General features: G+C 45.0%; 49 protein-coding genes and 1 tRNA gene (2 of these 50 running past the window's edge). 25 read left to right on the top strand and 25 right to left on the bottom strand.

Annotated features, from left to right (window positions below):
- The 12 genes from HOP38_RS01770 to HOP38_RS01715 form a co-directional block, all read right to left on the bottom strand.
- A protein-coding gene (locus HOP38_RS01770) for a prepilin-type N-terminal cleavage/methylation domain-containing protein (RefSeq protein ID WP_423250085.1) crosses the window boundary here: on the bottom strand, positions 1–182 show its 5' portion. Its footprint begins 355 nt before the window's first position; only the first 182 of its 537 coding nucleotides appear in the window; it begins with the start codon at positions 180–182; the stop codon falls past the left edge of the window.
- 89 nt (positions 183–271) lie between these two features.
- Positions 272–739 carry a hypothetical protein gene (locus tag HOP38_RS01765; protein ID WP_198557305.1) on the bottom strand — a complete coding sequence of 156 codons (468 nt, stop codon included), beginning with the start codon at positions 737–739 and terminating at the stop codon, positions 272–274.
- Positions 740–745: 6 nt separating this feature from the next.
- Entirely contained in the window at positions 746–1,969 is a 1,224-nt protein-coding gene (locus HOP38_RS01760) for a type II secretion system F family protein (protein ID WP_006070996.1), read from the bottom strand.
- Between the two features lie 29 nt (positions 1,970–1,998).
- The gene (locus HOP38_RS01755) at positions 1,999–3,723 is read right to left on the bottom strand and encodes a GspE/PulE family protein (protein ID WP_031496801.1); all 1,725 of its coding nucleotides are present in this window, start codon (positions 3,721–3,723) and stop codon (positions 1,999–2,001) included.
- Positions 3,713–4,786, bottom strand: a complete 1,074-nt coding sequence (locus tag HOP38_RS01750) for a tetratricopeptide repeat protein (RefSeq protein WP_242456498.1) — start codon at positions 4,784–4,786, stop codon at positions 3,713–3,715. Before HOP38_RS01750 ends, HOP38_RS01755 begins: the two co-directional genes overlap by 11 nt.
- Positions 4,787–4,788: 2 nt before the next feature.
- Positions 4,789–5,628, bottom strand: a complete 840-nt coding sequence (locus HOP38_RS01745; RefSeq protein WP_006070992.1) for an ExeA family protein — start codon at positions 5,626–5,628, stop codon at positions 4,789–4,791.
- A 48-nt stretch (positions 5,629–5,676) separates the two neighbouring features.
- A complete protein-coding gene (mshL, locus tag HOP38_RS01740; protein ID WP_198558236.1) occupies positions 5,677–7,350 on the bottom strand; it encodes a pilus (MSHA type) biogenesis protein MshL in 1,674 nt (557 codons plus the stop codon).
- Positions 7,351–7,365: 15 nt separating this feature from the next.
- Complete coding sequence (locus HOP38_RS01735; protein WP_006070989.1) at positions 7,366–7,692, bottom strand: hypothetical protein; 327 nt, start codon at positions 7,690–7,692, stop codon at positions 7,366–7,368.
- Complete coding sequence (gspM, locus tag HOP38_RS01730) at positions 7,685–8,335, bottom strand: type II secretion system protein GspM (protein WP_198557303.1); 651 nt, start codon at positions 8,333–8,335, stop codon at positions 7,685–7,687. The genes HOP38_RS01735 and gspM overlap by 8 nt, the downstream gene beginning before the upstream one ends.
- Positions 8,332–9,840 carry a hypothetical protein gene (locus HOP38_RS01725; protein ID WP_006070985.1) on the bottom strand — a complete coding sequence of 503 codons (1,509 nt, stop codon included), beginning with the start codon at positions 9,838–9,840 and terminating at the stop codon, positions 8,332–8,334. The genes gspM and HOP38_RS01725 overlap by 4 nt, the downstream gene beginning before the upstream one ends.
- Before the next feature lie 12 nt (positions 9,841–9,852).
- Positions 9,853–11,844, bottom strand: coding sequence for an RNase E specificity factor CsrD (gene csrD, locus HOP38_RS01720; protein WP_198557302.1), 1,992 nt, complete (start codon positions 11,842–11,844; stop codon positions 9,853–9,855).
- Between the two features lie 262 nt (positions 11,845–12,106).
- On the bottom strand, positions 12,107–12,658 hold the full coding sequence (locus tag HOP38_RS01715; RefSeq protein WP_006070982.1) for a single-stranded DNA-binding protein: 552 nt from the start codon (positions 12,656–12,658) through the stop codon (positions 12,107–12,109).
- A 260-nt stretch (positions 12,659–12,918) separates the two neighbouring features.
- Here HOP38_RS01715 and HOP38_RS01710 point away from each other — a divergent pair, with 260 nt between their 5' ends.
- The 4 genes from HOP38_RS01710 (at position 12,919) to HOP38_RS01695 (ending at position 19,423) form a co-directional block, all read left to right on the top strand.
- Positions 12,919–13,569, top strand: coding sequence for a LuxR C-terminal-related transcriptional regulator (locus HOP38_RS01710; protein WP_006070980.1), 651 nt, complete (start codon positions 12,919–12,921; stop codon positions 13,567–13,569).
- Positions 13,570–13,744: 175 nt separating this feature from the next.
- On the top strand, positions 13,745–14,614 hold the full coding sequence (gene galU, locus HOP38_RS01705) for a UTP--glucose-1-phosphate uridylyltransferase GalU (RefSeq protein WP_006070978.1): 870 nt from the start codon (positions 13,745–13,747) through the stop codon (positions 14,612–14,614).
- 158 nt (positions 14,615–14,772) lie between these two features.
- Positions 14,773–17,601 (top strand): excinuclease ABC subunit UvrA, encoded by a 2,829-nt coding sequence (uvrA, locus tag HOP38_RS01700; protein WP_198557301.1) that lies wholly within the window; start codon positions 14,773–14,775, stop codon positions 17,599–17,601.
- A 70-nt stretch (positions 17,602–17,671) separates the two neighbouring features.
- Positions 17,672–19,423: a PglL family O-oligosaccharyltransferase gene (locus HOP38_RS01695; RefSeq protein ID WP_198557300.1), complete on the top strand. Its 1,752-nt coding sequence runs from the start codon at positions 17,672–17,674 to the stop codon at positions 19,421–19,423.
- Positions 19,424–19,477: 54 nt separating this feature from the next.
- Here HOP38_RS01695 and HOP38_RS01690 read toward each other — a convergent pair whose 3' ends face one another.
- Entirely contained in the window at positions 19,478–20,080 is a 603-nt protein-coding gene (locus tag HOP38_RS01690) for a general secretion pathway protein GspB (protein WP_198557299.1), read from the bottom strand.
- Positions 20,077–21,741 carry an AAA family ATPase gene (locus HOP38_RS01685; RefSeq protein WP_198557298.1) on the bottom strand — a complete coding sequence of 555 codons (1,665 nt, stop codon included), beginning with the start codon at positions 21,739–21,741 and terminating at the stop codon, positions 20,077–20,079. The genes HOP38_RS01690 and HOP38_RS01685 overlap by 4 nt, the downstream gene beginning before the upstream one ends.
- An 86-nt stretch (positions 21,742–21,827) precedes the next feature.
- Between HOP38_RS01685 and HOP38_RS01680 the strand changes: the two genes are divergently transcribed.
- A complete protein-coding gene (locus tag HOP38_RS01680; RefSeq protein WP_198557297.1) occupies positions 21,828–23,054 on the top strand; it encodes a multifunctional CCA addition/repair protein in 1,227 nt (408 codons plus the stop codon).
- An 11-nt stretch (positions 23,055–23,065) separates the two neighbouring features.
- On the opposite strand, the gene HOP38_RS01675 is transcribed toward HOP38_RS01680, so the two are convergent.
- The 3 genes from HOP38_RS01675 to folB are packed head-to-tail and all read right to left on the bottom strand — an operon-like array spanning position 23,066 to position 24,721.
- Complete coding sequence (locus tag HOP38_RS01675; RefSeq protein ID WP_038229107.1) at positions 23,066–23,869, bottom strand: undecaprenyl-diphosphate phosphatase; 804 nt, start codon at positions 23,867–23,869, stop codon at positions 23,066–23,068.
- A gap of 13 nt (positions 23,870–23,882) precedes the next feature.
- On the bottom strand, positions 23,883–24,365 hold the full coding sequence (gene folK / locus HOP38_RS01670) for a 2-amino-4-hydroxy-6-hydroxymethyldihydropteridine diphosphokinase (RefSeq protein ID WP_198557296.1): 483 nt from the start codon (positions 24,363–24,365) through the stop codon (positions 23,883–23,885).
- Entirely contained in the window at positions 24,362–24,721 is a 360-nt protein-coding gene (gene folB / locus HOP38_RS01665) for a dihydroneopterin aldolase (protein ID WP_198557295.1), read from the bottom strand. The genes folK and folB overlap by 4 nt, the downstream gene beginning before the upstream one ends.
- 105 nt (positions 24,722–24,826) lie before the next feature.
- Between folB and plsY the strand changes: the two genes are divergently transcribed.
- On the top strand, positions 24,827–25,423 hold the full coding sequence (gene plsY / locus HOP38_RS01660) for a glycerol-3-phosphate 1-O-acyltransferase PlsY (RefSeq protein WP_006070966.1): 597 nt from the start codon (positions 24,827–24,829) through the stop codon (positions 25,421–25,423).
- Between the two features lie 77 nt (positions 25,424–25,500).
- Here plsY and HOP38_RS01655 read toward each other — a convergent pair whose 3' ends face one another.
- Together HOP38_RS01655 and tsaD are read right to left on the bottom strand one after the other, a co-directional pair.
- Positions 25,501–26,313, bottom strand: coding sequence for an alpha/beta fold hydrolase (locus HOP38_RS01655; RefSeq protein WP_006070964.1), 813 nt, complete (start codon positions 26,311–26,313; stop codon positions 25,501–25,503).
- A gap of 111 nt (positions 26,314–26,424) precedes the next feature.
- On the bottom strand, positions 26,425–27,444 hold the full coding sequence (tsaD, locus tag HOP38_RS01650) for a tRNA (adenosine(37)-N6)-threonylcarbamoyltransferase complex transferase subunit TsaD (protein ID WP_124940606.1): 1,020 nt from the start codon (positions 27,442–27,444) through the stop codon (positions 26,425–26,427).
- Positions 27,445–27,686: 242 nt separating this feature from the next.
- Here tsaD and rpsU point away from each other — a divergent pair, with 242 nt between their 5' ends.
- From rpsU to HOP38_RS01570, 16 genes are all read left to right on the top strand, one after another.
- Complete coding sequence (rpsU, locus tag HOP38_RS01645) at positions 27,687–27,902, top strand: 30S ribosomal protein S21 (RefSeq protein ID WP_001145625.1); 216 nt, start codon at positions 27,687–27,689, stop codon at positions 27,900–27,902.
- 26 nt (positions 27,903–27,928) lie between these two features.
- Positions 27,929–28,372 (top strand): GatB/YqeY domain-containing protein, encoded by a 444-nt coding sequence (locus HOP38_RS01640; protein ID WP_006075067.1) that lies wholly within the window; start codon positions 27,929–27,931, stop codon positions 28,370–28,372.
- Positions 28,373–28,453: 81 nt separating this feature from the next.
- Positions 28,454–30,220 carry a DNA primase gene (gene dnaG, locus HOP38_RS01635; RefSeq protein ID WP_198557294.1) on the top strand — a complete coding sequence of 589 codons (1,767 nt, stop codon included), beginning with the start codon at positions 28,454–28,456 and terminating at the stop codon, positions 30,218–30,220.
- A 100-nt stretch (positions 30,221–30,320) separates the two neighbouring features.
- On the top strand, positions 30,321–32,171 hold the full coding sequence (gene rpoD, locus HOP38_RS01630; RefSeq protein WP_006075065.1) for an RNA polymerase sigma factor RpoD: 1,851 nt from the start codon (positions 30,321–30,323) through the stop codon (positions 32,169–32,171).
- Between the two features lie 141 nt (positions 32,172–32,312).
- Positions 32,313–32,388, top strand: a tRNA-Ile gene (locus HOP38_RS01625).
- A 241-nt stretch (positions 32,389–32,629) separates the two neighbouring features.
- Positions 32,630–33,325, top strand: a complete 696-nt coding sequence (locus tag HOP38_RS01620) for a VC0807 family protein (RefSeq protein WP_124940604.1) — start codon at positions 32,630–32,632, stop codon at positions 33,323–33,325.
- 696 nt (positions 33,326–34,021) lie between these two features.
- Complete coding sequence (locus HOP38_RS01615; protein ID WP_006075063.1) at positions 34,022–35,704, top strand: ABC transporter substrate-binding protein; 1,683 nt, start codon at positions 34,022–34,024, stop codon at positions 35,702–35,704.
- A gap of 149 nt (positions 35,705–35,853) precedes the next feature.
- On the top strand, positions 35,854–36,840 hold the full coding sequence (locus HOP38_RS01610) for an ABC transporter permease (protein WP_006075062.1): 987 nt from the start codon (positions 35,854–35,856) through the stop codon (positions 36,838–36,840).
- A gap of 2 nt (positions 36,841–36,842) precedes the next feature.
- Positions 36,843–37,868 (top strand): ABC transporter permease, encoded by a 1,026-nt coding sequence (locus tag HOP38_RS01605; RefSeq protein ID WP_006075061.1) that lies wholly within the window; start codon positions 36,843–36,845, stop codon positions 37,866–37,868.
- A 2-nt stretch (positions 37,869–37,870) separates the two neighbouring features.
- The gene (locus tag HOP38_RS01600) at positions 37,871–38,860 is read left to right on the top strand and encodes an ABC transporter ATP-binding protein (RefSeq protein WP_006075060.1); all 990 of its coding nucleotides are present in this window, start codon (positions 37,871–37,873) and stop codon (positions 38,858–38,860) included.
- 52 nt (positions 38,861–38,912) lie between these two features.
- Positions 38,913–39,905, top strand: a complete 993-nt coding sequence (locus HOP38_RS01595; protein ID WP_031494295.1) for an ABC transporter ATP-binding protein — start codon at positions 38,913–38,915, stop codon at positions 39,903–39,905.
- Positions 39,906–39,958: 53 nt separating this feature from the next.
- A complete protein-coding gene (locus HOP38_RS01590; RefSeq protein WP_198557293.1) occupies positions 39,959–41,680 on the top strand; it encodes a glycoside hydrolase family 9 protein in 1,722 nt (573 codons plus the stop codon).
- On the top strand, positions 41,673–42,551 hold the full coding sequence (locus HOP38_RS01585; RefSeq protein WP_198557292.1) for a glucosamine kinase nucleotide-binding domain-containing protein: 879 nt from the start codon (positions 41,673–41,675) through the stop codon (positions 42,549–42,551). The genes HOP38_RS01590 and HOP38_RS01585 overlap by 8 nt, the downstream gene beginning before the upstream one ends.
- A 9-nt stretch (positions 42,552–42,560) precedes the next feature.
- Positions 42,561–44,531 (top strand): beta-N-acetylhexosaminidase, encoded by a 1,971-nt coding sequence (locus HOP38_RS01580; protein ID WP_198557291.1) that lies wholly within the window; start codon positions 42,561–42,563, stop codon positions 44,529–44,531.
- Positions 44,532–44,552: 21 nt separating this feature from the next.
- A complete protein-coding gene (locus HOP38_RS01575) occupies positions 44,553–46,958 on the top strand; it encodes a glycoside hydrolase family 94 protein (RefSeq protein WP_198557290.1) in 2,406 nt (801 codons plus the stop codon).
- A 60-nt stretch (positions 46,959–47,018) separates the two neighbouring features.
- Positions 47,019–48,431 carry a phosphoglucomutase/phosphomannomutase family protein gene (locus tag HOP38_RS01570; RefSeq protein ID WP_198557289.1) on the top strand — a complete coding sequence of 471 codons (1,413 nt, stop codon included), beginning with the start codon at positions 47,019–47,021 and terminating at the stop codon, positions 48,429–48,431.
- A gap of 209 nt (positions 48,432–48,640) precedes the next feature.
- On the opposite strand, the gene HOP38_RS01565 is transcribed toward HOP38_RS01570, so the two are convergent.
- The 6 genes from HOP38_RS01565 to HOP38_RS01540 all read right to left on the bottom strand — a co-directional run bounded on the left by HOP38_RS01565 (position 48,641) and on the right by HOP38_RS01540 (position 54,693).
- Entirely contained in the window at positions 48,641–49,672 is a 1,032-nt protein-coding gene (locus HOP38_RS01565) for an ABC transporter ATP-binding protein (RefSeq protein WP_198557288.1), read from the bottom strand.
- Positions 49,672–51,297, bottom strand: coding sequence for an ABC transporter permease (locus HOP38_RS01560; RefSeq protein ID WP_198557287.1), 1,626 nt, complete (start codon positions 51,295–51,297; stop codon positions 49,672–49,674). Before HOP38_RS01560 ends, HOP38_RS01565 begins: the two co-directional genes overlap by 1 nt.
- 83 nt (positions 51,298–51,380) lie before the next feature.
- On the bottom strand, positions 51,381–52,391 hold the full coding sequence (locus tag HOP38_RS01555) for a Fe(3+) ABC transporter substrate-binding protein (protein WP_038229082.1): 1,011 nt from the start codon (positions 52,389–52,391) through the stop codon (positions 51,381–51,383).
- Positions 52,392–52,527: 136 nt separating this feature from the next.
- On the bottom strand, positions 52,528–53,757 hold the full coding sequence (locus HOP38_RS01550; RefSeq protein ID WP_038229081.1) for an ammonium transporter: 1,230 nt from the start codon (positions 53,755–53,757) through the stop codon (positions 52,528–52,530).
- Positions 53,758–53,775: 18 nt separating this feature from the next.
- On the bottom strand, positions 53,776–54,114 hold the full coding sequence (locus HOP38_RS01545) for a P-II family nitrogen regulator (protein ID WP_038229080.1): 339 nt from the start codon (positions 54,112–54,114) through the stop codon (positions 53,776–53,778).
- Between the two features lie 207 nt (positions 54,115–54,321).
- A complete protein-coding gene (locus HOP38_RS01540) occupies positions 54,322–54,693 on the bottom strand; it encodes a YacL family protein (protein WP_031494037.1) in 372 nt (123 codons plus the stop codon).
- 93 nt (positions 54,694–54,786) lie between these two features.
- Here HOP38_RS01540 and HOP38_RS01535 point away from each other — a divergent pair, with 93 nt between their 5' ends.
- The 3 genes from HOP38_RS01535 to HOP38_RS01525 form a co-directional block, all read left to right on the top strand.
- Positions 54,787–55,929, top strand: a complete 1,143-nt coding sequence (locus HOP38_RS01535; protein ID WP_198557286.1) for a sugar diacid recognition domain-containing protein — start codon at positions 54,787–54,789, stop codon at positions 55,927–55,929.
- Between the two features lie 161 nt (positions 55,930–56,090).
- The gene (locus tag HOP38_RS01530; protein ID WP_031495021.1) at positions 56,091–57,356 is read left to right on the top strand and encodes a GntP family permease; all 1,266 of its coding nucleotides are present in this window, start codon (positions 56,091–56,093) and stop codon (positions 57,354–57,356) included.
- 9 nt (positions 57,357–57,365) lie between these two features.
- A protein-coding gene (locus tag HOP38_RS01525; protein ID WP_198557285.1) for a glycerate kinase crosses the window boundary here: on the top strand, positions 57,366–57,671 show its start. Its footprint extends 834 nt past the window's final position; 306 of the gene's 1,140 nt are visible here — the first part of the coding sequence; it begins with the start codon at positions 57,366–57,368; the stop codon falls past the right edge of the window.

Raw genomic sequence — 57,671 nt, 5'->3', positions numbered from 1 at the left:
CATTGCGCGCGAGCTGATAACACACCAGTTGCAAAACCACCAGCAACCGCTTCAACGCTAGATTCTTTTGCACTTTCTGTTACATCAACAAATCGTGGTAGAGCCGCTACTGCAAGTAGGCCTAATACCACAATAACCACGACTAACTCGACTAGTGTAAAACCTTGAGCTTTTTTCATTATTTGATCCATTCATATCAAAAGTGTGATTTTCTGCCCAAATTATAACTAGTTGAATAATGATTACAAAGCATTAACGTCAATTTTTTTACTTAAGTCAAAAAAATGACTTCCATATGCAAGCTATTAATTTTAATTGCTTTAATTTCAATATCAGTATTTATACCGTATACACAACTATAGTTTTTTTTATCAATTCGCTCTGATTTTATAAATAGATTGTGTTTTATAGAATCCGCGTCGTTGTAAAGTATTGATAACAAGTATTTACAGTTTCTATTTTCATTATTTGATAGGGTAATCCAACCGGTTTGATCAAATTTTACGACGGTATTATCAACTTGTAGATAATTTGGTTGTTTCTCTATTAACCAAGCTTGATGCAATTCATTAATGCGCTGTTGCATAACTTTGCCGATCACTACCGCTTGAGTACGGGTGATTTTTTCTTGATTACGATTCACCGTAGATAAGAAAAACCCTACAAGCGCTAGAATCACACAACTCCAAATTAGCCAGCGCAGCGCATCTCTTTGGAAAAAGACACTCTTGATAGCCATCGCTCGTTACATTCCTTTCATGGCATCGAGCATGCCCCACATAGGCAGGAAAATGCCAAGAGCCAGTATTAATACCATTCCAGCAACCACAGTGAGCAAAATCGGCTCAATTCTGGCGGTTAGGGTCTTCAGATCATAATCAACTTCTCGATCGTAAAAATCCGAAACTTCTAACAGAAGCTCATCAATACGACCCGTTTCCTCTCCGACAGAGATCATCTGAATAACAAGCGGCGTGAAAATATTGGCATTAATAGCAGTTGAAGACACCGTGCTTCCGGCCTCAATAGCCGCCTTCATTTCCATAATGCGGTTTTCCAAGTACTTGTTGTCTATTGCTTCAGCCGATAACGCCAATGACTGATTCAAAGGCACGCCAGCACGAAGCATAAGAGCAAATGTTCTTGAGAAACGTGAAAGTTGAGCACGATTTACAATGCCGCCGACAATAGGCAGCCTCAACTTAATATGATCCCACTTTTCCCTACCCGCGGCCGTAGCAAGCCAAGCACGAAACGCAAACAAACTGCCAGCCATCGCACCCAATAACAGCGGCCAATAACCGACGAAGAAGTTCGAGGTAGTAATCAGAATACGAGTGGGAAGAGGAAGATCGACGCCAAACCTGGCAAACATATCAGCAAACTGAGGGATAACTTTGATATTCAGTACAAACAACGCGGCAACGATAAAGGTCAACACGAACGTTGGGTAGCGCATTGCCGCCTTAATACGCTTACGAGTTTCGACTTCTTGCTCATAATAGGCAGCCAATTGCTCTAATGCTTGGTCTAAACGTCCCGTATTTTCACCCACAGCAATCATGGAAACAAAAAGTGGACTAAACACGCGAGGATGAAGCTGCATACAACTCGATAAGTTACGCCCATTAGTTAGTTCATTAACGACTTCTTCCAATGCGTATTTCAGCTGCTTGTTGGTGCAGTTTTGCGTCAGGCCCTTCATGGAGCGTAACAATGGCACACCAGCTTTCGTTAAACTGAACAACTGACGACAGAAAATAACCAGCACTTCTAAAGGTACCGCCGGCGCTATCAATGCACTTAGGCTGTCGCTAAATGACGTTGACTTACCACCTTGTGAGATCGACGTTGGAATCACCCCACGAGAGATCAAAATCTCCGCCGCTGTTTCTTCACTGGCAGACTCTAGATGACCAGAAATCTCTGAACCATCAAGATTGCGCCCTTTATAACGATAGGTTGGCATTGTCTTATCTCTAGCTATAAACCATTAAACTAAATGTAAATAGGTTCGATGCTACCGGAAGCATCCCCTTCACCCAGTGCCATCACTTCATCTAAGCTGACGGTTCCTTGAATTGCGAGTTCCATTGCGGACGCGAGCAAGGGTTTATATTCTTTCGAGGCTCTAGCTCGCTGTGAGAACAGTACAGCATCATTCGCCCGTAAAGCGTCCATCATTCCTTGGTCGAGTTCCAGCATTTCGAATACGCCTATCCGTCCTCGATAGCCGGTTAGATTACAGTTTTGACACCCCTGCCCTTTATGGAAGGTCATCTCTGTTTGATTAGGGAAGCGAGTCATCAGCCATTGCTTTACATGCTCATCCGCTGGATGCTCACGTTTGCAATCGGGGCAAATTCTTCTCACCAAACGTTGGGCAATGACCGCTCTTACGGCACTAGCAACTAAGTACCCAGGAGCCCCCATATCCATCATTCGTAACGCACTGTCGACAGAATCATTGGTATGCAAAGTTGTAAGAACCAAGTGCCCGGTTAATGCCGCACGCAAACCAATTTCCACGGTTTCTTGGTCACGCATTTCGCCGACGAGAATAATATCTGGATCTTGCCGTAGGAAAGTTCTCAGGATCGATGAAAAGTCTAAATTAATTTTTGGGTTTACTTGAACCTGATTGACTCGAGGCAAACGATATTCAACCGGATCTTCTGCAGTAATGATCTTTTTTCCAGGACTATTTAACTCAGTCAGCGCACCATATAAAGTCGTGGTTTTGCCGGACCCCGTTGGTCCAGTGACCAAGATCATTCCGTGAGGGCGACGCAACTGCTTTCGCAATTTAATCAGCAGATCATTTGGAATCCCCGACTCTTCAAGCCTTCTAACACCTGTTGATTGGTTGAGCAGACGCATGACCACAGATTCGCCATGTTCAACAGGCATAGTCGACATACGAATATCAACCGATTGTCCTTTGGCTCTAATATTAAATCGGCCATCTTGAGGTAGACGCTTTTCCGAAATGTCCAAATTTGCCATAAGCTTCAGTCGCAGTACCATTGCTGGCGCAACATTCACTTCATTTAATAACGTCTCATGTAACACGCCATCAATACGCTGTCTAAGACGCAACACGTCGGCATCTGGTTCAATATGAATATCAGAAGCACCTACTTGAATGGCGTCTTCAAACAAAGAGTTAATCAGCTTAACCACCGTCACCTCTTCGCTTTCATCTTCTTCAATATTGAAGTCAAAAACATCCGTCGACTGATGCTCAGCATGAAGCTGCTCGGCAAATGAAGCGATTTCTTTGGTACGGCGATAGTAGCGGTCAAAACCGTCAAGCAATTGCTTTTCGGGGGCAATAACAAACTCGATAGCGTATTGACCAAGTTGGTTTAACAACGATTCCTGAACAAAAAGATCCGCAGGATCGCTCATCGCGACTCGCAATGTATCGTCTCGACGACCAATCACAAGTGCTCGCAAGCGTCTTGCATGAACTTCAGGAAGAAGCTGAACCGCATCCACATCGACTTGTGCCCGACTTAAATCGATCAATGGTAAAGCTAATTGCTGCGACAAAAACGTTAGCATCTGCTGTTCAGACAGGGCAGCCAGCTCTATTAGTGTTGCACCAAGCTTTCGGCCTGTATTACGCTGAATCGACAAAGCCTGCTGTAGCTGCTGTTCATTGATAATGCCTTCTTCAACCAGTAGATCACCGAGACGTTTACGAAGTTTAATTTGCATCATTACTTCCTTCGAGGTTTTCTATGACCTTAAGTCTGTCGCGAATAAATGCTTTCGATTGGCTTGAAACACCTATCTTTTCGAGCGCGTTTTCATAAGAGTTTTTAGCCAGTGAAAACTCCATTTTACGCTCCTGCTGAATAGCCAGCCCCATCCACCAACGAGCATTTTCACCGTCTTGTTGGGTAAGCAACTCATAGCTTTGATAGGCCAAATCGGCTTGTTTATTCCGCTGCGCGAGACCGGCTCTTAGTGATAAGTATTCAATCGATGGATACTCGGGCAGATAAACCAATGGCGTGAGGGCTGCCTCCTGTTGATTCTCTTTGATAAGTAATTTCGTTAACGCCAAACGCAACCTTTCACCAGACGGGTTACGATTAATCCCTTCTTGCAAAAGTTCATACGATTTTCGGGTCTGACCTTTACCGTAGTAGAGCGCCGACAATCGTTGTCTCACTTGCTCGTTTTCCGGTGCGTATCTAAGTGCAGCGGTATAATTCTCAAGTGCACCATTAATATCATTGGCATCAATCGATTTCTTGGCACGTTGAATGGCCTTTTCCGCTAACTGTTCCGAGCTGAGTTCTACTTGCTCAACCACCATCTCTCCACCGTTGGCTTGAGGCTCAACTTTATTTGGAGATAGTTGGGCTAACAAAATAGGTTCAGCAGAGGACGGCAATACGTGCATATCTGCCATCGTAGTGACGGCTTTTGACTGGTCTTTGACTAACGATACACGTTGAACATCAGTCAGCTTTGCCTTTGATAAGTCAAACACATTAGAAGAAGCGGAGCCTAAATTCGCTGTCGGTGAATTTAATTGGGTACGAGGCGGCGCTAAAGAGCGTGAACCTTCTTGAGGCACACTCATAGAAGGTGGCATATTTGCTGTAGAAAACGCCCAGCTTCCCATCGCTAAACTGACTAAGATTCCAACCCCAATCCACACAATGGGAGAGGTATTTCTCACTTTGGGTATTACAGCTTGCTCAATATTCACATGAGAATTATTGGGTTTACTAGTCAGATTTGATAAGGCTTTATTAATCGCACTCATAGTTATTTCCATCCCCAGAGTACTGGGTATTTGAATATCGGCTTGGTGGCATCAAAAGTATCTTTTATCGCCAGATACAAGTGGCGGTTTAATACCTGCTGGCTGTTGTCACCAAACGCTAACAACAGTGTTTTATGGCAAATTTGGTGCACTAATCTTGGAACGCCTTTACTTGCTCGCCATATGGCAGCTAGTTGATGATGACTGAACAGATGTTCTTCACGTCCAGCGCTCATCGTTCTCTGCTGGACATAAGCAAAACACTCAGCTTTTGCCATAGTACGCAATGTGGCACTGAAGGTGATTCGCTGTCTAAATTGCCTTAGGTGATGCTGTTCAAGTCGCGTATCCAATTCAGGCTGCCCAAACAGCACTAAGTGCATCAATTTGCTGTCTTCGGTTTCTAGATTTCCTAATAAACGAAGCGTTTCTAGTGCTTCATCAGATAAGGCCTGAGCTTCATCAATCAAAGCTACTACTGGTCGCTTGGACTGTTTGGCTTCGATAAGTTTTTTCTGAATATCTTCGAGCAACGTATGTTGCTGGCATTGCTCTATGCCAAGTTCTTTAGCAATAGCAATTCTTAACTCAGCACCGGACAACACCGGATTGGGCAGATAAACTAAGCTGTAATCAGCCTCGAGCTGTTTGATTAACATTCGGCAGACTAAGGTTTTTCCAGTACCTACTTCGCCCGTGACTTTGAGGACTCCTTCACCAAGTGCCACGCCCGCCGTCACAGTCTGTATCGCCTCATAATGCGGCGACAGACCAAAAAACAGCGCAGTATTGGGCGTCAGTGCAAATGGGTATTGCTCAAATCCGAAATAGTCTAAGTACACCGTTTATCGTTCCAATCGCTTCAACTCAAACGTCAAGCCCTAAGCCTTTTAATCTTCAGGGAACCACTCGTTAAGTAAGTCACGAGAACGCTCAACTTCTTTCTGCCATGTATTCACGCCAACAACAGTCGGACGTAGCAAGATGACCAACTCCGTCTTCTCTGTCACGTTTTGCGTATTTCTAAACAAGTGCCCCAGTGCAGGGATATCCCCAAGATATGGCACTTTAGAGACCATTTCAGTTGTTGCTGATTTCATCAGGCCACCAATCACCACAACGTCGCCGTCAGCTGCACGGATAACAGAATCTGATTCACGAATAGAGCTTTTCGCTAGCGGCACAATGATAGAATCCCCTAACACTTCTATCTCTTTTTTCTCTTCTTGAACTTCAATAACCGCAGGATGAACATGCAGCAGAACATTACCTTTTTCATCAATTTGCGGCGTCACGTCCAAAGAAATACCCGAGAAGAAGGGCGTTAATTCAACTTGAGGCGCTACGTTGGCATTTTCACCAGAACCAATTACCGTTGAGATATCAGTAACGAAGTACTCATCGGTACCCACTTTGATAACCGATTTTTGGTTGTTGGCAGCGGTGATTCGAGGGCTAGAAAGGACATTGAGATCGCCTTGCGTCGCCATAAAGCTCAATACGGCTTCAAAGTGTCCGTCCGTAATGGTCACGTTGGTTTGCCCACCTAACAGGGTGCCAATCTGATTTAAAGGTGGTACTGGGTTTTGTGCTGGTCGGGAGATAGACACACCACCACTACCAATTGCCGCACCAATATTGCTCCAGCTAATGCCTTGTTGATAACCGTCGCTCAGCGTTACTTCTAGAATCTTTGCTTCCAGAATCACTTGACGATGAAGTCGCTGCTGCGACATATCTAAAAATTCTCTAACCTGACGAATTTCATCGGGATAAGCGCGTAACGTAAGTAAACTGGCTTGAGGGGTAACCACTACACTGCGGCCGTCACCAGTACCTATCAACTTACTCACTGCTTGCTCAAGCGCAGGCCAGAAATCACTTTCACTGGTGGTTTCAATGCGAGTACCACCTTGCTCATTATTGTTGCTATTGCCACCATTAACATTATTTGAGTTCGATGAACTGGACGAGCTCGAACTTGAGCTGTTCGAGTTCGAGTTATTGTTTGAATTACTGCTATTGTTGTTATTGCTCGAATCTCTGCTGGAGATGGTTCCAGTCGTGATCGAGGTTAATGAGCGACCTGAACGTTTGAACTGCAAGTAATCCACTGGAATAGAAACTGTGCGTAAGCCCGCTGGATACACTTGGATGATTCGACCTTTTTTCTCAATGTCATAACCATACATATCACTAACGTTATCCAGCACTTCATCTAACGTCACATCACTCAAATTAGCAGTAATTTTACCCGATACACTCGGGTGAATAGACACGCTGTACTCAGTTCCTTTTACCAAACTGGTGAAAAATGCTTTGGCTTCAACACCATTGGCTTGTACTCGGAAACGCTTCAGCGTTCGGCTTGAATGTGAGCCTGCCTGAGTGTCTAGCTCAGGCATTAGGTCGGCTTCCACCGTTGGGGGCAACTCATCTAGGCTCTTGTTATTTGCATTGTTCACCGATTCATTGAGACTTTGCTTTATTTCAACCGGATCTCGATGTCCCATTGAACATCCCACCAATGCTGCGATACATATACCGACTACTACCTTACGCATCATATTCTTATAGCCTTAGTTTTTTACGTCCATCGCAAATAAGCCAAGTTTCCACTGCTTGCCTGCGCGCTGAAGGAGGAGATTTTCACTGTTGATATTGACGACTTTGTAACCGTTAATGACATCACCTTTTTCAACCACTTTGTCATTCATCACGGCTGAACACGGCATTGCCTGTTCGCAAACAATGCTTTGCAATTTCGGCAATCGGTACACCACTTTTTTCTTCGGTTTCGTTTGTACTTGTGTTGGCTGCGCCCACCCTAAAGGTGCAGTGGGATCTTGGGTCGCCCACGAAGACATGGAAACACTCAATAAGGCGATAAATATTGCTCTAACCACCGATAAACTCCTTGCGAGTGCCCAGTGTGTACACTTCTAAAATCAAGCGAGCTTTGGGATGTTTTTCCACATCATATTTAAAGCTACGCCAATAATATTTAACCGGCATTTGCTCCAACTCAGACAGATATTTGGCGATAGCAAAATAGTTACCCGTCAATTCAATCTTAACCGGATGAACGAAGTAACCGGAGTACTCACTTGCTCCATCAATGCCAGTAATAGGCTCTGGTGGTAGCGACTCAAGAGCGACAAGTTTCAAGCCTTGGCTCTTGCTTAACACCAATTCAAGCAGGTTAGTCATTTGGACCGGTGAGATAAGATTATCCACCAATCCAGAGAGCTGTTCTGATAACGCTTGGCTCTCATCAATTAACTGATTGAACTCAAGATTAATGTCTTTGTCTGGATCTTGTTTAAGCTGGCTGCTCAATACTGAAAGCTGCCCCTCTAATTCCATGTTTTCACTGGAAACTTGTTGAAGTTGTCGTTCCAAACGGCTCTTTTGCAATAAACTAGGCTCTAGCAACAGCAGATAAAGCATCATAGCCACAATGACGCAAGCACAGATTGAGAGTAACGATTTTTCTCTTGTACTTAAGGCGAGGAACTTCTGATCTAACTTCAGCCAATAGTCCTTCACTGCTGAGCCTCCAATACTTGTGTCGCATCCACTTTTTCACCCGCATTTACCACAGTATCTAGAGATCGATTTTCTGGACTGGTACGCAATTCAAATGTCACGACATCATTAGTATTACGACCAATTTTCAAGGTCTTAAAGGTTCTTCCAACCAGACTTTGCTCTTGCTTGAATTGCCCAACCCAGTTTGGAATCACACTGGCGTTTCGTGCTAATCCAGAAATATCAATATTGCTTTTATCAAGGTAAATATGTTGAATTGAAATGTCGTTTCTTCCCAACGTCGCAAGCGAGTTCATCACGCTTGAATAGCCAACTTGCTGCTCTTTGTCATAGTCATCTACCGCATCCAACGCGTCTTTTTTCGCGGCGATCTCCTGCTTTAAGCGCTCTACGGCGGCAACTTTAACCGGAGAAGGTCGATGTGACTCCAACGCCGCTTTTTGCTGGCTTAATTCATCGTGTAATGAGTCTGCGCGAGACTCCGATTGTGCAAGCTCGCTTTCTAATTGAGCTGTTGAAACTGAAATATACCCATACACCGCAACAGCAGCTATTGCTGTCAGAGCCATTACAGACGCAACTCTAGTTAAGGTGAAATGTTCTTGTTTAGGCTTTAAATACGATGGATACAGGTTAACTGCTGGCCCTTCCAACTGCTCACTAGCAATTTGAGCTAATAACGCTCCAGACCACCCCGTACGCTCGGAAACGAGCGGCTTCACTTTGACATTCAATCGTGCAGTGAGTGCTTCAGCCAGTTGGTTTTCCGATTCTTCATCACAGCAAACTTGCAACGCATGTACGCCACCTGTTTTTAATTGTGATGACAGATAATCAAGAGACCTTTGCAACTCAAGCGCTAAGCTGTCGACATCAAGTCCAATGGTTTCACCTTGAATAACAGGGCCAGAAACACTACGAATGGTTCGATGGAAAATCGGCAATTGTTCAACAAAAGCACTCACTCGATAATGATGAAAACGACTTCTTTGCAGTAAAACAGCGCTGTGACTCTCTTTTTGAGCTCTTGCCCAAAATAGCTCTTCTGGAATAACTTGAGACAGTTCCAATCCTAAGTTTTCTAATACACCACGAAGCTGTAACAGCCAGGATTTCTGAATCACATAGGCAGTTGTTTTATTCAAGCTTGGCAGCTCTAGACCATCGGCAACAATCTCAGTCACTCGCTCACTGATAACATCCTTTAATAAAAAAGGCAGAGCTTGAGGCCATTCAGATTTTGGTATTCTTGGCGTGTCTATTTGATAGGTATGATAAAGGTCGCTACCAATGACAACATTGACGCCTTGGCCCTTGGTTGCTTTGGGCTGCAGCAGTTGCTCAAGCGCCTTTTGCCAATTGTTGGCAGTAATATCACAGTTACTAACCTTAAGCTGTCCTTTCTCTGACAAAAAGACGCCGTCCGACTGCATAATAACTACCATTGGGGAAGTATTCGCTTGTTTCGACCTAAATCGAGCAACGATGTTTTTAAACGTCATAACATTTCCGCGTTAGGTTCTTTTCCAACGATTTCTTCGTCCAGGCTTTATCATTGCCGCTTTTGGCTTAGGATCTGGCATGAGTTGTGTTTCAGCTGCAAAATAACGTCCTTGACCACCGCTAACACCAAGATCAAGCAGCGTATGCCACTCTTTTTTATTTTCCACGCCTACGGCAATAACTTGTGTTTTGGAGTCCCCACAAGCACCAACCATGCTGCGAACAAACAATTGGTTTTCATCCCGTTGATCAATTTTCTTAATTAAGCTGCGATGCAACTTAAGATAATCTACTTTCAGATCTTTGATGTAATGAGTACTCACAATCGAACGACCAGCCTGACCTACGATTACTGTGCACCCTAAACCGGACAGCATTCTAACAACTGGGCGAATATAGTCCAGATGTTGAACTAGTCTTGCTTCGGAAAATTCAAAGCTCAGTTGTGAGCGTACCGCGATAGGTAACTGCAACAACTCATCACGAAACCACTTAAAATAACCTTTGTTGGCAAATGGCACGACATAAAGATTGATAGAAATCGGTAGAATAGCCGGACTTTCCTTAATGTTTCGTAACACTTTATTGAGCACAGCACGATCAAAATTGGACTCGTAACCTACTTGAAGTAAAGCGGAATGGAATCGTGACGCTTTAACAATACCTCGTTCCGGATCTTCAATTCGTGCAAACAATTCTTTGTGAAGTACGTCGAGCTCCTTCCCTTTTTCGTACAAATAACAGGGCTGCGAAAAAATAAGTAGATTCTCAGGCAGAAGCGCTTTATCAAACAATGTACGCCAACGCACACTGCCACGCTCATCGAATTTTTGGACTTGCTTGCTAAATCGGCTCCAGTTATTCACCTTTTGCAGTTGAGCACTTTTCAGCGCCGTTTCTGCTTCTTCCATGATGCGCCCTTGGCGCTCACCTTCGGAATACATACTGACGCCAATGTGACACCAGTTCTCTTCATCAAGAGGCGTTGGCGGCGTGATCTTTTCAAGCTGACGAATACATTGGTTTGCTAGGTTAGCAACATCTTTGCTGCTTTGATGCGGAATAAATACGGCAAAATCGGCGTCATAGTAACGGGAGAAAATCACATCAGGATATTTCTGAACCGCGTTGGAAATCACTTCACCAACTTCCACGAGGAAGTCATCTGACGTTGATTTACCTTGAACCTCCTGTACTTGATCCCAGTCTTCGATTCGAAATAGCATAACACCGCCCTGAGCGCCGCTTTCATGTATCGCAGATTCTAGTTTGCTATCAAATAGCATTCGATTTGCACTGCCGGTCAATGGATCAAGGAAGGTTTGCGTGCGAATAAAGGTGTCGAATCGACTGCGCTCTTGGCGAGCATCTTGCAATTCTTCGATTAGAATGTCTAAAGCCTCACTAGCGGTATAAGGCCATTCTCTTTCATCTCCTTTAGCAAACTGCTCTACGCGACCACCTAAGATCATCCGGCCTCGTTCTTCCAATAACTCAGAGCCAACTAGCTGTTTACGAAGCCACTTCACCCCTTGCATTAGGCAAAAGACAATCAACCCAAAAGCTAAGGTGACCGACCACATGGCTTCAATGGAATAACGAACATCCAAATAAGGGGGCAGCGCGGTAAATTCGACGCGATAGCCATCATTACGCTCTAAATCAAAACCTTCTCGATACACAATGGTGCGATCTATAGTTGGAGAGGTGTTTTTGTATCGGTATACCACACCAGCTGAAGAGGTCAGCTGCATCTCAATGATATTACTGGCTTGCAGCATCTTAGGCATCCAACGCTGCATCATATAGGCTGCATCGGGGTCTTCTAATTCTTTATCGATAACTCGAACAATGCCAGCCAAGTGGTGATTGAGGTACTCTTGGCCCATCCTTTTAATGGATAGTGTTCCGCCAACAAACAGAATAAATACGGCACTCATGACAATTACTGTCACAAAAGCCACTAAGCGAGTGCTCAGTTTGAGGGTGGGAGTTTGCCTCATAGGTACTAAAGTCCTTTTTGAACCGATGATGTCATTAACGTTTATCGTCCGAACTCAACTCGTTGATGCAACAAGAGAGATTCATGCGTACATTATATAAAATAAGCTATCGCGTTAACTGTTTGTTATATCAAATTTACTATAACCCGTTAAGCAACAAGCAATGCGTTGTCTCTAAGAAACAAAAAAAACCGCGAATTCATCGCGGCTTTTCTATGCAATAATCAAATAGAACTTAATTTGACTTGATATTCAGCACTGATTAAAACGGGATATCGTCATCGAAGTCCATTGGTGGCTCATTGTACTGCGGCTGCTGTTGAGCAGGTTTTTGCTGAGCTGGTTGTTGTACAGGTTGTTGAGGCTGTCCCCAACCCTGTTGTTGAGGAGCTTGCTGCTGCATGCCACCACCTTGGTTCATGCCGCCTTGCATACCACCCTGCATAGGAGCACCACCACCTTGGCGGCCACCTAGCATTTGCATCACGCCGTTGAAGCCTTGAACAACAACTTCCGTTGTGTAGCGGTCTTGACCACTTTGATCTTGCCACTTACGAGTTTGCAGTTGACCTTCAATATAAACTTGAGAGCCCTTACGCAGATATTCACCAGCAACTTCCGCTAGCTTGCCAAACAGAGCAACGCGGTGCCACTCAGTTTTTTCACGCTGCTCGCCTGTCGCTTTATCACGCCAAGATTCAGAGGTTGCGATTGTAATATTCGCCACGGCACCGCCGTTTGGCATGTAACGAATTTCTGGGTCGTTACCTAAGTTACCCACTAGAATGACTTTGTTTACTCCACGGCTTGCCATGTTTTGCTCCGTAACCACAGTGTGTTTCAAATTAGCCCAGTAGGATAACACGAACCACTGGTACCGCAACAGCGCTTATCCTGAGGATACCAAAATAACCCCTTTCCCCTCGTTATTACGAGCGAAGCAAACAATGATAAACTTTATATTTATATCAATTACTTAGATAGTTTTAAGTCACTCTCAAACTACTTTTTTATCACTAGAACATAAACTACATACTCGTCAACATGCATAAAAACCACCAGTAAAAGTGTGCTATGAGAAGAAATAATTACCAACGCGTCATTCAACATGTCACTCTTAATCAAGAGGACTCAGTTACCAAAAGGGTAAAGCGCTTATCCCATCTAAGTATTAATGCTATTGAAGCCATCACTCCTCAGGATCTACTTTCAACCACCTCCGGTTCTCGTAATCGTATTTTGCTCTTTGATTACGAAGAATCCTTAGATCTTTTCCAACAAGTGTTAAACCTGCCTTTAGCAAGCAAAAATTTTGAGACCGTACTGATCAATGTTCCGCATCGGCTAACGACCGAGGAGATCCTTAGATATGGTCATATCAAAGGGCTCTTTTACAGCCACGAAGACGCTAAGAAAATCGTGATTGGTTTAGGAGAAATCATTAACGGCAAAAACTGGCTACCTCGAGAGGTAACCAGCCAACTGTTACATCACTATCGCCATGTGGTCTCAGCAAACACCTCTCCCACTGTGGTGGATTTGACAGCCAGAGAAATCGAGATTCTGCGGTGTCTGCAATCGGGAGCCAGCAACTTACAAATATCTGAAGACCTATTTATTACTGAATCCACAGTAAAATCCCATCTTTATCAGGTATTTAGAAAACTTTCGGTAAAAAACCGCCTACAAGCGATAGCTTGGGCTAATCAAAACCTTCTCTCCTAACAATATAAACAATACACGTTCTTCTAAGTAGAGAGTTCGCTATGAGTTTTCACCGCAAAACAGAGCGAACTCTGACACATTTCTACTGTCATAAACTAACGATACTATGTAGACTTAGGTCCAATCGCCCGTCAGTGGCAACAAATTAAAACGAATAAAGATAAAGGGTTTTATCATGATCAAGAAGTGCCTATTCCCGGCAGCTGGTTACGGAACTCGCTTCCTACCCGCCACAAAATCTATGCCTAAAGAAATGATGCCAGTGGTTAACAAACCACTGATTGAATACGGTGTGGAAGAAGCCATTCAAGCGGGAATGGACGGAATGTGTATTGTTACAGGTCGTGGTAAACACTCCATCATGGATCACTTCGATAAAAACTACGAGCTTGAACACCAAATTAGTGGCACTAATAAAGAAGAGCTTCTTGTTGATATTCGCGACATCATTGATTCAGCACAATTCACCTACATTCGCCAACGTGAAATGAAGGGCCTCGGCCATGCAATTTTGACTGGTCGTGAGCTTGTAGGTGACGAACCATTTGCCGTCGTTCTAGCGGACGACCTTTGTGTTAACGAAGATCAAGGTGTACTGGCTCAAATGGTCGCGCTCTACAAGCAGTTCCGCTGCTCAATCGTTGCGGTTCAAGAAGTTCCTGAAGATGAAACGCACAAATACGGTGTTATCTCTGGCGAAATGATTAAAGACGATCTTTTCCGTGTAGATGATATGGTTGAAAAGCCGGAGCAAGGCACAGCGCCTAGCAACCTAGCGATCATTGGTCGTTATATTCTGACTCCAGATATTTTCGAGCTAATTGAACAGACAGAACCTGGCAAAGGCGGTGAAATCCAAATCACTGACGCCTTGCTTAAACAAGCAAAAGCTGGCTGCGTTTTGGCCTACAAATTTAAAGGTCAACGTTTTGACTGCGGCAGCGTAGAAGGCTATATCGAAGCAACGAACTACTGCTTTGAGAATCTTTACCTAAAAGATGAGAAAACTGCAGAGCTTGGCAAACACGCTACGAAGAAAGCGTAAGCCTTGAGCTCAAAGAATAAACGGTAAGCCGTAGCGCCACTTTCATCGAGAAGTGGCGCTTTTTACGTTTATGGACCTGTTTTTTTATCCAGTATTTCTTTGCACAAACTTCACACTATGTAATACTTGTCACACTAAGTATTACATGAGTGGCAACAATGGATAAGATCGAAGTTAGGGGTGCTCGAACCCATAACCTAAAAAACGTCAATCTGACAATTCCTCGCGACAAACTGACCGTTATCACTGGCCTTTCGGGCTCAGGTAAGTCTTCACTTGCCTTTGATACTCTGTACGCAGAGGGGCAACGTCGTTATGTGGAATCCTTATCCGCTTATGCAAGACAGTTTTTATCCTTGATGGAGAAGCCTGATGTTGACCACATCGAAGGCTTGTCTCCAGCCATATCTATTGAGCAAAAGTCCACCTCGCATAACCCTCGCTCAACTGTAGGTACCATCACAGAAGTCTATGACTACTTGCGCTTGCTGTATGCTCGAGTGGGCGAGCCACGCTGCCCAGAACACAAAACACCATTAGCCGCACAAACCGTTAGCCAAATGGTTGATAAAGTTCTAGAGCTACCGGAAGGCTCTAAAATGATGTTACTAGCTCCAATTGTTAAGGAGCGTAAAGGTGAGCATGTTAAAACTCTAGAAAACCTCTCAGCTCAAGGTTTTATTCGCGCCCGTATTGACGGAGAAACCTGCGATCTTTCAGATCCACCGACACTTGAGTTGCATAAAAAGCACACCATTGAGGTGGTTGTCGACCGCTTTAAAGTTCGAGATAACTTACAGCAGCGTCTTGCCGAATCTTTTGAAACCGCGCTTGAACTCTCAGGTGGCATCGTCGGTGTTGCTTGGATGGATGAACCAGAAAAAGAGGACATCATCTTTTCTGCCAATTTTGCTTGCCCTTACTGTGGTTATAGCTTGCAAGAGCTTGAGCCTCGCCTGTTTTCGTTTAACAATCCTGCAGGTGCCTGCCACACGTGTGATGGTTTAGGAGTCCAGCAATACTTCGATCCAGCACGAGTCGTGATGGATGAAGATCTGAGCATTGCTGAAGGTGCGATTCGCGGTTGGGATCAGAAGAACTATTACTACTTCCAAATGCTGACCTCACTGGCCAAGCACTACGACTTTGACTTATACGCGCCCTTTAAATATCTGCCCAAAAAGATCAAAGATGTGGTACTTACAGGCTCAGGTCGCACAGAGGTGGAATTTAACTACGTTAACGATCGCGGTGATATCCGCGTGAAACGCCATCCATTTGAAGGGATCCTAAATACCCTTGAGCGTCGTTATCGTGATACTGAATCTAACTCAGTGCGTGAAGACCTCGCGAAGTATATCTCGACAAAATCCTGTGGCTCTTGTGGCGGTACTCGTCTGCGTGAAGAAGCTCGTAATGTCTTTATTGCTGATACCACATTGCCAGAAATTGTCGAAATGAGCATTAGTGGTGCCATGGACTTTTTCCGATCATTAGAGCTTGAGGGACAACGTGCCCAAATAGCAGAGAAGGTCATGAAAGAGATCAATGATCGTCTGCACTTCCTCGTTAATGTCGGCCTTAACTACCTAAACCTGTCACGCAGTGCCGAAACGCTTTCAGGCGGGGAAGCGCAGCGTATCCGCTTGGCAAGTCAAATTGGAGCGGGTCTAGTCGGGGTAATGTACGTTCTCGATGAGCCTTCTATTGGTCTCCACCAGCGCGATAATGAACGTCTTCTCAATACGCTAACGCACTTAAGAGACCTAGGTAACACCGTATTGGTTGTTGAACACGACGAAGACGCTATCCGAACGGCAGACCATGTCATTGATATTGGCCCTGGTGCAGGCGTACATGGTGGTTCTGTAGTAGCTGAAGGTACTATTGAGGACATTATCCAATCAGAAGAATCACTAACCGGTCAGTACCTAAGCGGGAAACGAGAAATCGCGATTCCTCAACAGCGTACACCAATGGATGCTAAGAAGGTGGTGAAGCTGCAAGGTGCAACAGGCAATAACCTTAAGAATGTCGATTTAACTATTCCAGTTGGTCTATTTAGCTGTATTACTGGTGTTTCCGGTTCAGGTAAATCCACCCTGATTAATGATACCTTCTTTAAGATAGCGCACACTCAGCTCAATGGAGCGACAACTGCCGAACCATCCCCTTATAAGAAGATTGAAGGTTTAGAGCATTTCGATAAAGTGATCGATATTGACCAAAGTCCAATAGGTCGTACACCCCGCTCTAACCCTGCTACTTATACTGGTATCTTCACCCCCATTCGCGAACTGTTTGCAGGCACTCAAGAGTCACGCTCTCGTGGCTACAAACCTGGTCGCTTTAGCTTCAATGTTCGCGGCGGCCGCTGTGAAGCATGTCAAGGTGACGGCGTTATCAAAGTAGAGATGCACTTTTTACCTGATGTATACGTGCCTTGTGACGTATGTAAAGGGAAGCGTTATAACCGTGAAACGTTAGAAGTTCGCTACAAAGGCAAGACCATTGATGAAGTGCTACAAATGACTGTAGAAGATGCTCGTGAGTTCTTCGATCCGGTTCCTGTAATTGCTAGAAAACTACAAACCTTAATGGACGTAGGTCTTTCGTACATTCGTCTCGGTCAAGCTGCGACGACACTTTCAGGTGGTGAAGCTCAGCGGGTTAAACTGGCTAGAGAACTCTCTAAACGTGATACGGGTAAAACACTCTATATTTTAGATGAGCCAACAACCGGTCTGCACTTCCACGATATAGAGCTACTCTTGTCCGTTCTTCATCGTCTGCGTGACCATGGCAATACCGTCGTGGTTATCGAGCACAACCTTGATGTCATTAAAACTTCTGACTGGATCATCGATTTAGGGCCAGAAGGTGGACAAGGAGGAGGAGAAATTATCGCTCAAGGCACCCCAGAAAATGTGTCTCAAGTCGAAGGTTCTCACACAGCACGCTTCCTAAAACCTATGCTAAAAGGTTAAATTAGGGCATCTTAGAAGAGTGACGTATGGTTACGTCACTCTCTTTCTTGTTCATTAACTAGTAGCAAGCATGGCAATTATTCATACCAACGGTACAGAACTGGCTGAAAACCGAGTTCGTCCCCCGCTCAATCGAAAATTCATGGCCGCTATGGCGATGCTTTATCTCATCGCGACACATGTTTTCTGGCCAAATCCAGGCGGCTTAGGGCTTGCACTTACCTTCAATAACACAGCATGGATTGCATTTAGCGTCGCTTTAGCTATTGGGCTTTATCAACTCGGTAGCAACCAATTATTGCGTTACAGCAAACTTACTATTGGTTTGTTGCTATCTTGTATTCTGTTAAGTACTCCACTGTTCTACAGCAAGCCCGACATAATTTCCGTCGCTCCTCGCTTTATTGCTCTGTGGAGTGGCATGTTGTTGTTCATTGTTTTGCAGCAGTTTCAGTTCACCAATAAGCAGAAACAACGGTTTCTGTGGTTAGTTGTCCTAGCGGCTCTGATTGAGTCTGCGATTGGCTATGGCCAGTATTTCTTGCTGTCCGATGATAATTTCATGGGATATGACGTAGTCATTAACCGGCCCTACGGCATCTTCCAACAGCCTAATGTGATGGCGAGCTTTCTCGCTACCGCTCTGGTTCTATCTGGTTATCTGCTCGCACGTCAACGACATAAATATAATTGGCACATCAGCGATGTCTCCATCTTATATTTAACACCCGTAATTACCTTACCTCTAATTGTCGTTTTAGGCTCAAGAACCGGCTGGCTAGGTGCACTAATCGGAACATTGCTGCTTATCCCTTATCTGTACCGACACTCGACTAGGAAGCGCTTTCGAGGCTGGACTTTTGCTAGTTTAGCTGGCGTAGCATTAGGACTTTTTCTTGGGTTTGGGAACACCAGTAGCCAAAATCTTATCGAACAAAAAGCCAGCTTTACCGACATTCGTGCAACGATTTACAGCCAGTCCATAGATATGCTGATCGAGAAGCCATTTACTGGCTATGGATTAGGAAAATTTGAACCTGAGTACATGGTGTATACGGCTCGACAGCACCAGCTCAACAACCATTTTTCTGCTGGGGTACCTGCTCTAGATCACCCACAGAACGAATTGTTGTTTTGGGGAATTGAGGGGGGATTGCTGCCGATTCTAGGCATTTTGCTCGCGGCTCTTTTCGTCCTAAGCCGAATTTACACCGCTAAACCTGGGACACGCTTGGCTATATTCGCTCTATTCCTACCCATTGTTCTGCACAGTCAATTGGAGTATCCGTTTTATCATTCATTGATACACTGGATTACCTTTATCATCCTGATTTATTGGGTAGATCAACGTACGCCTCGATTAAAACAAGCTTCTTTATCCGGTGTAACTAAGACACTGACACGAGTGATGTCTCTTTTGATACCAATTTTGGTTACCACCTATATGGTTGCGTCTTTGCATACCAATTATGTATTAAACAGGTTTGAAAAATCTGACCCAGTCGACGCCACCATCTTAGAGAAAGTCAGTAACCCCATGGCATGGCAAGATCGTTATGACTGGGATGTCTATAGCACTTATCTAAAGCTCGGGTTACGCACTGGCGATAAAACGCTTATTCAACCCTATATTGACTGGTCTGTGGATATTATCCGTCACAAGCCACGTCCTGCCTTTTATCGTAATCTCATATTGGCTTACCAAGGAATAGGAGATACGAGTAAAGCTCAGCAAGTAAAAACCGAAGCGGAGTATCTGTTCCCTTATCAGCAGTTTGAGCTAGTTGCTACCGAACCAGTACAGGCGAAGTCTCAGCTATAAACTAGATACGCTCAATGACTAAGAAAACGGGATGCTACTTTAGCGTCCCGTTTTTTATCCACCCCATTCATATAGAGCAGGAATATCAATGATATCGTTATCAAAGCGAATCGTAATAAACTGAGGTTCTATAGCGAGTAGTTGGATGTTATTCAGCCTATCCCCCTCTTTTAACTCCTGACCGTTGATTTTGACCCAACGTCGCTGAGCGTCAGACGAATACATATGAGTTTGTAAGTTCAAGGCAGGCAGACGTCCACGATAACGAGCTTGATTATCTTCTAGAGCAATATGATCTGAATTACTTGGTATTAAAGAAGGTTCTGTCTTATTGATGGCAGATGCAACCTTGCGAGCAATCTCAGGGTCTAAACCACTCAGATCTAAGTTCTCTAAATCAAAAGGCTGTTCTGAAACTGTGTTGGTATCTGGCACAACGTCAATAGGTGAACTGGCACTCGTTGTGTTTGCGACTTGAGTGACCTGAGTCGTAGTAACGGGCACGCTTACTTGCGGCAACGGTTTAAGCTCCGAAAAATCAGGGTATGCCAAAATAGAATATGGTTTGCTTAGTTGTTGTGAGTCCTCAGGTGCATTCTGAGAGGCCATTGCACCGATAGATACGAGGACCAAACTACTCCAGATTAGAGACTTCATAGTGACCCCTCTTGGTTCTGTTTAGCTTCGATAGAAGGAGGGTTATTCTGGGTTAACAGCTCCAATTTACGTAACGTATTACGCCCAGCTATGCCATCAACATCAATATTCTGCCAACGCTGAAAGATTTCCACTTTGCGCTTTAGTGCTTCATCGAAAATATCGCTACCAGAAGGTGTACCTCCAAGCACTTTTGACAGTTTTTCATCCAATAACCGAACTTGCGCTCCCTGTTGATTTAATCGGAGCGTCGTTTGCAGTTCACGTTGCCAGATAGAGTAGTATTCACCAGTCCATAACTGCTCAAGCCATGACTTCGGCAAAGAGATACGTTGCTGACCATTCAGTACTTGCACTTGGTCGTCTGAAACTTGATACAGCACCACATAGCTTTGTTGTCCATCCAAATACAGAGACATCACAACGGGCAGGTTCTGTTGTTCTATCTGAGACAAGGTACCTAAATACTTTTGGCACTCAAAACTACTGCTCGGTGACTCTTCGCACATGCCATCAAGTACGCCTGCTTTATAGCCCCAAACCGCGTAAAGCTCTTGAATCGCCGATATTTTATCTTTTCGTTTAAACAAATCTTGCAGTAGCTCTTTAGGATAAGGTTCTGCAACATTGTTAACAGGTAATATCACTTCTTGGGAGGGAGTGTTTGAGGTACTGACTGGCTCAGCAACAAGCTGTTGGTTTGATAATGATGACAACCACGCTAATCCTTCGGCGCCTTTCCAGTACAGCCCCCCTGCAATCGCAATACCTAGTAGCGCAGGCATTGCATACGTCGACAATAACTCTGACAAACCACCACTTGTATTTTGCACCGAATGTCCTACACCAGGAGCTTGGAACGAAAGAATGTCCTCACAAGCGCTTTGTGCCAAGGACTTAGATACTTGTTTCTCGCCTGAGTGATAAGCATACTGCAACGCTTTATCACCGATGAGGTTAATCAAACGCGGAATACCCTGACTGGCTTTATTCATCACAGCGATAGCCCCCTTCGAAAACAGCGAAGTGTCACCGCCAGCCGTCGACAAACGAAACTCTATATATTGGCGAGTCTCCCCTTCCGTAAGCGGCAATAAGTGATAACGTCCGGTGATTCGTTGGGCCAATTGACGTAATTGGGTTGTACGCAGTTTGTCTTGCAACTCAGGTTGACCAATCAACAACACTTTCAGTAACTTATGATCATCCGTTTCAAGATTAGTCAACAGTCGCAACTGCTCAAGAACTTCCGCAGAGAGATGCTGCGCTTCATCGATTACAAGCAGCGTATTAATACCTTGTTGGTCATTATCGATAAGATACTGGTATATGGCTTGACTGAGCTGTTTTAAGGAGGCCTTTTCAGGGTAACTAAGAGAAAACTCATCGCAAATAGCTTCAAGCAGATCTTGACTCGAAAAGGTTGGATTTAGGATCAATCCAGATGCTGTTTTATCATCCAGTGACGCTAACATAGCTTTGGCTACAGTGGTTTTTCCCGTCCCAACTTCCCCCGTTAACATGGCAAATCCACCACCTTGTCCGAGACCGGTTTGAAGATGCTGCATTGCTTCTCGATGTCGCTGACTCAAGAATAAATAACGAGAGCTTGGTACTATTGAAAAAGGCACCTCGTAAAAGCCAAAATAATCCTTATACATCCATTCAACCTTACAATATCAGTCAAAGCAAAGTACCATTGAGCTAGATGAATGCCAACGGCTAAGTACGAAAAAGGGGAGCCAATTTGCAAGTCTATCTTGTTGGGGGCGCAGTGCGCGACCAATTACTAAAACTTGAGGTCTACGATAAAGATTGGGTCGTGGTTGGTGCAACTCCTGAGCAAATGTTGGCTGACGGCTTTCAAGCTGTAGGCAAAGAGTTTCCCGTCTTCTTACATCCTAAATCGAAACAGGAGCATGCACTCGCTCGCACTGAGCGCAAAGCTGGTAAAGGCTACACTGGTTTCGAATGCTTTTCATCGCCCGATGTCACTCTAGAGCAGGACTTAATGCGCCGTGACCTTACCATCAACGCCATGGCACAAGATGATTCAGGGCGTATTATTGACCCCTACAACGGACAACAAGACTTAAAAGATAAAGTACTACGTCATGTATCACCGGCATTCGTTGAAGATCCGCTTAGAGTATTACGTGTCGCTCGTTTCGCCGCCAAGCTTAGCCATCTAGGGTTTACGGTCGCTCCAGAAACCATGGATTTAATGAAATCAATCGTTAACGATGGAGAATTGCAACACTTAACCGCCGAGCGGGTGTGGCAAGAGTGGCACAAATCACTGACCACTCGTCATCCAGAGGTGTTTTTAGATGTACTTCGCTCCTGCGATGCTCTTGCGGTTGTTTTGCCTGAATTAGACGCGTTGTTTGGTGTTCCGCAACCTGAAAAGTGGCATCCCGAGATAGACACAGGCATACATACTCTGATGGTTGCGCAGCAAGCCGCCTTACTCAGCACATCGCCAATCGTCCGTTTTGCCGCTCAAGTCCACGACCTCGGAAAAGCGCTAACGCCAACAGAAGAGTGGCCAAGCCATAAGCTTCATACACACACTGGGCAAAAAGCTATAAAGTCTCTTTGTAGTCGTATACGTGTACCGAATGAGTATCGTGATTTGGCGGTTGCGGTTTGTGCTCAGCACTCCAACGTTCATCGCGCGGCCGAGCTAAGGCCTGCAACCTTCATTAAGATTTTTGGTCAACTCGATGTGTGGCGTAAACCCGAGAAATTACAGCAAGTCTTGGTGTGTTGTGAAGCTGACCATAAAGGACGAAAAGGACTGGAGAGTACCCCGTATCCACAAGCTGAACGTTTCATGCAAGCTTACCAAGCAGCAATCAGCGTGGAAGTACAAAACATCATAGCAGATGGTTTTAAAGGACAAGCGATTAAAGAAGAACTGGATAAGCGTCGTGTTAAAGCCGTAGAACAAAGCCTAAGCTCTAAGGCTTAGGCTTTATCGTCTTAGCTCATCAGTAGAAACGCAAATAAGCCCACACCTAAAATCAATCGATAGATCACAAATGGTGTCATACCCATTCTTGAGATCAGTTTTAGGAAAAAGTGAATACAAATGTATGCGCTAATAAAAGACACAATGATGCCAGTTAGCAGGAAACCAACATGAATGGGCTCAGAGCCTGTCACCAGTTTTAGACCAAGGTAAGCACCAGCTAAAGTGATGATTGGAATAGACATCAGAAACGAGAAACGCGCTGCCGCTTCGCGAGTAAATCCGAGATACAGCGCCGCGGTGATGGTTGCACCAGAGCGAGAAGTACCAGGTATGATCGCCAAAGCTTGTGCTAAGCCAATAAATAACGCTTTCTTCCAACCCGCTTGGTATTCATCGTCTGCTAACTTGGAGTTTTTATCCACCCACCAAAGCAGCAAGCCGAACACAATTGTCGTTGTCGCAATCACATAAGCACTGCGCAAATACAACTCCACAATGTCCTTCATCAACAAACCAAAGATACACGCTGGAATCGTTGCTAGGACAATCATCCAAGCCAGCTTAGCCTCTTTGCTGCGCTCCCCTTTGAAAATAGAGCCAAATAGCGCGCCAAACAAGGTAACTACTTCCTTACGAAAATAGATAACCACCGCAGCTAACGTACCTACGTGTACCGCCACATCAAAGGCTAAGCCTTGATCTTCCCATCCTAAAACCGCTGAAGGTAAAATCAGGTGAGCCGAACTTGAGATAGGCAAAAACTCAGTAAGCCCCTGAATTAGCGCCAATATAAAGGCTTCAAAGTAACTCATTATTAACTACCAACTAAAATTGAAAATCGATTCTTCTTAAAGCCACAGGAGCTGGAATCGCCGCTAAGATCTGACAGAGTGAGCGCTCATCATTTGGAATGACCAAATCTGGAGCAAGATCATACAGAGGTTGTGTTACAAATGAATATTTAAAAATGTCTTCACGTGGAACAAGCGGTTTTTTTTGTGAGATTTCATTTCCAAACAACAGGATATCGAGATCTATGGTGCGATTTTGAAACTTAGCCGCGTCAATATCTCGCCCCCACTTTACTTCGATCTCTTTCAGAGCTGCACTAAACTCAACCAAGTTCAGCGATGTATCTAAACGAACCACCATGTTGTAGAAATCATTACCAGAGAAACCAAAAGATTCACAAGCATACACCGGTGACATCTTTAAGTTACTAGCGATGAGCGATAGCTCTTGGCACGCAGCGCGAATGTGTTTTTCACGATCCACATTAGAGCCCACACCAATAAAGGCAGTAATCATGCCTCGCCTCTTTCGATGACAACACCAACACTTTTGGCCTGTGGTACTGCACCCGGTTTCGCTAAACGAATTTTCACCCAAGGCACTGAAAATTGAGTTTGAATTAACTCAGCAATTTCTTCAGCAACTCTTTCTACCAGCAGAAAACGACCATTTTCAATATGGTTGAGTACGGCTTCGCTCACCTTTGAGTAATCTAATGCATCAATGACATCGTCGCTTTTTCCAGCTGGAGCATTGTCGTGAGCCATCTCAATATCTAATATAAGCTTTTGTTTTATTTTTTGTTCCCAGTCATAAACACCAATAGTAGTAATGACTTCAAGCTGTTCTATAAATACTTTATCCAATGCCATGATTTGTCCTTTATTAGAGGTCGGATACCCATTTGTCGGGAAAAAACGTACTATTTTCGATATGATATCAGTCCCCTTAGATAATTTCTTGCGAAAAGGTGCCTAATGACCCCGTTAGCGTTTGCTATGATCATCGCAGCTTACTTACTTGGTTCAGTCTCAAGTGCAGTGCTGATCTGTCGTTTGCTGCGATTACCTGATCCAAGAACAGTAGGCTCAAATAACCCAGGCGCTACCAATGTACTTCGTATTGGAGGCAAAGGGGCTGCGGTGGGCGTGCTATTGTGCGATATGCTCAAAGGTACGATTCCGGTTTGGAGTGGCTACTATCTGGGGATAGACCCTGTCATTCTTGGTGTCATTGCGATTGCTGCGTGTCTTGGGCACATGTACCCTATTTTCTTTCACTTTAAAGGCGGAAAAGGAGTCGCGACCGCACTTGGCGCGATTGCACCTATCGGCTGGGATCTCACCGGACTTATCACTGGCACTTGGCTACTGGTTGCTGTGATCTTTCGTTATTCGTCCTTAGCGGCCATAGTCACTGTTTTGCTTGCACCAGTTTACACTTGGATGGCAAGACCACTCTTTACGCTTCCTGTTGCTATGTTGAGCTGTCTTATTTTACTAAGGCATCACCAGAACATTCGCCGACTGTTTGATGGAAGTGAACCCAAGCTTGGTAAGAAAAAAATCACTTAGTTTTCAGTAACTAAAAATCAAAAAGTGGCGCCAACTGGCACCACTAAATACTATTCGAGCATGGATAGCTATTACTGCTAGCTATGCTGAGCTAAGAACTCTGTCAGCATGGCAGTCACGTATTCTGGCTGCTCTAAATTACTGATATGACCGGCTTCTGGGATCACGTTGATCGCACTGCCAGAAATCAGATCATTCATCAAATACGATTCAAGTACCGGACGTGGCTTATCTTCTGCTCCGACTGCGACTAGAGCAGGTAGCGCGAATTTCTCAATTTCATCGCACAAATCACGTCGACCGAAGACCATACGACCAATCCGTGCAACTTCAACCGCTCTGTCACCGCTTAATGCAGACAACTTAGTTTCAAAACCATCTACAAGCTCAGCATTAACCTGTTTGGCATTATTGGCAAAGAACAGTGGCACCACTGCTTCAACAATTGGTGCTGGTACGGCTTTAAGCTCGGTGATCGTTGCTAGCATGGCGAAATATTTAGCATGAGCAACTTCAGGCTCTAGACCTACAAACGTGTCCATAAGGACTAAGCTCTTGACTCTCGCTGGTGCTAATGCGGTTAGCTCTGCGCCCCACATCCCGCCAACGGACAAACCAACGATAGAAAACTCCTCAATTTCAAGCTCATCCATTAACGCCAAGAGATGTTGCGCGTAATCTTTAAGATTCGACATCGAAGTTGGCGCTGCCTCGGACTCGCCATGTGCCCAAAGGTCTGGAACAATGCAGCGATAGTGTTGGCTTAGCGCTTCTACTTGAGGTTGCCACATCGCACTGTCCCACAAATAGCTGTGACCAAAAAGAACTACTGGTCCTTGACCCACATCTTGATATGCCATGGTTTGGCCATCAACCTTGAATTGTTTCATATTCGTTCATTCCCTATGTTTTTTAACAGGTTAACACAGATAGTAAGTCACAGACTTTCGCTGTTTTGTTAAAATATGTCGTTAAAAAAGGCCACCTAAGTGACCTTTTCTTTATGCTTTAATCGGCTTTAGTTGGTCAATTGGCCAACGTGGCGTAGCCTCTACTGACAGCTCAGCGGCTTCACCATTTTTCAGTCGCTGCATACCAGCATAAGCTATCATGGCACCATTATCGGTACAAAATTCAGTACGAGGATAATAGACTTCGCCTCCAATTTTGTTCGCGAGAGTTTCAAGCTCTTGACGCAAGAATTTGTTAGCACTCACACCACCAGCAATAACAATGCGCTTCATGCCAGTTTGTTTTAGAGCACGCTTACATTTAATGGCCAATGTATCGCACACCGCTTCTTGGAATGCATAAGCGATATCTGCACGGGTTTGTTCACTATCATCATTGGCCGCGATTGTATTCGCAGCAAAAGTCTTCAAACCAGAGAAACTCATATCCAAACCTGGGCGATCCGTCATTGGACGCGGGAACTTAAATCGGCCCGGTGTGCCTTTGTCAGCTAATTTAGACAACAAAGGTCCGCCTGGATAATCCAACCCCATCAATTTAGCGGTTTTATCAAAGGCTTCACCCGCAGCATCGTCAATAGACTCACCAAGGATCTGATATTCACCAATGCCTTTTACTTCAACGATCATACTGTGGCCACCAGAGACCAAAAGCGCAATAAATGGAAATGGCGGTGGGTTGTCCTCTAACATTGGGGCAAGCAGATGACCTTCCATATGATGTACAGGAATAGCCGGAACTCCCCACGCGTACGCCATGCTTCGACCAATCGTAGTACCCACTAACAGTGCACCAACCAGACCCGGACCGGCGGTATACGCGACACCATCAATATCTTTTGGCGTTAAATTCGCTTCCGCTAATGCAGTTTTGATCAACGGGATCGTTTTTTTAACATGATCACGAGACGCCAGTTCAGGAACCACACCACCATAATCGGCGTGCAGTTTCACTTGGCTATATAGTTGATGCGAAAGCAATCCTTTCTCATCGTCATAGATTGCGATGCCAGTTTCATCACAAGAGGTTTCAATACCTAAAATGCGCATATTGTTCTCGACATATTTCGAAATTGGCGCAATATTACCTCGTCATTGGCTCTCAAACAAATTTTGTACAAGAGATAGACGACAAAGTACTTTACAAAGCCCATCTGATCGGATTAAAATTCCGCACCATTTTTGATCTAGCTGGTTTATCGCTTAGAACTAAGAACTTCGATAGGAACGTCTTAGACCTAACAAACAAGCGCCAGCATTAATGAATAGTTAACCCCTGAGGTGAAAGGCATATGCCAGTAGTTAAAGTACGTGAAAACGAACCGTTCGACGTTGCACTACGTCGTTTCAAGCGCTCTTGCGAAAAAGCAGGTATCCTTTCTGAAGTGCGTCGTCGTGAGCACTATGAAAAACCAACTACAGTTCGCAAACGCGCTAAAGCAGCAGCTCAAAAGCGTCACGCTAAGAAGCTAGCTCGCGAAAACGCTCGTCGCGTTCGCCTGTACTAATAACTAGGTCCAATAGGATTTAAGTTATGGCTCTGATTGATAAACTCAAAGACGAGCAAAAACTAGCGATGAAAGCCAAGGACAAACCGCGCCTTGGCACTATTCGTTTAGCTTTAGCCGCCATTAAGCAACGTGAAGTTGACGAACAGATTACTCTGGGCGAAGACGACATTCTTGCTGTGCTGACTAAAATGGTTAAACAACGTCGCGACTCTGTTACGCAATTTGAAGCAGCTGGTCGTCAAGACCTTGCTGAAGCTGAGCAAGCTGAAATTGCCGTACTTGAGGACTTTATGCCTCAACCGCTGACTGACGAGGAAGTATCTGCACTGATTGAAAGTGCGATTACCGAATCTGGTGCTGCGGGCATGCAAGACATGGGTAAGGTAATGGGTGTGCTTAAGCCACAAATTCAAGGCCGTGCAGATATGGGTAAAGTAAGTGGTCTAGTTCGCGCTAAACTCGCTTAATCTCCCAATCAAATTGCAGCAAGCCGTGCTATCCTTTGGAACGCACGGCTTGTTTGTATCTCACTCTCGTAAAAAGGTTTTATGGCAGGAATTATCCCTCGTAGCTTTATTGATGATCTGTTGGCTCGTCTCGATATAGTCGACATCATTGATGCGCGCGTAAAACTGAAAAAACAAGGTAAGAACTACGGTGCTTGCTGCCCTTTCCATAACGAGAAAACACCGTCATTTAGTGTTAGCCAAGAGAAACAGTTCTATCATTGTTTTGGCTGTGGTGTACACGGTAATGCGATTGACTTTCTTATGGAATATGAACGCCTTGAGTTCGTTGAGGCGATCGAAGAGCTGGCCGCTTCACTTGGGTTAGATGTCCCTCGTGAACAACGTAATGGCAGCTCAGGCAATTTTTCCAAAGGGCCTACAGCCAATAGTGAGCAGAAACGATCTTTGTACGATCTCATGGGCACGATCGGACAGTACTACCGAGATCAGCTTAAAGTTTCATCAAATAAAGCCGCTATAGAGTACTTAAAGGCTCGTGGACTCTCTGGAGAAATTGTCCAAAAGTTTGGCATTGGTTATGTGCCTGACGAGTGGGACAGTGTTCGAAAGAACTTCGGTCAACAGAAAGCTACCCAAGACATGTTGGTGTCCGGCGGTATGCTAATTGAGAACGACAAAGGTAACCGATACGACCGATTTAGAGGACGTATCATGTTCCCAATCCGCGATAGGCGCGGAAGAGTAATTGGGTTTGGCGGACGCGTTCTTGGTAACGACACGCCTAAGTATCTCAACTCACCCGAAACACCGATTTTCCATAAAGGTAAAGAGCTGTACGGCCTTTATGAAGTGTTGCAGGCGTATAGAGAGCCGCCACAAGTCTTGGTTGTTGAAGGCTATATGGACGTTGTTGCCTTAGCTCAATACGGTGTTGATTACTCCGTCGCCTCACTTGGCACATCGACCACAGGCGATCACCTTCAGGTCTTGTTTCGTCAAACAAGCACCGTGGTGTGCTGTTACGACGGTGACCGAGCGGGACGAGATGCAGCATGGCGCGCCATGGAAAATGCTTTGCCGTATCTAAACGATGGCCGACAACTAAAATTTATGTTTTTGCCGGATGGCGAGGATCCCGATTCCTTCATTCGTCAAAACGGTAAAGAGGCATTTGAAACTGAAGTACAAAATGCAATGCCTCTCTCTGACTTTATGTTCTCCTCGCTAATGCAGCAGGTAGATAGTCGAACAAAAGAAGGAATGGCGAAGCTTAGTACGCTAGCCGTTCCACTCATCGATAAAGTGCCAGGTGGAACCCTGCGTCTATACTTGAGAGAACTTCTCGGACGCAAACTTGGGCTTGTTGATGAAAGGCAGCTTCAGCAACTAATTGACCGACAAGGCCAACAAGAAACGCGAGCTCAGCCTCATAAAGAGATTAAACGCACACCAATGCGTGAAGTGATAGCTCTCCTTTTGCAAAATCCGAGCTATGCTGAAATGGTACCTGACCTCTCAACGGTAAGAGATTTATCATTACCGGGGTTGAATTTATTCGTGGAAGTGGTTGATAAATGTCAAGCGCATCCCCATATGACTACAGGCCAGTTATTAGAACAATGGCGTGGTAGCAACAATGAGGCACTTCTGTCTCGTCTCGCAAGTTGGGTTATTCCACTTGACGACGACAATCAAGAAGACGTATTTATCGATTCATTGGACAAGATATTGTCTCAGTGCATCGAAAAACAAATTGAAAACCTGCAGGCCAAAGAAAGAAGTGTCGGCTTATCAGTCGAAGAAAAACGGGAGCTGCTAGCCTTGATGCTAGACTTAAAAGCGTAACCCAATTCAGTTAGTCAGCAATGAATAAATTTGTTAATATTAGTGGTTTGCATTTCGCATACTAAAATTCCTTCACCAGATCTTAAGTTGGATATCGTCTATGGACCAAAATCCGCAGTCACAGCTAAAATTACTTGTCATTAAGGGCAAGGAACAAGGCTATCTGACCTACGCAGAAGTAAATGACCACCTACCTGAAGAAATCGTCGATTCTGAACAGGTAGAAGATATTATTCAGATGATTAATGACATGGGTATTAAGGTAGTAGAAACTGCTCCTGATGCTGATGACCTTGCTCTGAATGATGACAACAACATCACTGATGAAGATGCTGCCGAAGCTGCTGCAGCGGCACTTTCAAGTGTAGAAAGTGAAATCGGCCGTACAACTGACCCAGTGCGCATGTACATGCGTGAAATGGGTACCGTTGAGCTATTGACTCGCGAAGGCGAGATCGACATTGCGAAACGTATTGAAGACGGTATCAACCAAGTTCAAAGCTCTGTAGCTGAATACCCAGGCACTATCCCTTATATTCTTGAACAGTTTGACAAGGTTCAAGCTGAAGAGCTTCGCCTTACCGACGTAATCACAGGCTTCGTCGATCCAAACGAAGAAGAAACGACAGCGCCAACGGCGACTCACATCGGTTCTGAGCTTTCTGAAGCAGATCTGGAAGATGAAGACGACGAAGACGTTGATGAAGATGACGATAGTGAGGAAGAGGAAGAAGATACAGGTATCGACCCTGAACTTGCTCTAGAGAAGTTCACTGCGCTTCGTAATAGCTATCAAGACCTTCAACTGGTTATCAACGAATATGGTTACGACAGCCCACAGGTGGCTAAGTCACATGAGTTGGTCCAAGAAGTCTTTAAAGAATTCCGTCTGACACCAAAACAATTTGATCACCTAGTGAACGAATTGCGCACTTCTATGGATCGTGTACGTACTCAAGAGCGTCTGATCATGCGTCAAGCTGTTGAATACGGCAAGATGCCTAAGAAGTCTTTCATTGCCGTCTTTACTGGTAATGAGTCAAGTGAAGCTTGGCTAGATGAAGTACTTGCCTCTGACAAGCCTTACGCAGAGAAAATCAAACGTTACGAAGATGACATTCGTCGTTCGATTCAAAAACTAGACATCATTGAAGAAGAAACATCGCTTTCTGTTCAAAACATCAAAGACATCAGCCGTCGTATGTCTATCGGTGAAGCGAAAGCTCGTCGTGCGAAGAAAGAGATGGTTGAAGCGAACTTACGTCTCGTAATTTCGATTGCTAAAAAGTACACCAACCGCGGTCTACAGTTCTTGGATCTGATCCAAGAAGGTAACATCGGTCTAATGAAGGCAGTAGATAAGTTTGAATATCGCCGTGGTTATAAGTTCTCAACTTATGCGACATGGTGGATCCGTCAGGCAATCACTCGCTCTATCGCAGACCAAGCGCGTACAATCCGTATTCCAGTGCATATGATCGAAACGATCAACAAGCTGAACCGTATTTCTCGCCAAATGCTTCAAGAGATGGGCCGTGAGCCTCTTCCAGAAGAATTGGCAGAACGTATGCAAATGCCGGAAGATAAGATTCGTAAAGTACTAAAAATCGCTAAAGAGCCTATCTCTATGGAGACACCAATTGGTGACGACGAAGATTCGCATCTAGGTGATTTCATTGAGGATACTACTCTAGAGCTGCCTGTTGATTCAGCAACAATGACTAGCCTACGAGTGGCGACTAAAGACGTGCTAGCAGGTCTTACTCCTCGTGAAGCAAAAGTATTACGCATGCGTTTCGGTATCGATATGAACACTGACCACACTCTAGAAGAAGTGGGTAAACAGTTCGACGTAACGCGTGAGCGTATCCGTCAGATCGAAGCGAAAGCTCTACGTAAACTGCGTCACCCAAGCCGCTCAGAGACCCTGCGCAGCTTCCTTGACGAGTAATTCGTAAGCAATTTAGCAAAAAGGTGAGCACTAGCTCACCTTTTTTGTTTTATGCGGTTTAAGTGATTAAAAAGCAAGCGCAATTACCCCTTATTGTGTCTAGACACCCAGCGTCCCTTCCCCTATAATCATCCACCTATCGGCCCCTTAGCTCAGTGGTTAGAGCAGTCGACTCATAATCGATTGGTCCGCAGTTCAAGTCTGCGAGGGGCCACCAAATTTAGAGAAGGCGCATGGAGAAATCCATGCGCCTTTTTCGTTTTTCAGTCGTACTAAACAATTACTACTAGCACTCAATACGCTAAGCGAGTAACGTTATCAAATGAGCATCGAAACCCTGCTAGTTAATATATCGTTACATAACTTCACCAGTTAACGCTTTACACTTGCTTCTTGGCGTTGAACACTGCCTTGCAACGTGTAGTTAGCAGTCAATAAAGTAGAGTCTGAAAGATATTATGAATAACGCGACGGCTAAAAAGTCGAATCCCCTATTTGAAATCCTATTTAACGTTTTCATCCCGTCCTTCATTTTGATGAAATTTAGCGGTGATGAACACCTAGGGACGACCATGGCGTTGGTTGTCGCTTTACTCTTCCCTGTCGTGTACGGTGGCATGGACCTAATCCGCAACAATAAGTTTAACTTTATCGCTGCGCTAGGCTTCGTGAGCGTCCTATTGACCGGTGGTATAGGCCTATTAGAACTAGACACGCGCTGGTTGGCCTTTAAAGAAGCCCTGATTCCTGGCCTAATCGGTTTAGCGGTACTAGGCTCAACATTTACTCGTTACCCATTCATGCAAAAGATGATTTTGAATGACAGCGTGTTTAATCTGTCATTAATCAAACAGCGCTTGAATGAGAATGGTAATACCGAAGGCTTCGAACGTTGCTTAGTCTCCTCAAACTACTTATTTGCGAGTACTTTTGCTTTTTCCTCAGCGATGAACTATTTCTTAGCAACATGGATTGTTACCAGCCCAGCAGGAACACCAGCGTTTAACGAGGAGCTTGGTAAGCTCACACTATATAGCTACCCTATCATCGCAATTCCAAGTATGTTGATGATGGTTGGCATCTTCTACTACCTGTGGCGCCAAATCAGACAAATGACGTCATTAGAAACCGAGCAGATCTTCCATAGCGAATAATTCTCCAACGCCTGAGAGCAGTTTTTCTCTCAGGCACATCCACACAAACTTTCCCTCACATACAGAAGCTGTCCTCTGCTGTTCGAAAATTCTCTCTGTTAGTGTTACTTAAGTCTTCAGTGCTCACTTCAATCTAAAGCATCTTTTGACGCAAAACACTTAATTTTCTCGCCGTTAATTAAGTATTAAAAAACACATTAATCAAATCTAATTGAGTGTATTCGTCGCGATAATGGAGGCCAAAAGAACGGATTATTCATCAATTTGCGATAGTAATCACAACAAATAGCTCACTCAATTTTCCATTAAAAATTAACGTTTAAATTCACCTAGTGATCATAGTCACAGCAAATCTAAAACTGAATTCAAGGCTTTATAAATAAAGATACACCTGGTTTGTAATCACTAACAAACTCTGTTTTTACCACTTAAAAATGTGATGTTTACCCACCACCAAATTTGTTCAAAAAACACTCATTGCCATCGATTTTTGACGTTTTTGACGTGTCAAAATACTATTTTGACGTTTTTAACGGGAACAGTAATTGATAAATTATCTTTTAAGGTGTTTTCTTAATAACGCCTAAGGCCTACAGGCCACTCTTTAGGACACATGTTAAGAGGTAGGCTTTAGCACAATGTGAGGAAGGTAGGCTTACCTTCCAGTGAAACAAAAGCAAATAGTAAGGAATAGCTATGCTTGCGCATATTAAAAAAACAGCACTAGCGACAGCAATTATCGCAACCTCAGTAACAGGCTTTAGCTCTGTTACCGTCGCAGCGGAACGCAGCGAACTGACCATCCACCCGAAAGAGTTCAACACTTTTGTACGCAACTTTAACCCTTATCTGGGTGCGACCAACCTGCATACTACGACAGATTTCCTATTCGAACCTTTAGTTGTTTTCAACGAAATGCATGGCAACAAACCAGTATTCCGTTTGGCTGAAGGCTTCAAAATGTCTGATGACCTAAAAACAGTGACCTTTGATATCCGTAAAGGTGTGAAATGGTCTGACGGCGAAACATTCGACGCCGATGATGTTCTATTCTCATTCAATCTAGTGCAGCAAAATCCAGCACTAGACCAAAGCGGCATCAACTCTTGGGTAGAGAAAGTTGAAAAGCTGAATGATTACCAAGTGAAGTTCTATCTAACAGAAGCAAACTCTAACGTCCCATACGAGATTGTTAAAGTGCCAGTGGTTCCTGAGCACGTGTGGAAAGACGTTAAAGATCCAACGACCTTCACTAACGAAAATCCTGTAGGTTCTGGTCCATTTACTGAGATCGATACATTCACTCCACAGCTATACGTTCAATGTCGTAATCCTAACTACTGGGACAACGACAACCTAGAGGTTGATTGTCTGCGTGTTCCACAAATTGCTAACAACGACCAGTTCCTAGGCAAAGTTGTTAACTCAGAAATGGATTGGACATCATCGTTCATTCCTGACATCGACCGCACTTATGCTGCCGCTTCTCCAAACCATCAATACTGGTATCCACCAGCGGGTACACAAGCATTTGTTGTTAACTTCAAAAACCATGATGCTGCGAAAAAAGAAGCCCTTACTAACGTCGACTTCCGTCGTGCATTCTCAATGGCTCTTGACCGTCAAACTATCATCGACATCGCCTTCTATGGCGGCGGTACTGTGAATGACTTCGCTTCTGGCCTTGGCTACGCATTCGCCACTTGGTCTGACGAAGCGATTCACAATAAATACAAAGGCTACAACAGCTACGATGTTGACGGTGCAAAAGCATTGCTAGAAAAAGCAGGCTTTAAAGATGTGAATGGCGATGGCTTTGTAGACACTCCATCAGGTAAATCATTTGAGCTCTTTATCCAATCACCTAACGGCTGGACAGACTTTAACAACACGGTTCAACTTGCTGTAGAGCAACTAGCTGAAGCGGGCATCAAAGCCAAAGCTCGTACGCCTGATTTCTCTGTTTATAATCAAGCAATGTTAGAAGGTAACTACGACGTCGCTTATACCAACTACTTCCACGGTGCAGATCCATACACGTATTGGAACTCTGGTTATAACTCAACGCTTCAAGCTGGTGACGGTATGCCTCGCTTTGCAATGCACTTCTATAAGAATGCTGAGCTAGATAACTTGCTAAATAGCTTCTACAAGACGGCAGATAAAGATGAGCAGCTAGAAATTGCTCATGGCATCCAAAAGATCATTGCTCAAGACCAAGTCACTATTCCAGTGATGTCAGGTGCTTACATGTACCAATACAACACCACTCGTTTTGCGGGTTGGTGGAACGAGCAAAATCCTAAAGGTCGTCCAAATATCTGGGCAGGTATTCCAGAGCGTCTATTACACGTACTGGACCTAAAACCAGTTAAGTAAACACAAACTAAAAGCGGTACATCCGTACCGCTTTCTTCCCCTCTCTATGTCTATTTGATGTTTGGCGCTCGTCGTCAGGGGATTGCTCGTCTCTAATTTGGAGGCGGCGTAGCCAGCCAAGGAAAAGCTGGGTAATTAAGGTGTGAGTTATGGGTTATTTTTTAAGACGTTTGTCATTATATGCAGTAGCACTATTAGTTGCGGCTACTATCAACTTTATTATTCCAAGGGCGATGCCGGGCGATCCGGTCACTATGATGTTTGCCCATACAACGGTGCAAATTACACCGGAGCGTATTGCAGCAATGAGAGAGCTGCTGGGCTTTGTTGACGGTAATTTATTCGTTCAATATCTAACGTACATGAAGAACATTTTAAGTTGGGAGCTTGGTGTTTCGGTTCAGTTCTTCCCATTAACAGTTAGTGAGCTGTTAGGCGGCGCATTCGGTTGGTCACTGTTTCTGGCGGGCACCGCTGTCGTGATGTCTTTCTCTATCGGCTCGGTTCTTGGCATTTTCGCAGCTTGGAAGCGCGGTTCTCGTTTCGACACATTCGTTACCCCTGGAATGCTCATTATTCAGGCGATTCCACCTGTGGTTATTGCCATGTTAGCTATGTTCATCTTTGCGATAGGCCTGAAATGGTTTCCTACGGGCTATGCGTATACCCCAGGCACCATTCCTGAATGGACAAGCTGGGCATTTATCAAAGATATGCTTTATCACGCAGCGCTTCCCCTATTCTGCGCCACAATCATTCAAATCGGCGGCTTTCTAGTGAACATGCGTAACAACATGATCAACTTGTTGGGAGAAGACTACATCACCATGGCTCGCGGTAAGGGCTTAAGTGAAAACCGCGTGGTATTCAACTACGCAGCGCGTAACGCGCTCCTACCAAGTGTCACCGCGCTTTCCATGGCGTTAGGTATGGCGATTGGTGGTCAGTTAATTGTCGAAATCATCTTCAACTATCCAGGGCTTGGCAGTGTCATGCTAAATGCGATTCATGCTCGTGACTACCAAGTACTGCAAGGACAACTTCTTATTATGACGCTCTTTATGCTGTTCTTTAACTTGGCTGCTGACATGTTGTATGTCGTGCTAGACCCACGTCTACGCAAGGGAGGTAAATAGTCATGAAAGGTTTTCTCTCTTTAGTTTGGCGTAATACCACGGCGCGCATTGGACTTATTATCATTGGCTTATTTATGTTTGTGGCCATTGCCGCACCTCTAGTCACCAAACATGCTCCAGACAAGCGAACGGGTAACCCTCACGAATACCCATCAGCGGTGGTTAAGTTAGCACAAGCTAACCCAGACGGCTGGGTAGCGCAAAATCTAGCGGATGATCGTAGAACGTTACTCATGTCGAAAAAGGCAGATCATGTATTGGGAACCACGCGTATGGGGCGTGATGTATGGTCTCAAGTAGCTTACGGCGCTCGCGTATCGCTGATGGTGGGTTTTAGTGCTGGCCTAATCGTATGCGTGTTAGCCACGGTAATCGGAATTTCCGCGGGTTACTTTGGCGGCCGTGTTGATAGTGTACTGACCTCGGCAATGAACATCATGCTGGTGATTCCGCCCTGGCCTCTTCTCTTTGTTGTTGCCGCTTTCGTTGGTGAGGCGGGGCCAATGACTATCGCGGTCGTTATTGCCTCCATCTCTTGGGCATGGGGAGCAAGGGTTATTCGTGCACAAACCTTATCACTTCGAGAAAAAGAGTTCGTAAAAGCGGCTGAAGTACTTGGTGAATCACGACTACGCATCATTTTTGTTGAGCTGCTACCAAACCTAATCTCAATTGTTGGTGCAAGTTTCATCGGCTCAGTGTCTTACGCCATCTTGATGGAGGCCATTATCTCTTTCTTGGGTATGGGTGATCCAAACACCATCAGCTGGGGCATCATGCTTTATAACGTACAAACTTCCTCAGCCATGCTGATTGGCGCATGGTGGGAAATTCTAGCTCCATGTATCGCGTTGACTCTTCTTGTTACCGGCTTAGCACTGCTTAACTTTGCCGTCGATGAAATTGCCAACCCACAACTTCGTTCTCACAAAGGCCTTAAACGCTGGAAGAAAATCGCAGAACAAGACAAACAGGAACGCGAAGTACAAGTCGCGCCACAAAATGCACTTTGGAGCGGAGATCGTTAATCATGTCAGAACCACTAATTTCAGTTCGCAATTTGTGCGTAGATTACATCACTGAGGCAGGCGATGTTCGAGCGTGCAACAATGTTAGTTTCGATATCGGTAAAGGCGAAGTGTTTGGTCTTGCAGGGGAGTCTGGTTGTGGCAAATCAACCGTTGCCTTCTCACTAATGCGCTTGCACAAGCCACCCGCGTTTATTTCAGGTGGAGAAGTGATCTTCAATGGCGAAGATATCCTTCAATACAGTGATGATCGTATGCAAACCTTCCGCTGGAGCCAAATGTCTATGGTGTTCCAAAGCGCCATGAATGCTTTGAACCCTGTACTTACCATGGAAGAGCAGTTCTGTGACGTTATTATGCGCCATACCAATATGACTCGTGAACAGGCCGTAAGACGTGCTCAAGGCTTATTGGAGATTGTTGATATTCATCCGAGCCGTCTAAACGACTACCCGCACCAGTTTTCTGGTGGTATGCGTCAGCGCTTGGTGATTGCGATTGCACTCGCCCTCAACCCGAAAATGATCATCATGGATGAGCCAACCACTGCGCTTGATGTGGTTGTACAGCGTGAGATTCTGCAAAAGATCTATGCCCTCAAAGAGGAGTTTGGATTTTCGATCTTGTTCATCACCCACGACATTTCACTTATGGTGGAGTTCTCAGATCGCATTGGGATCATGTATTCCGGTGAGCTTATTGAAGTTGCCCCTTCACAACAGATTTTAGATTCACCTTACCACCCGTACACAAAAGGACTGGGAAGTTCATTCCCTCCTTTAACAGGTCCTAAAACCAAGTTAACGGGCATTCCAGGTAATCCACTAAACCTATTGGAGATTCCACAAGGCTGCCGCTTCCAAGCACGGTGCGATCGTGTCCATGAAACGTGTACCCGCGTACCAACGAAGTTACGCCAAATTGAACCGAACCGTTTTTCTAACTGCCACTTATATGGCGACACCATCGCTGTATCGCAAGAGTTGTCATAAGCAATCAGCAACGAACTGAGCAAGTTATACAAGGAATTTCTGGAGAAACATTATGAGCAACTATGGTGAACTGCTGATTGAAGGCAAAAATGTTGTCAAAGATTTCGCAATAAACAGTAATACGCTAAAACAACCAATGATGCGTGCTATCAATGACGTCTCATTCAAAATGTACAAAAGTCGCGGCCTTGCGGTGGTTGGTGAGTCAGGCTCTGGCAAATCAACAACGGCAAAAATGATCGCCAAAATGTATGCCCCAAGTGGTGGTGAAATTAAATATCGCGGCCGTGATATTCAAGAGATCAAAGCGCGCAGTGAGTTGATGAAATACCGCGAAGGCGTGCAGATGGTATGGCAAGATCCGTTTGGTTCATTAAACCCAACACACACGATCTTTCATCATATTGCACGTCCATTGCTGATCCATAACAAGGTGTCGAAAAGCAACAAAAAAGAGCTAGAAGAGCGAGTATACGATCTGCTCGATCAAGTGGGTTTAATTCCACCTAAAGAAACCGCAGCCAAATACCCTCACCAGCTTTCAGGTGGTCAAAGGCAGCGTGTTAACTTAGCGAGGAATATTGCGGTTGGAGCAGAAGTTGTCCTGGCTGATGAGCCAACTTCTATGCTCGATGTCTCGATTCGCGCTGGCGTTCTCAACCTGATGGAAGAGATGAAGTTTGAGAAACAAATGTCATTGCTTTACATCACTCACGATATCGCAACCGCTCGCTATATCGCAGAAGATATCTCGGTGATGTACGTCGGCCATATGGTGGAATGGGGCGATACCGATGAGGTCATAGCCAACCCTCAACATCCCTACACCCAACTTCTTGTTTCTGCGGTACCGGATCCGAAGAAATCTATTCATGAGAAGTTGGAAGGTAATAAAGGCGAGATTCCACTCTGGACACCAGCCTCCGTTGGTTGCCCATTTGCGGGTCGATGCAAACACGCAACCAGTAAATGTACGGAAGCCTTACCGCCAGTGACCAAACTCGCCGATAACCATTTTGTACGTTGTTATCTCTACGAAAACTAATTAAACGCTCCTGTAATGGGAGCGCTTCTTCTCGACAGGTGAATGAAAAAACGATGCAATTGCTCACTAATCATATTGGCTATCAGGTAAACAATGCGAAACGCGCAGTGTTGATGTGTACTGATCCACATCATCCAGTGACGACTGCATATTTAGTTGATGCGTATTCTGAAAACACCGTTCTAGAGCTCACACTCGAAGGCGGACAATCTGTCGACAACTGGCATTGTGGGGTGTTTTTTACTATCGACTTCAGTCAGTATCAGCAGGCGGGACGTTACTACCTTCGCTACCAGTCCGTTCGCTCTCATGATTTTGTTATTGAAGAACATAATCTATTAACGCGCAGTTTTTCTGATGTCATTCATTATTTCAAATCTCAACGCTGCGGTGGACAATTCGATGAACACGATAGGCAAGCGCGTATTATCGGCAGCGATGAAACCGCCGATGTGCACGGTGGTTGGTATGATGCTTCTGGAGATGTCAGTAAATATCTAAGCCACCTTTCCTACGCCAATTACCTCAATCCACAGCAAACTCCAATGGTGGTTTGGAATATGCTGAAAGCGGACGATATCCTGTTCGCACAACAAGACGCTCCAAACTTTGTGCGTGCACGTTTACAAGAGGAAGCGCTTTACGGCGCCGAGTTTATTGCTCGCATGCAACATAGCGACGGTTACTTTTACATGACCGTATTTGACAAGTGGAGCAAAGATGTCGAACAGCGCGATATCTGTGCCTACGAGACTCAATTAGGTCACAAGAAACAAGACTATCAAGCGGGTTTTCGACAAGGTGCTGGCATCGCTATTGCCGCTCTTGCCAAAGCGAGCCAATCTGAGTCGGCCACCTCTTCCCAAGCAGCGAATTTTATTGAGATAGCCCGAAAAGGCTATTGGCACTTACAAGAGCATAATACGCAATACCTCAACGACGGCATTACTAATATCATTGATGAGTACTGTGCACTGCTGGCAACGGTCGAGCTTTATAAAGCGAGTGGTGAAGACCTTTATTTAGATCAAGCGAGAATCTGGGCGGACTCATTAGCATTGCGAGCCAAAGCCGACGACAACTACGATTTTTTCTGGTCTAGTGATTGTGACGGTTCTCGCCCATTTTACCACGCTGCTGAAGCTGGATTACCTGTCATTGCATTAGCAGAATATCTCGCTATTGAAACTAACCTTGAACGTCAACAACGTTTCGCGCAATTAGTCACACAAGCCTGTCAATTTGAACTAACAGTAACCGCTGAACTATTTAACCCCTTTAGCTACCCAAGACAGTATGTAAAAGGTGTTGATGAGCCGAAACGCTCTGCCTTTTTCATTCCACATAACAACGAATCTGGATATTGGTGGCAAGGTGAAAATGCCCGTATTGCTTCTCTCGCATCCATGGCTTTGATTGCCAAGGACGTAGCCTCGGACAGTTCATTAAAGCAACAGCTAGAGAGCTATGCTACTCACTGCCTCGACTGGATATTAGGGTTGAACCCCTATGACATGTGTATGTTAGACGGTTACGGTTTTAATAACCCCGATTATCTACCGCAGCTAGGATTTTTCAATGCCCATGGCGGTATCTGTAACGGCATTACTGGCGGCTTTGACGATGAACGAGATATTGCATTTAACCCCAGAAATCAAAAAGACGACATGCTGCAAAACTGGCGTTGGGGTGAGCAGTGGATTCCTCATGCTGCATGGTATCTGTTGGCCGTGGCACTAAAGCATAGCGATAGCAAAGGTGAGCATCATGGCTAGATTCATCGCGGGGATCGACGGGGGCGGCACCTCGTGTCGCGCCAGAGTTCTAGATAAAGATGGCACGATTATCGGTGAAGGCAAAAGTGGTAGCGCCAATATCATGTTGGGGGCTGAGGTTGCTTTAACCTCAATCATCGAAGCGATCTCCATTGCGCTGACACAAGGTGGTTTGGATAACTCCTACTTTAACCAAGTCGACGTGGGTCTAGCACTAGCAGGCGCAGAGCATAAAGCCAGTTACCTCGCTTTACTATCAGCCCCGCATCCATTTGCCAGTATCACTCTAAATACCGACGGCTACGGTGCATGTTTGGGCGCTCATGAAGGCAAAGATGGCGCCATCATGATAGCGGGCACAGGCTCTGTTGGTCTGTTTATTTCAGGTACAACGCAGCACGTCGTTGGTGGGCGTGAGTTTCCGATTTCTGACCAAGGAGGCGGCGCTATCATGGGGCTAAGGTTGATTCAAGATGTGTTGCTTATTCAAGACGGTATTTTGGATTCCTCTCCTTTGGCCGACATCGTAATGACGCATTTTAACAATGACATTGACAATATTGTTGAATGGTCAAAGACCGCCTTGCCTAGAGATTACGGTCAGTTTTCACCACAGATTTTTGAGTATGCCTATCTCAATGATCCTCTTGCAAAAAAATTACTGATGCAAACCGCCAGTGATATTGAGATGTTTCTTACCGCCTTGCATCAACGTGGGGCAGAAAACATCTGTTTAATGGGCAGTATTGCCGAACGTATTTTTGATTGGTTATCGCCAGCAGCGCAACGTTGGATAGTGTCTCCAAAAGGAGATGCAATGGACGGTGCGTTGATGATGGCAGGACAGCCAAGTCACAATCTTTACGATTGAGGTATATCTATGGACTTTCGTATCGAATTAGCAGTGATTGAAATCTTACCCAAAGGCAGCCGTTTTGGGCTTACACTGCACAATCTCTCTGAAAAAAGCGTGGCTAATTGGCAACTCAATTTTGCTTTCGACAGGCATATTGAGAAAACCAGTTTATCTCATGGAACGCTGAAGCAAGTAGGCAGCCTATGCTCTTTATCGATAAACAACACACCACTTTATGCCAACAACCACTGCTACGTAGAGTTTGCTATTTCTACATCACCATTCAAATTGCTCTCTGATGGTATAAAAGAAGCGTACCTAACCACAGATTCCGGTACGCAGTGCACGGTATCTGTGTCACCTATTGTGTTGAAAGAAGCGATCGACCAACCAACTGAAGTACCTAGCGTCAAAGCAGCAAGACATAAGCTTATTCCAGAGCCGATGTCAGCTAACTTTAATAGTGGTGTCTATGAGCTAACTCGTTATAGTCAGATAACCGTCGACAATGGTGAGTTTCAATCTGCTGCCAATTGGTTAGCCGAAGAAGTAACTCGCTTGTTCAGTATCGAATCCAAGTCTATTGGTCAGCAAGATATTCATTTTAGGCATTCACCAGTACTGGATCCTGAAGAATATAAGCTGATCGTAAATGATAACGGTGTGGTCATTGAATCAACCAGTCAGTCTGGCTTTATTTATGGTGCAGCGACCTTAATTCAATTGATGGATTTTGATGTGGCGCGCCATACTCTCTACATTCCTTTCTGCCAAATACATGATAAACCTCGTTTTGCTTATCGTGGAATGATGATAGACAGTGCGCGTAGCTTCCAACCGGTTGAAGAGATCAAACGCCTTATCAACCTGTTTGCTCATTATAAATTGAATACCTTCCATTGGCATTTAACGGATGATGAAGGGTGGCGTGTTGAAATAAAAGCGCTACCTGAGCTTACTGAGATTGGCGCTTGGCGAGGCCCAAATGAAACCCTTGATGCTCAGTTCCATCATATCAATCAGCGTTATGGCGGATTTTATAGCCAAGAAGAGATTAAGGACGTCGTCGCATTTGCAGCACAACGCGGCATCCAAGTGATTCCCGAAATCGATATTCCAGGTCACTGCCGTGCCGCCATCAAGTCATTGCCAAATATGCTGGTTGATCCTGATGACCGTTCTGTCTACCGCAGTGTCCAACATTACAACGACAATACGTTGTCGCCAGGTATCGATGGCACATATCGCTTCCTTGATATCGTCTTGGAAGAGATTAGCGAGCTGTTCCCTGCTCCTTACGTTCATATTGGTGCAGATGAAGTACCTGTGGGTGTTTGGGAGAAAAGCCCAAGTTGCCAAGCTTTAATGGAGACTCACGGCTACAGTAGCTCTAAAGAGCTGCAGGGTCATTTACTTCGTTACGCTGAAGACAAACTGAAGTCTCTGGGTAAACGCATGCTGGGCTGGGAAGAAGCACACTTTGGACACAAAGTTAGCAAAGACACAGTCATATACTCGTGGCTAAGCGAAGAAGCTGCTATTAACTGCGCCAAACTCGGCTATGACGTCGTACTGCAGCCGGGTCAAACCACCTATCTGGATATGGCACAAGATCACTGCCCAACAGAGCCTGGTGTTGATTGGGCAAACGTCATCACACTGGAACAAGCTTACCTATATGAACCTCTCTCTGAGCTGAGCTCCGATGACCCAATCAAAAAACGGATACTAGGCATGCAAGCTGCGCTGTGGACTGAAATAGTCAGCCACCAGCAACGCCTAGATTACATGATATTCCCCCGACTACTCGCTCTAGCAGAGACCGCTTGGTGTCCAGAGAATCGAAAAAACTACAGCGCATTTTTAGCAAGACTGAAAGCCCACCTTAGCTTGTTGCAACGCCAAGGTGTTCAATATCGCGATCCTTGGACTCAGATCGAGGAAACTGAAAACGCGTATCTCCAGACGAACAACAATAACAACGATAAAATTTAATTTCCCCATAAGGATATAGACATGCAATACGGCTATTTTGACAACGAGAATCGTGAATACGTCATCACTCGTCCCGATGCTCCTGCGCCATGGACCAATTACCTTGGTACTGAAAAATTCTGTACTGTGATTTCTCATAATGCCGGTGGCTACTCGTTCTACAACTCACCGGAATACAATCGAGTCACCAAATTCAGACCCAATGCCAGCTTTGACCGCCCAGGGCACTATGTGTACCTACGCGATGATGAAACCGGAGACTACTGGTCTATCTCTTGGCAGCCTGTAGCAAAGAGTCTCGACGAGGCTCAATATGAGGTTCGTCACGGTCTTTCTTACTCGAAATTTAAATGTGACTATGCGGGAATAGAGGCAACCAAAACCTTGTTTGTTCCTAAGGGTGAAGATGCTGAGATTTGGGATGTTGTCATTCGTAATACCAGTAATAAGCCTCGCACTATCAGTGCCTTTTCTTTTGTTGAGTTCTCATTCAGTCATATCGCCTCTGATAACCAAAACCACCAGATGTCACTTTACTCAGCAGGCACCGATTATAACGATGGTGTGATTGAGTATGACTTGTTCTACAACACCAACGATTTTGAAGGCTTCTACTATCTAGCATCAACCTTTGAACCCGATAGCTACGATGGTCAAAGAGATAATTTCCTTGGTGCTTACCGAGATGAATCGAACCCTATTGCCGTTGAACAGGGACGTTGTTCGAATCAAACGCAAACCTGTTATAACCATTGCGGTTCCCTGCATAAACAATTCACTATTCAGCCAGGAGAAGAGGTTCGTTTCGCTTACATTCTAGGTATTGGCAAGGGCAACGGGGCCAGACTTCGCGATAAATATCAAAACCTATCTGAAGTGGATAGTGCCTTTGAGGCCATCAAGGCTCACTGGGAGACACGCTGCGCGAAATTCCAAGTCAGCTCTCCGAATGAAGGCTTAGATACCATGTTGAATACTTGGACTCTGTACCAAGCTGAAACCTGTGTGGTTTGGTCTCGCTTTGCTTCATTTATCGAGGTGGGAGGTCGCACTGGCTTGGGGTACCGAGATACAGCCCAAGACGCTATGGCCGTCCCTCACTCTGCTCCTGAAATGACTAAAAAACGCATTGTCGATCTGCTTCGTGGCCAAGTTAAGGCTGGCTATGGCTTGCACCTGTTCGATCCTGATTGGTTCGATCCAGAAAAAGCGGACGTTAAACCTTCTAAATCACCGACGGTAGTACCAACACCTAGTGATGAAGATAAGATCCACGGTATCGCAGATACCTGTTCTGATGACCACCTATGGTTAGTGCCAACTATCTGCCGCTATGTGATGGAAACTGGTGAAATGGACTTCTTCAATGACGTCATACCTTACGCAGATGGTGGTGATGCCACTGTGTATAAGCATATGAAGGCAGCGCTTGATTTCACAGACAAACATGTTGGTGCTACTGGTATTGCAAAAGGTCTGCGTGCCGATTGGAACGACTGCCTCAACTTAGGCGGAGGAGAATCCTCCATGGTGGCATTCCTTCACTACTGGGCGCTGCAAGAGTTTGTCGACTTAGCTCGTAAATTGGGGCAACTTGACGATGTGGCGCACTATGGGCAGATGGCGAAAAAAGTTCAAGATGCCTGCGAGACTCACCTTTGGGATGAGGATGGTGGTTGGTACATCCGTGGTATTACCAAAAATGGCGATAAAGTCGGAACCAACGAACAGACCGAAGGCAAGGTTCATTTAGAATCAAACACTTGGGCGGTAGTTTCGGGTGCTGTCTCCGAAGAACGTGGTAAGAAAGCCATGGACGCGGTCGATGAATATCTCTACTCCGATTATGGCTTACATCTCAACGCACCATCTTTCGCCACTCCGAACGACGATATTGGCTTCGTTACTCGGGTTTACCAAGGAGTAAAAGAGAACGGGGCAATATTCTCTCACCCTAATCCATGGGCTTGGGTCGCCGAAGCTAAGTTAGGACGCGGTGATCAAGCGATGAAGTTCTATGACGCTCTAAATCCGTATAACCAGAATGACATGATTGAAACTCGAGTTACCGAACCGTACTCCTATGTGCAGTTTATTATGGGACGTGACCATCAGGATCATGGCCGCGCCAATCATCCATGGTTAACCGGTACCTCAGGATGGGCTTACTTTGCCGCGACTAATTACATCCTTGGGGTTCGCTTAAGCTTTGACGGCCTTATCGTTGACCCATGCATTCCAACAAGCTGGCCTGAGTTTGATGTCACTCGAGAATGGCAAGGCGCAACTTACCATATCAAAGTTACCAACCCCAACCATGTCAGCAAAGGCGTCACAAGTATCACCTTAAACGGTGGCGATATTGAAGGTGCTATTCCTGCACAACCTGCGGGTAGCGTTAACCAAGTCAACGTTGTTCTCGGCTAATCAAAAGCCTGAGTTGACCATAATAATGAGCCCTGCGGGGCTCTTCTCAAGGAGCAATGTATGATCAAATTTGGAACAGGCGGGTGGCGCGCTTTTATTGGTGAAGAGTTCACTCGTGATAACGTCAAACTGGTAGCGCAAGCGCTGGCTAACATCATCAATGATGAAAACGTCGCAGAACGAGGATTTATCATCGGCTATGACCGACGTTTTTTATCGGACAAAGCGGGCCGCTGGTTTGCCGAAGTGCTAGCCGCGAACCAAATCCCAGTGCACTTTATCAATAAGTTTGTGCCAACGCCTATCGTTATGTTTAAAGCCAAGAGCATGAACTGCGCTTACTCGGCTTGCATCACCGCATCTCACAACCCTGCTGATTACAACGGCATTAAAGTATTTATTGAAGGTGGTCGCGATGCCGATGAAGTGATTACTGAAAAGATAGAGTCTCAAATCGCGACCTTAACTACTACGGAGGTCAAATCTATCGACTTCGAGCACGCCGTGGACAAACAACAGATCATCGAAATAAACCCAATGAACGAGTTTGTCGATTCAATCATTGAGCTTATTGATATTGAATCCATTAAAAAAGCTAATCTACGCGTGTTGATCGACCCTATGTTTGGCGTAGCCAAAAATGCACTACAAACTGTACTGATTAACGGTCGCTGTGATGTCGATGTGATTAACGATGGGAAGAACCCTGATTTCGGTGGGCTTATGCCATCCCCTAGTGCTGCAACCCTATATCGCCTGAAACACTTGGTGGCAGCAGAAGGGTACGATATTGGTATTGGTACTGATGGCGACGCTGATCGCTTAGGGATTATTGATGAAGAAGGTAATTTTATTCACCCTAATGAAGTCTTAATGCTGCTTTATTACTACCTTCTTGAATACAAAGGTTGGAAAGGCTCAGTAGTGCGTAACATCGCCACAACCCACTTACTCGATAAAATCGCACAGAGTTATGGTGAAAAGAGCTTTGAGGTTCCCGTAGGCTTTAAGCACATCAGTGCCCAAATGGAGGCAGACGACTCATTAATCGGCGGTGAAAGCTCCGGCGGTTTAACCATTCGTGGCCATATCAAAGGTAAGGATGGCGTGTTTGCTTCTAGCTTATTGGTGGAGATGCTTAGTGTCACCAACAAAAAGCTCTCTGAACTACTTTATGAGATCTATAGCAAATACGGTTATGCCTACACGGCAGAAGGTGATTGCACCTTCAAGCCGGCTCAAAAGGACAGCCTTTACCATAAGATTTATGTCGAAAAGTCTCTGCCTGAGTTCGATTATGAGGTAGAGAAAGTCAGCTACTCCGATGGAGCAAAAGTTTACTTCAAAAACGGTGGTTGGGTCATTGCTCGCTTTTCTGGTACCGAGCCACTATTGCGTATTTTTTGTGAGATGGAAGATAAATCGCAAGCAGAATATGTTCTTCAGCAGATGAAAGACTTCTTGTCTTTATAGTCTCTGCGTCCGCGTCTTCTTACCGTATATTGGGTTGAGTCACCTTTCAATCCAAGTAAATAGTGAGAAGCTCCCTATAGGTGAAGAACATTTTGCCCGGTGACTGTCGCCGGGCTTTTTTGTACCTAGTCATTGGGGATGCCACTTTATTGCAAGAGAGTGACCTTTCGTGCGTATTTGAGCAGAGCAAATGAACTACACTTGAGTAATTAGGCGAAAGCCACAATACCTTGTGACTCTACGCTCACAGCCACGTTCTGGCCGACATCCAAGGCTTCCATCGAAGTACCCAATACCTTAGTACCCTCAATTTCTACCACATAGCGACAATGATCACCCATGAAGTGCTGCTCAAGAATAGCGATCGAGCTGCTATCTGAGGCCCTTAACTGAACGTGCTGCGGTCGAACAAGCAACTGGCATTTTGCTCCCTGATCAATCAAGGTGCATGACGATGCTTCTATCTGACCAATGGCCGTATTAAATGTAGAGCCTGACAAGTACGTTGCGGCTAGATAGCTTCCGCCACCTAAAAAGTCAGCAACGAACTTGCTCGATGGACAGAAATACAGCTCTGATGCTGTACCGTACTGCTCAATCACACCTTGGTTCATCACCGCCATTTTATCGGCAAACGCAAACGCTTCTTCTCGACTGTGAGTCACAAAGATGGCTGTTACACCCTGCTTTTTGAAAATCTTGCGGATCTCTCGAATCAGCTCATGTCGTACTTGTGTATCGATATTAGAAAATGGTTCATCAAGCAGAAGTAGATCGGGTTTATAAGCTAAACTACGAGCAATGGCGACACGCTGCTGTTGTCCGCCCGATAGCTGATGAGGATAACGATCGCTAAACTGATCCAAATGGACCAAACTCAGCATCTCCTCGACAATCGCGTCTTGTTCTTGCTTAGCCATTCCCTTTAGACCAAACGCTACATTTTGAGCTACGGTTAAGTGAGGAAATAGCGCATAATCTTGAAAGATCATACCGATATTACGCTGCTCTGGCGCTAGCCATGTCTCACCATTGTCGATCATGCGCTCACCAAGCGTCATCACACCTTGAGAAAGAGGCAATAAGCCTGCCACCGCTTTGAGTAGCGTGGTCTTTCCGCAACCACTCGCGCCCAACAAGCAAACAATTTCACCTTGTTCAACCTGAAGCGATAAGGACTCTAAAATCGTCTGACCATCATATTGGCAAGATAGGTTTTTGATAGACAAAGCCGTAGTCATTAGTGGTTTTGCTCCAGTGAACGGTTAACAATAATAAGAGGTAGTAGGCCGACCAACACTAACAATACCGCTGGCATCGCGGCAAGTTCTAAGTGCTCGTCAGAAGCAAAGTTGTACACGTAAGTAGCCAGAGTCTCGAAATTGAAAGGACGCAATAACAGGGCTGCATTAAGTTCTTTCATGGATTCGATAAACACCAATAAACCAGCGATCAACACGCCCCGTTTAATAAGCGGTAAATGCACTCGAAGCAGCATTTGGTTCTTCTTACATCCCATAGTGCGTGAAGCCATATCAAGAGACGGCGATACCTTACTTAAACTGGTTTCAATACTACCGATAGCAACGGCAGAAAAGCGCACCACCATTGCAAAAACAAGTGCAAACATGGAACCAGAGAAAATCAATCCAGGGCGTTGCCAATCCATCCATTTAGCAAAATCGTTGACGCTGTGATCCATAAATAACACGGTGACCATAACCCCAATTGCCAAGACGGTTCCCGGTACGGCATAGCCAAGCGAAGAAGCGCGCATAAAGACCACACTTTTTCTATTTGGTGCAAGCCTACGATAGAAGTTCACGACGATAGCAACAAAGACACCAATAATCGCTGCCATCAATGACACTTTGAGGCTATTCATAGCATAGGTCTGAAATTCTTCGGTCCAGCTTTGTGCAAAATACTTGTAGGCGTAAATCATCAACTGACCAAGCGGCAAGATAAATGCAATCGACACTAGGCCCCAACACCAGAACAGCGCTAACCATTTTTTCCAGCCCGATAGCTCATAGCGAAAGTCTTCGTGACTGTTGTATTGGCTTTGAAATAGCTTTTGCTTACGTCGACTATAGCGCTCGGCGCCGAGTAACAACACGATCACCACCATCATCATGGCCGAGATCTTCGCAGCAGCACTTAAATTAGAATACCCCAACCAAGTGTCGTAGACCGCCGTGGTTAAAGTACTCACGGCAAAATAGCTCACGGTACCAAAATCGCCTATGGTCTCCATCGCCACCAATGACAAACCAACGGCGATAGATGGTCTAGCGAGTGGTAATGAAATGCGCCAAAAGCTTGCCAACGGAGAACACTTTAACAAACGTGCCGATTGCAACAGTGAGACGTTCTGCTCCATAAATGCCGCACGGCACAGCAGATAGACATAAGGGTACAGCACTAGCGACAAGACAACTGTAGCACCTCCAACGGTGCGAATATCAGGAAACCAGTAGTCCCCTGCTTGCCAGCTAAATACATCTCGTAACCAAATTTGGATGGGACCAGCAAAGTCAAACCAGTCGGTAAAAATATAGCCAATGATATACCCTGGCATGGCTAGTGGTAGCACCAAGGCCCACTGCAACACTTTTTCACTTGGCAGTTTGCACATAGCCATCAACCATGCACTAGGAACCCCCAGAAACAAAGAGAGAACCAAGACACCAGTGACCAATTTGACCGTATTTAAGATGTAGGTGGGCATCACCGTCGCAAGAAGGTGCGAGAAGAGATCACTTGATTCACCAAGTGCAGTATAGAAGATCGCTAAAATAGGCAAAACCAGTAGCAGAGTAAGTACTCCACTACTGGTTTTCCAAACATCATTTTTTTCTTTCATTGCCTAAACATACAGCAGGCGACACGAAGTCGGAAGTTCTTAACCAGAATAACAAAGGGGGTATTATACCCCCTTTCTATCGATTATAGGTCGAACTTAACTTCGTCTAACAATTTGATTGCAGCACTGTGATATTCAGCAATCTCATCAAGCGAGATTTTATCGGCTTTGAAATCACCCCATGATGCCACAAGCTCAGAGCGCTTAACGCCTTCTTTTACCGGGTACTCATAGTTAACTTCTGCATACATTTGCTGAGCTTTGTCGCCTGTTAAGAACTCCATTAGCTTCAATGCGTTGTCTTTGTTTGGCGAGTATTTCGCCATCGCCATACCACTGATATTTACGTGAGTACCCGTTGTGTTTTGGTTCGGGAAGTTAATGTATACCGCATCAGCCCAAGCTTTTTGCTCTTTGTCATTAACCATCTTACCTAGGTAGTAGCTGTTACCTAGAGATACGTCACACAGGCCTTCGCTGATCGCTTTCACTTGAGCGCGGTCATTGCCTTGTGGTTTGCGGGCTAGGTTAGCTTTTACGCCTTCTAGCCACTCTTTTGTCTCCGCTTCACCGTGGTGAGCAATCATAGAAGACACAAGAGATACGTTGTAAGGGTGCTTACCGCTACGAGTACAGATTTTGCCTTTGTACTCAGCGTTTGCTAGGTCGATATAATCAAAATCATTACCTAGTTTGCCTACGCGGTCACGAGAAGAGTATACGTTACGAGTACGCAGTGTTAATGCAAACCACTCATTCTCTTTATCGCGATATTGAGCAGGAACGTTAGCGTTGATTACGTCACTATCTACCGCTTGAACTACATCCTTGTCAGTCAATTCCGCTAGACGGCTAATATCTGTTGTTAACACTACGTCAGCCGGGCTGTATTCGCCCTCTTGCTGAAGTTTTTCTGCCAGACCTTTCTTAGCAAACTTTACGTTTACTTTAATGCCCGTTTCTTTAGTGAACTCGTTAAACATAGGCTCAACAAGGAAAGGTTGGCGGTAAGAGTAAACGTTGACTTCTTCAGCGGCCATCGCTGGTGCTGCAAAGCTAGCTGCAATTGCTGAAAGAGTTAGCAGTTTTTTCATCGTTTTAGTTCCTTTAATTCATAATGAGAACGTTTATCAGTTGCGTTATTATATTCATATTAATTCTGAAAACAATGATCTGATATAAAAAAACCTGCCATAAAAGGCAGGTTTTGATTAAACTTGTAACAAGATATTACTTAACACTTACGAATTCCGGATAAGCACCCACACCACAATCGTGCATGTCCATACCCTCTAATTCTTCTTCTTCTGTTACACGAATACCGATTGTCGCTTTCAGCACTGCCCAGACTGCAAGACTTGCCGCGAATACCCAACCGAAGATAACTGCTGCACCTAAAAGCTGAGCACCAAACGTTGCATCGCCGTTACTTAGTGGCACTACCATTAGGCCGAAGAAACCACACACACCGTGAACAGAGATAGCACCAACCGGATCATCAATCTTAAGCTTGTCTAGGCCAATGATGCTGAATACGACTAGCGCACCGCCTACTGCACCAATAGCTACTGAGTACACAGGTGAAGGAGATAGAGGATCAGCAGTGATAGCAACAAGACCCGCTAACGCACCATTGAGAATCATAGTTAAGTCAGCTTTACCCCACGTTGTTTTACACACTAGCATTGCTGCAATAGCACCCGCTGCTGCTGCTGCGTTAGTGTTAAGGAAGATTTGACCTACCGCTGTCGCGTTCTCAAAATCTGAAACCATTAATTGAGAGCCGCCGTTAAAACCGAACCAGCCTAACCATAGGATAAACGTACCTAGAGTCGCTAAAGGCATGTTTGAACCTGGAATTGGGTAGATTTCACCATTCTTGCCGTACTTGCCTTTACGAGCACCTAGCAACAGAACACCAGCTAATGCAGCCGCTGCACCCGCCATATGAACGATACCTGAGCCAGCAAAGTCACTAAAGCCTGCTTCTGATAGGAAACCACCACCCCAAGTCCAATAACCTTCCATAGGATAAATAAATGCCGTTAGTACGACAGAGAAGATAAGGAAAGACCAAAGCTTCATACGCTCAGCAACCGCACCGGATACCACTGACATTGCTGTTGCTACGAAAACAACTTGGAAGAAGAAGTCCGACTCTAGAGAGTGGTCTGCACCTTCACCTTGAGTGCCGATTAGCGCACCAAACGATGGTAGCCAGCCGCCTTCGCCATTATCCACATACATAATGTTGTAACCCACAATGAGATAACAAGTACATGCGATAGCGTACAAACAAAAGTTTTTGGTTAAAATTTCAGTGGTGTTTTTTGAGCGAACTAGGCCAGCCTCTAACATGGCAAAGCCTGCCGCCATCCACATTACGAGCGCGCCTGAAATAAGAAAGTAAAAAGTGTCTAGCGCATAACGCAGTTCGCTGACTGTTGTTGCTAATTCCATAATATGTTCTCCAATCCCTTAAAGTGCTTCAGCATCCATTTCGCCCGTACGAATACGTACTGCTTGGGCCAGGTCGTACACAAATATTTTTCCGTCGCCAATCTTGCCGGTTTGAGCCGCATTAGTGATAGCTTCTATAACTCGGTCTACGTTGTCTGCGTGCGTTGCAATTTCCAGCTTCACTTTCGGTAGAAAATCCACTTGATACTCTGCACCGCGATATAATTCTGTGTGACCTTTCTGACGACCAAATCCTTTGACCTCAGAAACTGTCATCCCTTCAATGCCTACATCTGCAAGTGCTTCTCTTACATCATCCAGCTTGAATGGTTTAATGATTGCGTTAATAAGTTTCATGGCATCCCCTTCGCCTTTTTATCCCTGTTGCTTAGAACAGCAATCAAGGTGCGTGCCAACTTTTTAACCCATTGAAATATAAGGATTCGAGTTTTATATGTTATAAAAATGAAAATACCTTGCACTTTATTGGTGCAAGGTATTCACAAAAATAATGCGTTAAATGTTATTAGCACTAAGAATGTGCAAAATAACCGTATTATCCACTTAGCGATTATGTATAAAGCGCTCCCACTGCTCGATAACAGACAAGAAATCCTCCAAACCGCACTCACTGTAGCTTTCACTTTCATACAGTGAAAACTCTTCTTCGGACTCTGTTAACGTCTCAAAAGCTAACGTATTTTCATACACATGGACTTCAGACTCGAGAATACTCAAAGAAATCTCTTTGCCCTGCCACTTGTGTTCATTACCAGAAAATTGTGACGCTTTCGATAGCAGTGCTTTTATTTCCATGATGGTGCGGTCGTCGGTACTAACTTCTTCTTGAAGTAATCTAGCGATCACTTCTTGACCCATTTCGCACTTCACCAGATATTCACCAGTGAAACTGTTTTTAATAAACTCGAATTCCATCACTTTTTCTCTCTGTAAACTCGCGCCGATTATACCTCAGAATCACTAGCAATCAGGTATACTCAACAACAATTCCTTAGAAGAGCCAATACAATGCAACTTAACTCTCTCATTGCTAAGCAAATTGTTGATCGTGCAAAAAAGATCATTGCCTACTCCATTAACGTTATGGATGAAAATGGCGTGATCATTGGCTCAAGCGATCCTAGTCGACTGCATCAAACACACGAAGGTGCACTGTTGGCCATTCGTGATAACCGCACGATTGAGATCAATGACTCTGTTGCCTCCACTCTTTCTGGCGTAAAAACTGGTATTAACCTCCCTATTATTTACAGCGAACATGTTATTGGCGTAGTGGGTATTTCTGGGACACCGGAAGAGGTAAGAAGCTACGGTGAACTGGTTAAAATGACGGCTGAGCTGATCGTCGAACAAGCGGCATTAATGTCTCAGGTCCAATGGAATAAACGTCATAGGGAAGAGCTGCTGCTACAACTTATCGAAGGCTCGAGCTTGAATGATGGCCAGTTGCTCTCCATTGCTCAAAGGCTGGACCTCGATCTTTCCCAGCCAAGAGTCGCCACTGTTATTAAAGTAATTCCACGCGCAGGCGAACCAGTCACACTAGAACACTTACAAAAACTGGTTCATCTATTGGAACACCCGGAGCGCGACAATATAGTCGGTATTGCTTCAGTTTCTATGAATGAGATCGTGGTTCTTAAGCCCGTGACTATTGTTAATCACACTTGGAATCGTAAAGAAGAGCAGAAGCGAGTCGCTAAACTGGTAAAACGCATCGACAATGAGTGTGACTTTTCGATTCAAATGGCGATTGGTGATTATTTTTCGGGGCTAATCGGCCTTGCGCGCTCATATGAAACGGCCAAAGCAACGATAGAAAGTAGTACCAGTAATGATGATGCTGTCATGTTCTATCAAGATCGCAAACTTTCGGTACTGGTCAGCAGTATCAAACAAGACCCATGGCGAGCTACTCAGCTTAAAGCGCCCATCGAGAAATTAATGGCAGCCGACAGCAAACAGGTCCTATTGAAAACCCTGAGCACCTTTTTTGCTCAAAATTGCGATCTGGCTCAAACTTGTGAATCCCTCCATATTCATCGTAACACTTTGCGATACCGCCTAGACAAAATACAACAAGAAACAAATTTAGATATCAATAAGTTAGATGACAAAATCCAGCTCTATCTTGCGTTAAAATGTTTGTAAATATTACGTTAATTTGTGCATTTGCACAAATTAACTATTAACCACAATGATAAATTCGTCAGTTCGCATAAAGAAAATCCTCTCCTGAATAGCTAATCTTCCGCTCATAAAGGGTGCAAACACCCAATAAAAAAATTATTAAATTAGCGGAAAACTAAACCATGATTGAAGTCTCTACCTTAGGCGCACTCGCAGCTCTTGTTGTTGCCATTGCCCTTATTCTCAAAAAAGTTCCACCAGCTTATGGCATGATCATCGGTGCCCTGATCGGCGGTGTTGTAGGTGGCGTGTCATTAACCGATACGGTTGCTCTAATGATTGGCGGTGCACAAGGCATTGTTACTGCTGTATTGCGTATTCTTGCTGCTGGTGTTCTTGCTGGCGTTCTAATTGAATCAGGGGCGGCAACCTCTATCGCAGAGACCATCGTTAAGAAAGTCGGTGAGACTCGCGCCCTTCTTGCTCTGGCTATCGCCACCATGATTCTGACTGCCGTTGGCGTATTCGTCGATGTTGCAGTTATTACCGTTTCTCCAATTGCTCTTGCCATTGCTCGCCGCGCGGACATCTCTAAAACAGCAATTTTGCTTGCTATGGTTGGCGGCGGTAAAGCCGGTAACGTCATGTCACCTAACCCAAACTCAATTGCAGCAGCTGACGCTTTCAACGTTCCACTAACTTCGGTGATGGCTGCAGGTGTGATTCCAGGACTTTGCGGCATGATCTTCGCTTACTTCCTCGCGAAAAAGCTCGTCAACAAAGGCTCTAAAGTAGCAGAAAGCGAAGTGGTTGCTGTTGATCACTCTAGACTACCGTCATTTGGCGCATCGATTGTTGCTCCACTTGTAGCGATCGCTCTACTTTCTCTTCGCCCAATTGCTGGTATTAACGTAGACCCACTTATCGCGCTTCCATTAGGTGGTTTACTTGGTGCCGTCGTCATGGGTCGTTTTGCTGACACTAACCACTTTGCCGTTTCCGGTCTATCACGTATGGCACCTGTCGCAGTTATGTTATTAGGTACCGGTACCTTAGCTGGCATTATTGCTAACTCTGGTCTGAAAGATGTGCTTATCGATTCCCTAACTGCATCAGGCCTTCCTTCTTATCTATTGGCACCAATTTCAGGTGCAATGATGGCGCTTGCTACCGCTTCTACTACAGCCGGTACCGCCGTTGCGTCTAGTGTGTTTAGTTCCACAATTCTTGAGCTTGGCGTTCCAGCATTAGCCGGTGCAGCCATGATTCACTCAGGTGCTACCGTATTGGATCACATGCCACACGGTAGTTTCTTCCACGCCACTGGTGGCGCTGTGCATATGGATATTCGCGAGCGTCTCAAACTCATTCCTTACGAGTCTGCGGTTGGTCTAGTGATCGCCTTTGTCTCTGTAATGATCTTTGGTGTGTTCGGTCTATTTGTATAAGGTCCTATTATGAAAATTATTATTGCTCCAGATTCATACAAAGAAAGCTTAACGGCCATGGAAGTTGCCGAAGCGATCGAAACCGGTTTTAAGAAAATCTTTGCCGATGCTGAATACGTCAAACTTCCAATGGCGGATGGTGGTGAAGGTACGGTTCAATCATTGGTTGATGCTACTGAAGGCTCGATTGTTACTTGCCAAATTACTGGCCCCTTAGGTCAGCAAGTTGAAGGCTTCTACGGCCTTATGGGGGACGGTTCAACAGCTATTATTGAAATGGCTGCGGCGTCAGGCCTACATCTGGTTGAACCTGAA

Source organism: Vibrio mediterranei (assembly GCF_013364395.1).
Lineage (GTDB): Bacteria > Pseudomonadota > Gammaproteobacteria > Enterobacterales > Vibrionaceae > Vibrio > Vibrio mediterranei.
This window is presented reverse-complemented; position numbering and strand designations above follow the sequence as displayed.

Bases quoted from the DNA above. Each gene is read 5' to 3' on its own strand.
- HOP38_RS01765 (WP_198557305.1), bottom strand. From the start codon at position 739: ATGGCTATCAAGAGTGTCTTTTTCCAAAGAGATGCGCTGCGCTGGCTA.
- HOP38_RS01760 (WP_006070996.1), bottom strand. From the start codon at position 1,969: ATGCCAACCTATCGTTATAAAGGGCGCAATCTTGATGGTTCAGAGATT.
- HOP38_RS01755 (WP_031496801.1), bottom strand. From the start codon at position 3,723: ATGCAAATTAAACTTCGTAAACGTCTCGGTGATCTACTGGTTGAAGAA.
- HOP38_RS01750 (WP_242456498.1), bottom strand. From the start codon at position 4,786: ATGAGTGCGATTAATAAAGCCTTATCAAATCTGACTAGTAAACCCAAT.
- mshL (WP_198558236.1), bottom strand. From the start codon at position 7,350: ATGCGTAAGGTAGTAGTCGGTATATGTATCGCAGCATTGGTGGGATGT.
- HOP38_RS01725 (WP_006070985.1), bottom strand. From the start codon at position 9,840: ATGACGTTTAAAAACATCGTTGCTCGATTTAGGTCGAAACAAGCGAAT.
- csrD (WP_198557302.1), bottom strand. From the start codon at position 11,844: ATGAGGCAAACTCCCACCCTCAAACTGAGCACTCGCTTAGTGGCTTTT.
- HOP38_RS01715 (WP_006070982.1), bottom strand. From the start codon at position 12,658: ATGGCAAGCCGTGGAGTAAACAAAGTCATTCTAGTGGGTAACTTAGGT.
- HOP38_RS01710 (WP_006070980.1), top strand. From the start codon at position 12,919: ATGAGAAGAAATAATTACCAACGCGTCATTCAACATGTCACTCTTAAT.
- galU (WP_006070978.1), top strand. From the start codon at position 13,745: ATGATCAAGAAGTGCCTATTCCCGGCAGCTGGTTACGGAACTCGCTTC.
- uvrA (WP_198557301.1), top strand. From the start codon at position 14,773: ATGGATAAGATCGAAGTTAGGGGTGCTCGAACCCATAACCTAAAAAAC.
- HOP38_RS01695 (WP_198557300.1), top strand. From the start codon at position 17,672: ATGGCAATTATTCATACCAACGGTACAGAACTGGCTGAAAACCGAGTT.
- HOP38_RS01690 (WP_198557299.1), bottom strand. From the start codon at position 20,080: ATGAAGTCTCTAATCTGGAGTAGTTTGGTCCTCGTATCTATCGGTGCA.
- HOP38_RS01685 (WP_198557298.1), bottom strand. From the start codon at position 21,741: ATGTATAAGGATTATTTTGGCTTTTACGAGGTGCCTTTTTCAATAGTA.
- HOP38_RS01675 (WP_038229107.1), bottom strand. From the start codon at position 23,869: ATGAGTTACTTTGAAGCCTTTATATTGGCGCTAATTCAGGGGCTTACT.
- folK (WP_198557296.1), bottom strand. From the start codon at position 24,365: ATGATTACTGCCTTTATTGGTGTGGGCTCTAATGTGGATCGTGAAAAA.
- folB (WP_198557295.1), bottom strand. From the start codon at position 24,721: ATGGCATTGGATAAAGTATTTATAGAACAGCTTGAAGTCATTACTACT.
- plsY (WP_006070966.1), top strand. From the start codon at position 24,827: ATGACCCCGTTAGCGTTTGCTATGATCATCGCAGCTTACTTACTTGGT.
- HOP38_RS01655 (WP_006070964.1), bottom strand. From the start codon at position 26,313: ATGAAACAATTCAAGGTTGATGGCCAAACCATGGCATATCAAGATGTG.
- tsaD (WP_124940606.1), bottom strand. From the start codon at position 27,444: ATGCGCATTTTAGGTATTGAAACCTCTTGTGATGAAACTGGCATCGCA.
- rpsU (WP_001145625.1), top strand. From the start codon at position 27,687: ATGCCAGTAGTTAAAGTACGTGAAAACGAACCGTTCGACGTTGCACTA.
- HOP38_RS01640 (WP_006075067.1), top strand. From the start codon at position 27,929: ATGGCTCTGATTGATAAACTCAAAGACGAGCAAAAACTAGCGATGAAA.
- dnaG (WP_198557294.1), top strand. From the start codon at position 28,454: ATGGCAGGAATTATCCCTCGTAGCTTTATTGATGATCTGTTGGCTCGT.
- rpoD (WP_006075065.1), top strand. From the start codon at position 30,321: ATGGACCAAAATCCGCAGTCACAGCTAAAATTACTTGTCATTAAGGGC.
- HOP38_RS01620 (WP_124940604.1), top strand. From the start codon at position 32,630: ATGAATAACGCGACGGCTAAAAAGTCGAATCCCCTATTTGAAATCCTA.
- HOP38_RS01615 (WP_006075063.1), top strand. From the start codon at position 34,022: ATGCTTGCGCATATTAAAAAAACAGCACTAGCGACAGCAATTATCGCA.
- HOP38_RS01610 (WP_006075062.1), top strand. From the start codon at position 35,854: ATGGGTTATTTTTTAAGACGTTTGTCATTATATGCAGTAGCACTATTA.
- HOP38_RS01605 (WP_006075061.1), top strand. From the start codon at position 36,843: ATGAAAGGTTTTCTCTCTTTAGTTTGGCGTAATACCACGGCGCGCATT.
- HOP38_RS01600 (WP_006075060.1), top strand. From the start codon at position 37,871: ATGTCAGAACCACTAATTTCAGTTCGCAATTTGTGCGTAGATTACATC.
- HOP38_RS01595 (WP_031494295.1), top strand. From the start codon at position 38,913: ATGAGCAACTATGGTGAACTGCTGATTGAAGGCAAAAATGTTGTCAAA.
- HOP38_RS01590 (WP_198557293.1), top strand. From the start codon at position 39,959: ATGCAATTGCTCACTAATCATATTGGCTATCAGGTAAACAATGCGAAA.
- HOP38_RS01585 (WP_198557292.1), top strand. From the start codon at position 41,673: ATGGCTAGATTCATCGCGGGGATCGACGGGGGCGGCACCTCGTGTCGC.
- HOP38_RS01580 (WP_198557291.1), top strand. From the start codon at position 42,561: ATGGACTTTCGTATCGAATTAGCAGTGATTGAAATCTTACCCAAAGGC.
- HOP38_RS01575 (WP_198557290.1), top strand. From the start codon at position 44,553: ATGCAATACGGCTATTTTGACAACGAGAATCGTGAATACGTCATCACT.
- HOP38_RS01570 (WP_198557289.1), top strand. From the start codon at position 47,019: ATGATCAAATTTGGAACAGGCGGGTGGCGCGCTTTTATTGGTGAAGAG.
- HOP38_RS01565 (WP_198557288.1), bottom strand. From the start codon at position 49,672: ATGACTACGGCTTTGTCTATCAAAAACCTATCTTGCCAATATGATGGT.
- HOP38_RS01560 (WP_198557287.1), bottom strand. From the start codon at position 51,297: ATGAAAGAAAAAAATGATGTTTGGAAAACCAGTAGTGGAGTACTTACT.
- HOP38_RS01555 (WP_038229082.1), bottom strand. From the start codon at position 52,391: ATGAAAAAACTGCTAACTCTTTCAGCAATTGCAGCTAGCTTTGCAGCA.
- HOP38_RS01550 (WP_038229081.1), bottom strand. From the start codon at position 53,757: ATGGAATTAGCAACAACAGTCAGCGAACTGCGTTATGCGCTAGACACT.
- HOP38_RS01545 (WP_038229080.1), bottom strand. From the start codon at position 54,114: ATGAAACTTATTAACGCAATCATTAAACCATTCAAGCTGGATGATGTA.
- HOP38_RS01540 (WP_031494037.1), bottom strand. From the start codon at position 54,693: ATGGAATTCGAGTTTATTAAAAACAGTTTCACTGGTGAATATCTGGTG.
- HOP38_RS01535 (WP_198557286.1), top strand. From the start codon at position 54,787: ATGCAACTTAACTCTCTCATTGCTAAGCAAATTGTTGATCGTGCAAAA.
- HOP38_RS01530 (WP_031495021.1), top strand. From the start codon at position 56,091: ATGATTGAAGTCTCTACCTTAGGCGCACTCGCAGCTCTTGTTGTTGCC.